The 55,862-nt window shown below is 71.0% G+C and carries 58 protein-coding genes (2 of these 58 cut by a window edge); 47 read left to right on the top strand and 11 right to left on the bottom strand.

Going from position 1 to position 55,862, the window contains the following annotated elements:
- A protein-coding gene (locus BJ991_RS14105; RefSeq protein ID WP_179490985.1) for a GNAT family N-acetyltransferase crosses the window boundary here: on the bottom strand, positions 1–271 show its 5' portion. 200 nt of this gene lie to the left of the window's left edge; only the first 271 of its 471 coding nucleotides appear in the window; the start codon lies at positions 269–271; its stop codon lies off the left edge, out of view.
- Positions 272–327: 56 nt separating this feature from the next.
- On the opposite strand from BJ991_RS14105, the gene dapB reads away from it, so the two are divergent.
- Positions 328–1,140 (top strand): 4-hydroxy-tetrahydrodipicolinate reductase, encoded by an 813-nt coding sequence (gene dapB / locus BJ991_RS14100; RefSeq protein ID WP_179490984.1) that lies wholly within the window; start codon positions 328–330, stop codon positions 1,138–1,140.
- Positions 1,137–1,598 (top strand): hypothetical protein, encoded by a 462-nt coding sequence (locus tag BJ991_RS14095; RefSeq protein WP_179490982.1) that lies wholly within the window; start codon positions 1,137–1,139, stop codon positions 1,596–1,598. Before dapB ends, BJ991_RS14095 begins: the two co-directional genes overlap by 4 nt.
- A gap of 34 nt (positions 1,599–1,632) precedes the next feature.
- On the opposite strand, the gene BJ991_RS14090 is transcribed toward BJ991_RS14095, so the two are convergent.
- The 4 genes from BJ991_RS14090 to BJ991_RS14075 all read right to left on the bottom strand — a co-directional run bounded on the left by BJ991_RS14090 (position 1,633) and on the right by BJ991_RS14075 (position 4,077).
- The gene (locus BJ991_RS14090) at positions 1,633–2,550 is read right to left on the bottom strand and encodes a TIGR01777 family oxidoreductase (RefSeq protein WP_179490981.1); all 918 of its coding nucleotides are present in this window, start codon (positions 2,548–2,550) and stop codon (positions 1,633–1,635) included.
- Positions 2,543–2,968, bottom strand: a complete 426-nt coding sequence (locus BJ991_RS14085; protein ID WP_179490980.1) for an OsmC family peroxiredoxin — start codon at positions 2,966–2,968, stop codon at positions 2,543–2,545. The genes BJ991_RS14090 and BJ991_RS14085 overlap by 8 nt, the downstream gene beginning before the upstream one ends.
- A 94-nt stretch (positions 2,969–3,062) precedes the next feature.
- Positions 3,063–3,644 (bottom strand): DUF4395 domain-containing protein, encoded by a 582-nt coding sequence (locus BJ991_RS14080; protein ID WP_179490979.1) that lies wholly within the window; start codon positions 3,642–3,644, stop codon positions 3,063–3,065.
- On the bottom strand, positions 3,637–4,077 hold the full coding sequence (locus BJ991_RS14075) for a thioredoxin domain-containing protein (RefSeq protein WP_179490978.1): 441 nt from the start codon (positions 4,075–4,077) through the stop codon (positions 3,637–3,639). Before BJ991_RS14075 ends, BJ991_RS14080 begins: the two co-directional genes overlap by 8 nt.
- Positions 4,078–4,204: 127 nt before the next feature.
- Here BJ991_RS14075 and thyX point away from each other — a divergent pair, with 127 nt between their 5' ends.
- The 17 genes from thyX (at position 4,205) to dapF (ending at position 21,172) form a co-directional block, all read left to right on the top strand.
- Positions 4,205–4,951 carry an FAD-dependent thymidylate synthase gene (gene thyX, locus BJ991_RS14070; protein ID WP_343048776.1) on the top strand — a complete coding sequence of 249 codons (747 nt, stop codon included), beginning with the start codon at positions 4,205–4,207 and terminating at the stop codon, positions 4,949–4,951.
- A 29-nt stretch (positions 4,952–4,980) separates the two neighbouring features.
- The gene (locus BJ991_RS14065; protein WP_179490976.1) at positions 4,981–5,742 is read left to right on the top strand and encodes an SDR family NAD(P)-dependent oxidoreductase; all 762 of its coding nucleotides are present in this window, start codon (positions 4,981–4,983) and stop codon (positions 5,740–5,742) included.
- A gap of 64 nt (positions 5,743–5,806) precedes the next feature.
- The gene (dapA, locus tag BJ991_RS14060) at positions 5,807–6,784 is read left to right on the top strand and encodes a 4-hydroxy-tetrahydrodipicolinate synthase (RefSeq protein WP_179490975.1); all 978 of its coding nucleotides are present in this window, start codon (positions 5,807–5,809) and stop codon (positions 6,782–6,784) included.
- 87 nt (positions 6,785–6,871) lie between these two features.
- On the top strand, positions 6,872–8,548 hold the full coding sequence (locus tag BJ991_RS14055) for a ribonuclease J (RefSeq protein WP_179490974.1): 1,677 nt from the start codon (positions 6,872–6,874) through the stop codon (positions 8,546–8,548).
- Between the two features lie 87 nt (positions 8,549–8,635).
- Complete coding sequence (locus BJ991_RS14050) at positions 8,636–11,350, top strand: DNA translocase FtsK (RefSeq protein WP_179490972.1); 2,715 nt, start codon at positions 8,636–8,638, stop codon at positions 11,348–11,350.
- Between the two features lie 74 nt (positions 11,351–11,424).
- Positions 11,425–11,997, top strand: a complete 573-nt coding sequence (gene pgsA, locus BJ991_RS14045) for a CDP-diacylglycerol--glycerol-3-phosphate 3-phosphatidyltransferase (protein WP_179490970.1) — start codon at positions 11,425–11,427, stop codon at positions 11,995–11,997.
- Complete coding sequence (locus tag BJ991_RS14040; RefSeq protein ID WP_179490968.1) at positions 11,994–12,539, top strand: nicotinamide-nucleotide amidohydrolase family protein; 546 nt, start codon at positions 11,994–11,996, stop codon at positions 12,537–12,539. Before pgsA ends, BJ991_RS14040 begins: the two co-directional genes overlap by 4 nt.
- 151 nt (positions 12,540–12,690) lie before the next feature.
- Positions 12,691–12,999 (top strand): helix-turn-helix domain-containing protein, encoded by a 309-nt coding sequence (locus tag BJ991_RS14035; protein WP_179490966.1) that lies wholly within the window; start codon positions 12,691–12,693, stop codon positions 12,997–12,999.
- A 40-nt stretch (positions 13,000–13,039) separates the two neighbouring features.
- Entirely contained in the window at positions 13,040–13,264 is a 225-nt protein-coding gene (locus BJ991_RS14030; protein ID WP_179490964.1) for a DUF3046 domain-containing protein, read from the top strand.
- 292 nt (positions 13,265–13,556) lie between these two features.
- Positions 13,557–14,609, top strand: a complete 1,053-nt coding sequence (gene recA / locus BJ991_RS14025; RefSeq protein ID WP_179490962.1) for a recombinase RecA — start codon at positions 13,557–13,559, stop codon at positions 14,607–14,609.
- On the top strand, positions 14,609–15,331 hold the full coding sequence (locus BJ991_RS14020; RefSeq protein WP_179490960.1) for a regulatory protein RecX: 723 nt from the start codon (positions 14,609–14,611) through the stop codon (positions 15,329–15,331). Before recA ends, BJ991_RS14020 begins: the two co-directional genes overlap by 1 nt.
- Positions 15,332–15,408: 77 nt before the next feature.
- Positions 15,409–16,344: an ABC transporter ATP-binding protein gene (locus BJ991_RS14015; protein WP_179490958.1), complete on the top strand. Its 936-nt coding sequence runs from the start codon at positions 15,409–15,411 to the stop codon at positions 16,342–16,344.
- Positions 16,341–17,219: an ABC transporter permease gene (locus tag BJ991_RS14010; RefSeq protein WP_179490956.1), complete on the top strand. Its 879-nt coding sequence runs from the start codon at positions 16,341–16,343 to the stop codon at positions 17,217–17,219. Before BJ991_RS14015 ends, BJ991_RS14010 begins: the two co-directional genes overlap by 4 nt.
- A gap of 66 nt (positions 17,220–17,285) precedes the next feature.
- Complete coding sequence (miaB, locus tag BJ991_RS14005) at positions 17,286–18,836, top strand: tRNA (N6-isopentenyl adenosine(37)-C2)-methylthiotransferase MiaB (protein WP_179490954.1); 1,551 nt, start codon at positions 17,286–17,288, stop codon at positions 18,834–18,836.
- Between the two features lie 100 nt (positions 18,837–18,936).
- Positions 18,937–19,863: a tRNA (adenosine(37)-N6)-dimethylallyltransferase MiaA gene (miaA, locus tag BJ991_RS14000; protein ID WP_179490952.1), complete on the top strand. Its 927-nt coding sequence runs from the start codon at positions 18,937–18,939 to the stop codon at positions 19,861–19,863.
- A complete protein-coding gene (locus tag BJ991_RS13995; protein WP_179490950.1) occupies positions 19,860–20,285 on the top strand; it encodes a GNAT family acetyltransferase in 426 nt (141 codons plus the stop codon). Before miaA ends, BJ991_RS13995 begins: the two co-directional genes overlap by 4 nt.
- 23 nt (positions 20,286–20,308) lie before the next feature.
- Positions 20,309–21,172, top strand: a complete 864-nt coding sequence (gene dapF / locus BJ991_RS13990) for a diaminopimelate epimerase (protein ID WP_179490948.1) — start codon at positions 20,309–20,311, stop codon at positions 21,170–21,172.
- 40 nt (positions 21,173–21,212) lie between these two features.
- Here the strand turns inward: dapF and BJ991_RS13985 are convergent, their stop codons facing one another.
- A complete protein-coding gene (locus BJ991_RS13985) occupies positions 21,213–21,854 on the bottom strand; it encodes a class I SAM-dependent methyltransferase (protein ID WP_179490946.1) in 642 nt (213 codons plus the stop codon).
- 84 nt (positions 21,855–21,938) lie between these two features.
- Here BJ991_RS13985 and hflX point away from each other — a divergent pair, with 84 nt between their 5' ends.
- Positions 21,939–23,459 carry a GTPase HflX gene (gene hflX / locus BJ991_RS13980; RefSeq protein ID WP_179490944.1) on the top strand — a complete coding sequence of 507 codons (1,521 nt, stop codon included), beginning with the start codon at positions 21,939–21,941 and terminating at the stop codon, positions 23,457–23,459.
- Positions 23,460–23,495: 36 nt separating this feature from the next.
- Here the strand turns inward: hflX and BJ991_RS13975 are convergent, their stop codons facing one another.
- Together BJ991_RS13975 and BJ991_RS13970 are read right to left on the bottom strand one after the other, a co-directional pair.
- A complete protein-coding gene (locus BJ991_RS13975) occupies positions 23,496–25,412 on the bottom strand; it encodes a prolyl oligopeptidase family serine peptidase (RefSeq protein ID WP_179490942.1) in 1,917 nt (638 codons plus the stop codon).
- A 9-nt stretch (positions 25,413–25,421) separates the two neighbouring features.
- Positions 25,422–26,078, bottom strand: a complete 657-nt coding sequence (locus BJ991_RS13970; RefSeq protein ID WP_179490940.1) for a GNAT family N-acetyltransferase — start codon at positions 26,076–26,078, stop codon at positions 25,422–25,424.
- Positions 26,079–26,400: 322 nt separating this feature from the next.
- Between BJ991_RS13970 and BJ991_RS13965 the strand changes: the two genes are divergently transcribed.
- The gene (locus tag BJ991_RS13965) at positions 26,401–27,327 is read left to right on the top strand and encodes a methylenetetrahydrofolate reductase (protein ID WP_179490938.1); all 927 of its coding nucleotides are present in this window, start codon (positions 26,401–26,403) and stop codon (positions 27,325–27,327) included.
- Entirely contained in the window at positions 27,324–29,687 is a 2,364-nt protein-coding gene (metE, locus tag BJ991_RS13960) for a 5-methyltetrahydropteroyltriglutamate--homocysteine S-methyltransferase (RefSeq protein WP_179490936.1), read from the top strand. The genes BJ991_RS13965 and metE overlap by 4 nt, the downstream gene beginning before the upstream one ends.
- Here metE and BJ991_RS13955 read toward each other — a convergent pair.
- Together BJ991_RS13955 and lexA are read right to left on the bottom strand one after the other, a co-directional pair.
- Positions 29,677–31,119, bottom strand: coding sequence for a hypothetical protein (locus BJ991_RS13955; RefSeq protein WP_179490934.1), 1,443 nt, complete (start codon positions 31,117–31,119; stop codon positions 29,677–29,679). The two genes, metE and BJ991_RS13955, sit on opposite strands and share 11 nt — an antisense overlap.
- 163 nt (positions 31,120–31,282) lie before the next feature.
- Entirely contained in the window at positions 31,283–31,966 is a 684-nt protein-coding gene (lexA, locus tag BJ991_RS13950) for a transcriptional repressor LexA (RefSeq protein WP_179490932.1), read from the bottom strand.
- Between the two features lie 274 nt (positions 31,967–32,240).
- Here lexA and BJ991_RS13945 point away from each other — a divergent pair, with 274 nt between their 5' ends.
- The 7 genes from BJ991_RS13945 to BJ991_RS13915 all read left to right on the top strand — a co-directional run bounded on the left by BJ991_RS13945 (position 32,241) and on the right by BJ991_RS13915 (position 38,114).
- Entirely contained in the window at positions 32,241–32,600 is a 360-nt protein-coding gene (locus BJ991_RS13945; protein ID WP_179490930.1) for a LysM peptidoglycan-binding domain-containing protein, read from the top strand.
- A gap of 15 nt (positions 32,601–32,615) precedes the next feature.
- Complete coding sequence (locus BJ991_RS13940; RefSeq protein ID WP_179490928.1) at positions 32,616–33,710, top strand: histidinol-phosphate transaminase; 1,095 nt, start codon at positions 32,616–32,618, stop codon at positions 33,708–33,710.
- Positions 33,707–34,318: an imidazoleglycerol-phosphate dehydratase HisB gene (gene hisB / locus BJ991_RS13935; protein WP_179490926.1), complete on the top strand. Its 612-nt coding sequence runs from the start codon at positions 33,707–33,709 to the stop codon at positions 34,316–34,318. Before BJ991_RS13940 ends, hisB begins: the two co-directional genes overlap by 4 nt.
- Positions 34,315–34,968, top strand: a complete 654-nt coding sequence (hisH, locus tag BJ991_RS13930) for an imidazole glycerol phosphate synthase subunit HisH (protein WP_179490924.1) — start codon at positions 34,315–34,317, stop codon at positions 34,966–34,968. The genes hisB and hisH overlap by 4 nt, the downstream gene beginning before the upstream one ends.
- A 64-nt stretch (positions 34,969–35,032) precedes the next feature.
- Positions 35,033–35,779 (top strand): bifunctional 1-(5-phosphoribosyl)-5-((5-phosphoribosylamino)methylideneamino)imidazole-4-carboxamide isomerase/phosphoribosylanthranilate isomerase PriA, encoded by a 747-nt coding sequence (gene priA, locus BJ991_RS13925; RefSeq protein WP_179490922.1) that lies wholly within the window; start codon positions 35,033–35,035, stop codon positions 35,777–35,779.
- A complete protein-coding gene (locus BJ991_RS13920; RefSeq protein WP_179490919.1) occupies positions 35,763–36,653 on the top strand; it encodes an SseB family protein in 891 nt (296 codons plus the stop codon). Before priA ends, BJ991_RS13920 begins: the two co-directional genes overlap by 17 nt.
- A gap of 69 nt (positions 36,654–36,722) precedes the next feature.
- Complete coding sequence (locus BJ991_RS13915) at positions 36,723–38,114, top strand: pyridoxal phosphate-dependent decarboxylase family protein (protein WP_179490917.1); 1,392 nt, start codon at positions 36,723–36,725, stop codon at positions 38,112–38,114.
- Here the strand turns inward: BJ991_RS13915 and BJ991_RS13910 are convergent.
- Positions 38,107–38,526, bottom strand: a complete 420-nt coding sequence (locus BJ991_RS13910; RefSeq protein ID WP_343048774.1) for a DUF1844 domain-containing protein — start codon at positions 38,524–38,526, stop codon at positions 38,107–38,109. The two genes, BJ991_RS13915 and BJ991_RS13910, sit on opposite strands and share 8 nt — an antisense overlap.
- A gap of 293 nt (positions 38,527–38,819) precedes the next feature.
- Here BJ991_RS13910 and infC point away from each other — a divergent pair, with 293 nt between their 5' ends.
- From infC to BJ991_RS13820, 18 genes are all read left to right on the top strand, one after another.
- On the top strand, positions 38,820–39,413 hold the full coding sequence (gene infC, locus BJ991_RS13905; RefSeq protein ID WP_343048773.1) for a translation initiation factor IF-3: 594 nt from the start codon (positions 38,820–38,822) through the stop codon (positions 39,411–39,413).
- 98 nt (positions 39,414–39,511) lie between these two features.
- The gene (gene rpmI, locus BJ991_RS13900) at positions 39,512–39,706 is read left to right on the top strand and encodes a 50S ribosomal protein L35 (protein ID WP_179490915.1); all 195 of its coding nucleotides are present in this window, start codon (positions 39,512–39,514) and stop codon (positions 39,704–39,706) included.
- 31 nt (positions 39,707–39,737) lie between these two features.
- Complete coding sequence (rplT, locus tag BJ991_RS13895; RefSeq protein ID WP_179490913.1) at positions 39,738–40,121, top strand: 50S ribosomal protein L20; 384 nt, start codon at positions 39,738–39,740, stop codon at positions 40,119–40,121.
- Between the two features lie 122 nt (positions 40,122–40,243).
- On the top strand, positions 40,244–41,044 hold the full coding sequence (locus BJ991_RS13890) for a TrmH family RNA methyltransferase (protein WP_179490911.1): 801 nt from the start codon (positions 40,244–40,246) through the stop codon (positions 41,042–41,044).
- Between the two features lie 184 nt (positions 41,045–41,228).
- A complete protein-coding gene (locus BJ991_RS13885; RefSeq protein WP_246301394.1) occupies positions 41,229–41,948 on the top strand; it encodes an amino acid ABC transporter ATP-binding protein in 720 nt (239 codons plus the stop codon).
- Positions 41,949–42,071: 123 nt separating this feature from the next.
- The gene (locus BJ991_RS13880; protein ID WP_179490907.1) at positions 42,072–42,971 is read left to right on the top strand and encodes a glutamate ABC transporter substrate-binding protein; all 900 of its coding nucleotides are present in this window, start codon (positions 42,072–42,074) and stop codon (positions 42,969–42,971) included.
- A gap of 85 nt (positions 42,972–43,056) precedes the next feature.
- Entirely contained in the window at positions 43,057–43,713 is a 657-nt protein-coding gene (locus BJ991_RS13875; RefSeq protein WP_179490905.1) for an ABC transporter permease subunit, read from the top strand.
- Positions 43,710–44,624, top strand: a complete 915-nt coding sequence (locus BJ991_RS13870) for an amino acid ABC transporter permease (protein ID WP_246301103.1) — start codon at positions 43,710–43,712, stop codon at positions 44,622–44,624. The genes BJ991_RS13875 and BJ991_RS13870 overlap by 4 nt, the downstream gene beginning before the upstream one ends.
- 53 nt (positions 44,625–44,677) lie before the next feature.
- Positions 44,678–45,742 (top strand): phenylalanine--tRNA ligase subunit alpha, encoded by a 1,065-nt coding sequence (pheS, locus tag BJ991_RS13865; RefSeq protein WP_179490901.1) that lies wholly within the window; start codon positions 44,678–44,680, stop codon positions 45,740–45,742.
- Positions 45,742–48,273: a phenylalanine--tRNA ligase subunit beta gene (gene pheT, locus BJ991_RS13860; protein ID WP_179490899.1), complete on the top strand. Its 2,532-nt coding sequence runs from the start codon at positions 45,742–45,744 to the stop codon at positions 48,271–48,273. The genes pheS and pheT overlap by 1 nt, the downstream gene beginning before the upstream one ends.
- Positions 48,274–48,301: 28 nt before the next feature.
- Complete coding sequence (locus BJ991_RS13855; protein WP_179490897.1) at positions 48,302–49,039, top strand: dienelactone hydrolase family protein; 738 nt, start codon at positions 48,302–48,304, stop codon at positions 49,037–49,039.
- Positions 49,040–49,080: 41 nt separating this feature from the next.
- Positions 49,081–49,848 (top strand): ABC transporter ATP-binding protein, encoded by a 768-nt coding sequence (locus tag BJ991_RS13850; RefSeq protein ID WP_179490895.1) that lies wholly within the window; start codon positions 49,081–49,083, stop codon positions 49,846–49,848.
- Positions 49,830–51,410 carry a hypothetical protein gene (locus tag BJ991_RS13845; protein WP_179490893.1) on the top strand — a complete coding sequence of 527 codons (1,581 nt, stop codon included), beginning with the start codon at positions 49,830–49,832 and terminating at the stop codon, positions 51,408–51,410. The genes BJ991_RS13850 and BJ991_RS13845 overlap by 19 nt, the downstream gene beginning before the upstream one ends.
- 81 nt (positions 51,411–51,491) lie before the next feature.
- A complete protein-coding gene (locus tag BJ991_RS13840; protein WP_179490891.1) occupies positions 51,492–52,472 on the top strand; it encodes an NAD-dependent epimerase/dehydratase family protein in 981 nt (326 codons plus the stop codon).
- A 215-nt stretch (positions 52,473–52,687) separates the two neighbouring features.
- Positions 52,688–53,779 carry an N-acetyl-gamma-glutamyl-phosphate reductase gene (gene argC, locus BJ991_RS13835; protein ID WP_179490889.1) on the top strand — a complete coding sequence of 364 codons (1,092 nt, stop codon included), beginning with the start codon at positions 52,688–52,690 and terminating at the stop codon, positions 53,777–53,779.
- A complete protein-coding gene (gene argJ, locus BJ991_RS13830) occupies positions 53,776–54,933 on the top strand; it encodes a bifunctional glutamate N-acetyltransferase/amino-acid acetyltransferase ArgJ (RefSeq protein WP_179490887.1) in 1,158 nt (385 codons plus the stop codon). The genes argC and argJ overlap by 4 nt, the downstream gene beginning before the upstream one ends.
- Complete coding sequence (gene argB, locus BJ991_RS13825; protein WP_179490885.1) at positions 54,930–55,829, top strand: acetylglutamate kinase; 900 nt, start codon at positions 54,930–54,932, stop codon at positions 55,827–55,829. The genes argJ and argB overlap by 4 nt, the downstream gene beginning before the upstream one ends.
- Positions 55,826–55,862 carry the 5' end (the start) of an acetylornithine transaminase gene (locus BJ991_RS13820; protein WP_179490883.1) on the top strand. 1,220 nt of this gene lie beyond the right edge of the window, so the window shows 37 of its 1,257 coding nt (coding positions 1–37); it begins with the start codon at positions 55,826–55,828; its stop codon lies off the right edge, out of view. Before argB ends, BJ991_RS13820 begins: the two co-directional genes overlap by 4 nt.

The following is a 55,862-nucleotide window of genomic DNA, read 5'->3' as shown; positions in this document are numbered from 1 at the left end:
GCGTCGCGGGGGCGAGGTACAGGTGCTTGACCTCGTAGCGGATGCCCGCAGGGCCGTCCGGGACGCGGCGGATGCCGCCGCAGCCGACGGGCGTGCCGTCGTCGTCGCTCACCATCACGAACACTCCGGCCGGCGGCTCGAAGGCCGCGGGATCGGGGAACACCGTGCGGTAGCCGCCGCCGGGGAAGATCTCGGCGCGCAGCGCGAAGTAGTCGGCGAGGAGGGCATGCGCTTCGGGTGAGTCGACGGATGCCTCGACGATTTCGGCCATCCTTCGATCCTAGGTCGGCCGGTCGGCGTCTCCTCGTGCGCGATTAGGCTGGACGCATGACGACGCGCGTGGCCATCGTGGGCGGGACAGGCAAGCTCGGCGGGATCATCCGCTCCGTCGTCAAGGCCGAGGACGGCTTCGAAGTGCACTCCGTGTTGTCATCGCGATCCACGCTCGACGAGCTCGACGGCGCCGACCTCGTGGTCGACGCGTCGTCGCCGGCCGTCTCGATCGACGTCGTGCGCGGGGCCATCGATCGCGGCATCAACGTGCTCGTCGGGACATCGGGATGGTCGGCCGAACGCATCGCGCTCGTGCGCCCGCTCGTGACCGCCGCGGGCACCGGCGCGGTCTTCATCCCGAATTTCTCTCTGGGGTCGGTGCTCAGCACGGCGCTCGCCGCCGCGGCGGCACCCTTCTTCCGGTCGATCGAGATCGTCGAGGCGCACCGCGAGACGAAGATCGACTCGCCGAGCGGCACCGCCGTGCGCACCGCGGAGCTCATCGCGGCGGCGCGCGGTGCGGTCGGCCCCGTCGAGTCGCCGCACGTCGATCAGCGCGCCCGCGGTCAGCAGGTCGCGAGCGTGCCTGTGCACTCGCTGCGCCGCCCGGGGGTCGTCGCCAAGCAGGACGTGATCCTGTCCGGGCCGGGGGAGTCGGTGACGATCACGCACGACACGCTGGATCCCGCGCTCGCGTATGCGCCCGGCATCCGCATCGCCCTCCGCGCGGCGCGCGACGCCCGGGGCGTCACCGTCGGCCTCGACAGCTTCATCGACCTCGGCGTACGCGTGCCCGGCGTGGTCGAGGAGCCGCCCGTGAGCGACGGAGACGTCTCGGGCCAGGTCGCCGGCGTGACCCCCGCATGAGCGCGCGCATCGGGGTCGTCGTCATGGCGGCCGCGCTCGCGCTGTACATCCTGCTCGTCGGGCAACGGGCGGTCCTGCTGCTCATGAGCGGTGACGCGGTCGGCGTCCTGATGGGCGTCGCCCTCGTCGTGCTTCCGCTCATCGCGGCGTGGGGTCTCGGGCGCGAGCTGTGGTTCGGGTTCCGGGCCGAGCAGCTCGCGCGCCGCCTCGAGGCAGAAGGGGCCCTGCCGAGTGAAGAGGTGGCGGTGCGCCCGAGCGGCCGCGTGATGCGCGAGGACGGCGACGCCGTCTTCCCGAAGTACCGCAGTGACGTCGAGGAGAACCCAGCGGACTGGCGCGCCTGGTACCGCCTCGCGCTCGCGTACGATGCGGCCGGCGACCGGCGCCGTGCGCGCGAGGCCGTGCGGCGGGCGATCCGCCTCGAGTCGGGCGAGCGGAAGGCCGCGGCCGGGAGCTGAGGCCCCGGCGGGCCCGTCCCGAGCCGGGCCGGCGTCAGTCGGCAGCCGGCACCGCCGCGGCGACCGCGTCCTCGACACGGGGGTGCCGGAACGTGAAGCCGGACGCCTCGAGCTTCTCGGGCACGACGTGCATGTCGGACGTGAGCAGCGCGTCGGTCGCGTCGCGGCCGAGCACGAGCCGCATGCCCCACTCGGGCGCGCGTACGAGGTACGGCCGGTTCATGCGCCGCGCGAGCGCGAACCCGAGGTCGTTGGCCGTGGCGCGCGTGGGTCCCGTGAGGTTGACGGGTCCCTCGAGACCTGAGTCGATGACGTGACGGATGCCGCGCACCGCGTCCTCGAGCGAGATCCACGGCCACGCCTGTGTGCCCCGTCCGACAGGGCCGCTCGCACCGACGCGGGTGAGGAGCATGAGCGGCTTCAGGATGCCGTCCGCGTGCACGATCGGCGCCGTCCGCAGCACCGCGACGCGCGCCCGCGTGCCCGCCGCGAAGGCGGCCGTCTCCCATTCGCCGCACAGATCCGCGAGGAACGACTCGCCACGCGGGGAGTCCTCGGTCAGCCGCCGGCCGGGAGCGGAGCCGTAGTAGCCGACCGCCGACGCGGAAACGAAGGGCGGGGCATCCGGCCCCACTTCTCGCACGGCGCGCGCGATCGCCTGCGTCGGCGTGATGCGCGACCACAGGAGCGTGTTCTTGTACTTCCCCGTCCACGGGAAGCGGCCGATGCTCGCGCCGTTGAGCCCGACGACGGCGTCCGCGCCATCGAGCACGGCCGGGTCCAGCGGCTCGGGGCGGCTGAGCCACTCGACCTCGTCCGGATCCTCGGCGGGCCGCCGGACGAGCCGGGTCACCGCCACGCCGTCCGCACGAAGACTGTCGGCAAGCGCGCGCCCGATCAGGCCGGACGCGCCGCCGATGACGACGCGCCGGCCACGACCGGGTTCAGGCAAGTGTCGCCTCGAGGGTGATCTCGACGCCGGCGAGCGCCTGCGAGACCGGGCACCCGACCTTCGCCGCCTGCGCGATGCGCTCGAAGTCCTCGGGCTCGATGCCCGGCACGACCGCGTTGACGTTGAGGTGGCTGCCGGTGATGCCGGTGCCCGGCGTGAACGTGACGGATGCCGTCGTGTCGATCGACTCGGGCGGAGTGCCGTTCTGAGTGAGCTCGTGCGACAGCGCCATGCTGAAGCACGATGAGTGCGCCGCGGCGATGAGCTCCTCCGGAGTCGTCGTGGAGCTCGACCCCTCGCTGCGGGCCTTCCAGTTCACATCGAACGTGCCGGTGCCCGAAGACACCAGGGTGACGGTGCCCTGGCCGTCGGCAAGGCTGCCCTTCCAAGCGGTGCTGGCTTCGCTCGTGACGGTCATCGGAACCTCCTTGTCGCCGGCATCCGCCGATCGGACGCCGCCCCGTCAGCTTAACGAGGCTGCTCGTGCAACGGGACGGATTGACAGGACCGCGTCAGGCGGCCGACGCGCGCTCGCGGCCGACCAGGCCGACGCGCTGCAGGAGGAGGTAGAGCTGGCACCCGAGGCACAGCCCGAACACGGCGTTGAGGAACGCCGCGACGAAGGCCATGGCAGCCGCGATCGGCAGTGCCCACGGCACTCCGGCGAGGTGGAGCGCGAGGCCGATCGCGGTGACGAACAGGCCGACGCCCTGCGCGAAGCGCGGCGGGCGCGGGTCCTCGAGCTCGGTGGGCGGGGTGAGTCGCGGCTGCACCGCCTTGCGGTAGAGCACGCCCCACGGCGCGGTGCGCGGCGAGAGCACGCCCCACAGGAACAGGAGCGCGATCACCACGAGCAGGAGGAACGCGGGGTCGAGGATGCGCTGACCGACGGACGCGTAGCTGATCGCCCACTCCGCGCCCGGCACGAAAGTCGCATCGGCGAGGGGCGCGTACGCGAACCACTCGGCGCCCGCGCGCGCGGTCGACAGGCCGGTGAGCCCCAGGAGCACGTCGATGGCCAGCAGGAGGCTCGTGATGCCCGCCGCGAAACGGGGTCCTCGGGGGTCGATGCCGTATGCGGGGGAGTCAGACATGGCTGGTGGTCTCCGAGGTCAGCCGCGCGAGCTCGAGCTCGAGCACGTCGCGGTTCGGGGCGCCGCCGAATCGGGTCTGGACTGCGCCGTTGCTGTCGAGGATGAGGGTCGTCGGGGTCTGCAGCACGTGGAAGTGGCGCGCGATGTCGGGCCGGTGCGTGAGATCGATGTCGAGGTGGCGCACGCCGTCGTGGGCCGCGGCCACCGCGGCGAGCGTGCGGTGGACTCCAGGACAGCGCGCGCACAGCTCGGTGGAGAACTGCAGCAGCGTCGCGTTCTCGCCCAGGCCGTCGGCCCCGAGGCGCTCGGGCTGCACGATCTCGTGCGCGATGTGGCGGCGCGGCCGGTTCTGACGCCAGCGGAGGAAGACGCCGAGGGCGACCGTCGCCGTGAGCAGCACGGCGAGGCCGACGAACGCGCTCACAAGATCCACAACCACACAGGCTAACTGCAACCACCTGAATGGAGGCCGGATGCGGCGCAGTATGACGAAAGCCGCGTAACACGACGCCCGCCGTCGATCCTCGGCGATGGGGGCGGGCGCGGCTAGGGTGGCAGGCGTGACCGACCAAGCCATCACCGAGACCGAGATCGAGTTCCGCAGCGACGTCACTGTCGAGATCGTGCGCGCGAGCGCGTCCGACTCCGACGTGCTCTTCGCCGCGCGAGTGTCGACGATGGGCGAGCAGACGCTCGAGTCCGCGGCGGCGGGCACCGAGGCATCCGCCCGCGATCGCGGCCTCATCAACTACCTCATGCGCGACCGCCACGGCTCGCCGTTCGAGCACAACTCGATGACCTTCTACGTGCAGGCGCCGATCTTCGTGTTCCGCGAGTTCATGCGGCACCGCATCGCGTCGTACAACGAGGAGTCCGGTCGCTACCGCGAGCTGCGGCCGGTGTTCTACGTCCCCGCTCCCGACCGTCGGCTCGTCCAGGTCGGCAAGCCCGGCGCGTACGAATTCCTCGAAGGCACGCCCGAGCAGGCGGCGATCGTCGATGAGGCGACCCGCGAGGCAGCCGTGCACGCGTTCCGCGCGTATCAGCGGATGCTCGACGCCGGCGTCGCGCGCGAGGTGGCGCGGATCGTGCTCCCGCTGAACATCTACTCGTCGATGTACGTGACGATGAACGCGCGCTCGCTCATGAACTTCCTCTCGCTGCGCACGAAGGTGGAAGGCACGCACTTCCCGTCGTTCCCGCAGCGCGAGATCGAGATGTGCGCCGAGAAGATGGAGGCCATCTGGCGTGACCTCATGCCGCTCACGCACGCCGCGTTCAACGCCAACGGCCGAGTCGCGCCGTAAGCGCGAGGACGGATGCCACAGGAGGAGATGTGACGACAGCCCTCATCACGGGAGCCAGCTCCGGCCTCGGGGCCGAGTTCGCGCGGCAGCTCGCCGCGCGGGGCGCCGACCTCGTGCTCGTCGCGCGCGACCGCGACGCACTCGAGGCGCTCGCCGGGCGCCTCACGTCGCGTTATCGCGTGCAGTGCGAGGTGCTCGTCGCGGATCTCGCGAAGCCGCGGCAGCGGGCGAAGGTCGTCGAGCGCATCGTCGACGAGGAGCGCCCGATCGAAGTGCTCGTGAACAACGCGGGGTTCGGGCTGCCGCTCGCGTTCGAGCGCAACGACGTCGAGGACGAGGCGCGTCATCTGGCCGTGCACGTGGAGGCGCCCATGCGGCTCATGCACGCGGCGCTGCAGTCGATGCTCGCGCACGGCCACGGGCGCATCATCAACGTCGCGTCGGTCGCCGCCTTCACCCCGCGCTCGACCTACGGCGCGGTCAAGGCGTGGGTCGTGAGCTTCAGCCGGTGGGCGAACACCGCCTACCGTCCGCGCGGGGTCACGGTCACCGCGGTGTGCCCCGGCTACACGCACACGAACTTCCACGAGCGCGCCGGGCTCCCGCCCGGCCAGGAAGGCGTGCCGCACCTGATGTGGCTCGAGGCTCCCGCGGTCGTCGGCCAGGCGCTGCGCGACTCGTCGCGCGGCAAGGCCGTGTCCATCCCTTCACTGCGCTACAAGGCGATCGTCGCCGTGACGCGAGTCCTGCCCGCGGGCATCGTCGCGTCGGCCGCCAGCCGGGGCCGGTGAGCGGGTTCGACACAGGCCGGAACACGGAACGGCCGCCCCCTCGCGAACCGATAACCTGAAGACCATGACGCATACGGGCAACCCCTTCGGACAGGTGCTCGTCGCGCTCGTCACCCCCATGACGGCCGACGGCGAGGTCGACTGGCCCGCCGTCGACAAGCACATCGACGACGTCATCACGGCGGGAGCCGACGGCGTCGTCGTGACCGGCACCACAGGCGAGACGTCGACGCTCACCGACGCCGAGAAGGTCCGGCTGGTCGAGGTCGGCAAGGACGTGGCATCCGGCCGCGCCAAGATCATCACCGGCGGCGGCTCCAACGAGACCGCGCACGCGATCGAGCTCTACAAGGCGAGCGAGCGCGCCGGCGCCGACGGCATCATGATCGTGACGCCGTACTACAACAAGCCCACGCAGGCCGGCATCCTGACGCACTTCCGGCTCGTCGCCGACGCGACCGACCTCCCCGTGATCCTGTACGACATCCCGGGGCGCACGGGCGTGCCGATCAAGTACGAGACGATCCTGCGTCTCGCGAAGCATCCGAACATCCTCGCGATCAAGGACGCCAAGGGCGACTTCAGCGAGGTGAGCCGTGTGCTCAACCAGACCGACCTCATGTACTTCTCGGGCGACGACGCGAACGTGCTCCCGCACCTCGCGATCGGCGCGACGGGACTCATCGGCGTCACCGCGAACGTCGCCGCGCAGCCCTACCGCGAGATCGTCGACGCCGTGAACGCGGGCGATCTGCACCGCGCGACGGCCGCGCACAAGAAGCTCGAGCCGCTCGTGCGGGCGGTCATGACGCACGTGCCCGGCACCGTGTCGGCGAAGTACATCCTGCACGGCCTGGGCCGCATCGGCAGTCCGCGCGTGCGGCTGCCGCTCGTGGGGCCGGAGGAGTGGGAGGCCGCGATGATCGAGGACGAGCTCGCCCTCGTGCACGACGTCCCCGGAGTCGACTTCTCGAACTTCCGCCCCGACCGCAACGCCGCCGCGGGCGGCGCTCTGCCGAAGGTCTCCGGCACGACGAGATGAAGGCGGTCCGTCGGGCGCGCAGCGCCACGTGACGCGAGAGGCGGATGCCGTCGCATCCGCTGAAGAATGGCGATCGGAAGGCGATCAATGCCCAACACCGTGTACGACCCGCCGGCTCTTGCCCAAGGCACGCTGCGCGTCACGCCGCTCGGCGGGCTCGGCGAGGTCGGCCGCAACATGACGGTCTTCGAGTACGCCGGCAAGCTCCTCGTGCTCGACTGCGGCGTGCTGTTCCCCGAGGAGCACCAGCCCGGCGTCGACCTGATCCTGCCCGACTTCGAGCCGATCAAGGAGCGCCTCGACGACATCGTGGGCCTCGTGCTCACGCACGGTCACGAGGACCACATCGGCGCGGTGCCGTACCTGCTCAAGCTGAAGAGCGACATCCCGATCCTCGGCTCGAGCCTCACGCTCGCGCTGACCGAGGCGAAGCTCAAGGAGCACCGGATCAAGCCGTACAGCCTCACGGTCACCGAGGGGCAGCGCGAGAACATCGGGCCGTTCGACCTCGAGTTCATCGCGGTGAACCACTCGATCCCTGACGCGCTCGCGGTCGCGATCCGCACGCCCGCGGGCACCGTGCTCGCGACCGGCGACTTCAAGATGGACCAGCTGCCCCTCGACGGGCGGCTCACAGACCTTCGCGCGTTCGCGCGGCTGGGGGAGGAGGGGGTCGACCTCTTCCTGCCCGACTCGACGAACGCGGATGTCCCGGGCTTCACGCCGCTCGAGCGGTCGATCGGCCCCGTGCTCGACCAGGTGATCGCGAAGGCGCCGCGGCGCGTCATCGTGGCCAGCTTCGCGAGCCACGTGCACCGCGTGCAGCAGGTGATCGACGCCGCGCACGCGCACGGCCGCCGGGTCGCGTTCCTCGGGCGCAGCATGGTGCGGAACATGACGATCGCCGAGGAGCTCGGGTACCTGAACGTCCCCGAGGGCGTGCTCATCGACTACAAGCAGGCGCGCGAGCTGCCCGACGACCGCATCGTCTACATGTCAACGGGGTCGCAGGGCGAGCCGATGGCGGTGCTGTCGCGCATGGCGAACCTCGACCACGAGATCGAGCCCGGCCCGGGCGACACCGTGATCCTCGCGTCGAGTCTCATCCCCGGCAACGAGAACGCCGTGTACCGCGTCATCGACGGCCTCACGAAGCTCGGCGCGAGCGTCGTGCACAAGGGCAACGCGAAGGTGCATGTGTCGGGTCACGCGGCCGCGGGGGAGCTGCTGTACTGCTACAACATCCTCCAGCCGCGCAACGTGCTGCCGGTGCACGGGGAGTTCCGCCACCTGCGCGCGAACGCCGCCCTCGCACAGGACACCGGGATCGAGCCGGAACGCACGATCATCGGCGAGAACGGCACCGTCGTGGACCTGCGCGACGGCGAGGCATCCGTCGTGGGCCAGCTCGACCTCGGCTTCGTCTACGTCGACGGCTCGACCGTGGGCGAGATCACCGAGGCCGACCTCAAGGACCGCCGGATCCTCGGCGAGGAGGGCTTCATCTCGGTCATCGTCGTGGTCGACGCCGCGACGGGGAAGATCATCTCGGGGCCCGAGATCCACGCGCGCGGGTTCGCCGAGGACGATGCGGTGTTCGACTCCGTCAAGCCGAAGATCGCCGCGGCGCTGACCGAGGCGGCGCAGTCGGGCGTGCGCGACACGCACGCGCTGTCGCAGGTCGTGCGGCGCACGATCGGCCGCTGGGTGAACCAATCGCTGCGTCGGCGCCCCATGATCGTGCCGCTCGTCATCGAGGCGTAGCACCGCCGGATCCGCGGTGCGCGAAGCCCGCGCGGTGCGCCGCGTGCCTACCGGGCGATGTCGTCCGGCGCGCATACGGTGGAATCTATGGCCAGGAGCTCCAGCCCGACCACGAACGGTCGCGCGCCCGCGAAGGGCTCGCCTTCGCGCGCGTCGAAGTCCTCCGCGGGGTCGAAGCCCGACGCGCGGGCGAAGGCCGCCCGCCCGGCGCCCGCTCCGCGTCGGTACGTCGGCGATCCCGAGCGGCCTCCGGTCATCGTGCGCCTGTGGCTCGGCCTGGCCCACGCGACCGGGGCGCTGTTCCGCGCGTTCGGACCCGAGACTCTCGAGAAGGAGCAGCGTCGCGACGGCTTCCCCCTCCTGCTCGTGCTGCTCGCAGTCGCGGGCGCGATCGTCGAGTGGTTCTTCATCGGCAACGAGGTCGCGGGCACGATCAGCGACTACACGGCGGGGGCGCTCGTCGGTCGCGAGGCGTTCGTGCTGCCCGTGCTGCTCCTGCTGCTCGCCGGCTGGATGTTCCGGCATCCGTCTTCTGTGCACGACAACGGGCGCATCGGCATCGGCTTCGGCCTGCTGCTGTGGACGATCGCGGGCTTCTGCCACATCGCGGGCGGCCGCCCGCAGCCGCCGGAGGGGCTGCCCGCGCTGAGCGAGGCCGGGGGGCTCTTCGGCTGGATGATCGGCGAGCCGATCGCGCTGGGGCTCACCGACATCGGCGCGTACATCGTGCTGTCGCTGCTGGCTGCGCTGAGCGTGCTCATCATCACGAAGACGCCGCCGAACCGCATCGGCCGCCGCCTGGGCGAGCTGTACACGTGGATGTTCGACGCCGAGCCGGGCACAGCCGGCGACGCGGCATCCGACTTCCCGGCCGAGTCCGACGACCCGTCGCTGCCGTGGTGGCGTCGCAACAGGACCGGCAGAGAGAAGGACCCCGACGTCGGGTCGAGCTCGCGCAACCTGACCGAGCTCCTGCCGCCGGGCGCATCCGAGGGCGGGTTCGAGCAGGCGATCGCACCTCCGGTGATGCCGGATGCCGTGACCGAGGTCATCGTGCCGTCGGCGCCGCACGTCCCGGCGCCCGGCAAGGGCGGAACCGCGCTCGTCGACGACTCCTTCGCGCAGCACGACGACGGAACGCTGCCCGGGCTCTCGGGGCTCGGGGGCGACGGTCCGCGCAGGCCGCCGTCTGCTCCGTACCGCCTGCCCTCCGTGACGTCGCTCGCGGCGGGGACGCCGCACAAGGCGCGCTCACAAGCCAACGACGACACCGTGCGGGCGATCACGGGCGTGCTCGACCAGTTCCAGGTCGACGCGCGCGTGACCGGGTTCTCGCGCGGGCCGACCGTCACCCAGTACGAGATCGAGCTCGGCCCGGGCGTCAAGGTCGAGCGCATCACGGCGCTGACGAACAACATCGCGTACGCCGTCGCCTCGAACGAGGTGCGCATCCTCGCGCCGATCCCGGGCAAGAGCGCGATCGGCGTCGAGATCCCGAACACCGACCGCGAGATCGTGACGCTGGGCGATGTGCTGCGATCCGACGCGGCGCAGCGGTCGACGCATCCGATGACCATCGGCGTCGGCAAGGACGTCGGCGGCGGCTACGTCGTCGCGAACCTCGCGAAGATGCCCCACCTGCTCGTCGCGGGCTCCACCGGCTCGGGCAAGTCGAGCTTCGTGAACTCGATGATCACGAGCCTGCTCATGCGCGCCAAGCCGTCCGAGGTGCGCATGGTGCTCATCGACCCCAAGCGGGTCGAGCTCACGCACTACGCGGGCGTTCCGCACCTCATCACGCCCATCATCACCAACCCCAAGAAGGCCGCCGAGGCTCTGCAGTGGGTCGTGAAGGAGATGGACATGCGGTACGACGACCTCGCGTCGTTCGGCTTCCGCCACATCGACGACTTCAACCGCGCGGTGCGCGCGGGCGAGGTGCAGGTTCCCACGGGCAGCGAGCGGGTGCTCAAGCCCTACCCGTATCTGCTCGTCGTCGTCGACGAGCTCGCCGACCTCATGATGGTCGCCCCGCGCGACGTCGAGGAGTCGATCGTCCGCATCACGCAGCTCGCCCGCGCGAGCGGCATCCACCTCGTGCTCGCGACGCAGCGCCCGAGCGTCGATGTGGTGACCGGCCTCATCAAGGCGAACGTGCCGTCGCGTCTCGCTTTCGCGGTCACGAGCGTCACCGACTCGCGCGTCATCCTCGACCAGCCGGGCGCCGACCGTCTGATCGGCCAGGGCGACGGCCTGTTCCTTCCGATGGGCTCGTCGAAAGCGCTCCGCGTCCAGGGCGCCTGGGTGAGCGAGGCCGAGATCGAGAAGGTCGTCGCGCACGTGAAGGGCCAGGCGCTCCCCGAGTACCGGCCGGATGTGCAGGCGGCAGCGGCGAAGAAGGAGGTCGATGCCGACATCGGAGACGACCTCGACCTGCTGCTCGCCGCGGCGGAGCTCGTCGTGTCGTCGCAGTTCGGCTCGACCTCGATGCTGCAGCGCAAACTGCGGGTCGGCTTCGCGAAGGCCGGGCGCCTCATGGACCTGCTCGAGTCGCGCGAGATCGTCGGCCCGTCCGAGGGTTCGAAGGCGCGGGACGTCCTCGTGACCGTCGAGCAGCTGCCCACGGTGCTCGCGCGGCTCCGCGGCGAGGATGTCCCCGACGAACCGGCCGCCGGCGGCGGAACGGATCCCGAAGCCGACGCTCGATACGCCGGCGACGCGGTCGACCGTCAGTACGACGGGCACCCCACCGCGGAGGCCGGCGGTGACGAGGACGCATGGGGGCTCACAGGGCGCGACTGAGCCCGGTCGGGGAGCGACGCACACCGCGGGGTGATGCCGCGGGGCGCTTCCGGCATCCCCGATAGGCTCGGGCCATGGCGATCCCCCGACAGCTTCCCAACACGATCACGATCGTGCGGATCCTGCTGGCGCCGGTCTCCCTCTGGATGCTCCTGGTCGACGGCGGTGCCGACGGCGCGCTGCGCTGGTGGGCGGCGGCGCTGTTCATCGTCGCGATCGCGACCGACGGCGTCGACGGATACCTCGCCCGCCGTCACAACATCGTCACCGACCTCGGCAAGCTGCTCGACCCGATCGCCGACAAGGTGCTCACGGGCTTTGCGTTCATCGGCCTCTCGATCCTCGGCGAGCTCCCGTGGTGGGTCACGATCGTCATCCTCGTGCGCGAAGTCGGCATCACGATCTACCGCTTCATCGTCGTCAGCGACCATGTGCTGGCCGCCGCGTGGATGGGCAAGCTCAAGACGGTCGCGCAGGCCGTCGCCCTCTCGCTCGCGCTGCTGCCGCTGTGGACGGTCGTCGGGGAGTGGATCTTCTGGGTCAACATCGTCACGATGTGGATCGCGGTCATCCTCACGATCGCGAGCGGCATCGACTACGTCGTGAGCGAGGTGCGTGGCGCCCGCAGGAAGAGGGCGTCTTCGTGAGCGGTCGCGCCGGCGGGGACTCGTCCACGCCGGACGAGGCGGCCCGGGCGCTGCTGACCGCGGTCGCCGCACGGGGATGGTCGCTCGCCGTCGCCGAGTCGCTCACGGGTGGGCTCGTCCTGGCGACGCTCGTCTCCGTGCCGGGCGCCTCCGCCGTGCTGCGCGGGGGAGTGGTCGCGTATGCCACCGACCTCAAGCACTCTCTCCTCGGGGTCGACGCCGACCTCCTCGCGAGCAGTGGAGCGGTGCATCCCGAGGTGGCGCGGCAGATGGCGGAGGGGGTGCGCGTGGCGGCCGGACGAGACGGCATCCCCGCCGATGTGGGCATCGCCACGACGGGCGTCGCGGGCCCGGATCCGCAGGACGGGCAGGCCGTCGGAACGGCGTTCATCGCGGTCGCGACACCCGTCGAGACGCGTGTCGAGGCGCTCTTCCTGGAGGGTGGCCGCGCCGAGATCCGGGCGGCGACGGCGGGTGGCGCGCTGCGCCTCGCGCGCGAATGCGTGGACGGTTCGGATGCTGCGGCAGGCGCATCCGAGTGATTGCACAATGCGGGAATAACTCGTGTTGCGTGTCGGTTACATTCGGCGATTCCCACCCATTCCACAGCGCGCGGGATTAGATTGAGCACAGTCGCTGTTGTACTGTTGTCCACCCGGACACGGTGGGATCCGAAGTGAGGAGGGGCCGGACATGATCCTTGTACGTCACGAGATCGGCGAAGTCCTGCGTGATTTCCGCCAGCAGAAGGGCCGTACCCTCCGTCAGGTCGCGAGCCGCGCAAGCGTCGCGCTCGGATACCTCAGCGAGGTCGAGCGGGGTCAGAAGGAGGCGTCGAGCGAGATCCTTGCGTCGGTCGCCGACGCACTCGACGTTCCCATCTCGACGATCATGCGCGAAGTCGGCGATCGCATCTCGGTCCTCGAGGGCCTGCAGACCTTCCCCGACGTGGTGCCCGACGACCTGATGGCCGAGGTCGGACCCGAGCTGTCGCTGCGCTGAGAGCTTCATCGAGCAGGCCCACGATCAGCCGGGGAGTGTCATGCGCTTGAGCGAGTTCGAGCGCGCCGTCGCGCACGAGTTCGGTCCCCGGGCGGGAGCGATCCTCACGGACCTCGTGCTGACCGGCGTCGGCGACCGCACGGCGAACGAGGCGCTCGAGGCCGGCGTTCCGGCGCGCGACGTATGGCTCGCCGTGTGCGAGGAGATGGACGTGCCGCCCGAGCGCCGCTACGGCGTCGGACGGCTCGAGCCTCGACGTCGCTGATCTCGAATCTTCGTCGAACGCCCACCAGCATCTGCCGGTGAGCGTTTCGCATTGCTGGTCACGGCGCGGCGTGTCGGATCGAAGATCCGTTCGATGTGAGCGTAGGCTCCTGCACAGCTGGTGTCGATCGGGCGTCTGTCCACGGATCGAGAGGGGCGTGAGCCGCATGTCGGAAGCCCTCCCTAGCGTGGAACCCGTCCACGACACCACACGCCTTGTCGCAGCATCGAGCCCGCCCCGGGCAGAGCGCGACAGCCTACAGGCGACGGACCGCGACCAGAAGGAGCATGCGATGCCATCACCCGCCGACCGCGAGAAGGCCCTCGAATCGGCCCTCGCGCAGATCGATCGGCAGTTCGGGAAGGGCTCGGTCATGCGACTGGGCAGCGACGAACGTGCTCCGGTCGAGGTCATCCCCACCGGCTCGATCGCCCTCGACGTCGCCCTCGGCGTCGGCGGGCTTCCCCGAGGCCGGATCATCGAGATCTACGGACCTGAGTCGTCCGGTAAGACGACCCTCACGCTCCACGCGATCGCCAACGTCCAGCGTGCCGGCGGCATCGCGGCGTTCATCGACGCGGAGCACGCACTCGACCCCGACTACGCGCAGAAGCTGGGCGTCGACATCGACCAGCTGCTCGTCTCGCAGCCCGACACGGGTGAGCAGGCGCTCGAGATCGCCGACATGCTGATCCGCTCCGGCGCGATCGACCTCGTGGTGATCGACTCGGTGGCGGCCCTCGTCCCGAAGGCCGAGATCGAGGGCGAGATGGGCGACTCGCACGTCGGCCTGCAGGCGCGCCTCATGTCGCAGGCGCTGCGCAAGCTGACCGGTGGCCTCAACCAGACCAAGACGACGGCGATCTTCATCAACCAGCTGCGCGAGAAGATCGGCGTGTTCTTCGGCTCGCCCGAGACCACGGCCGGTGGTAAGGCGCTCAAGTTCTACGCTTCGGTGCGTCTCGACATCCGTCGTATCGAGACCCTGAAGGACGGGACCGAAGCGGTCGGGAACCGCACGCGCGTCAAGGTCGTCAAGAACAAGATGGCGCCGCCGTTCAAGCAGGCCGAGTTCGACATCCTCTACGGCGTCGGGATCTCGCGCGAGGGAAGCCTCATCGACTTCGGCGTCGAGCACGGCATCGTCAAGAAGTCGGGCGCGTGGTACACGTACGACGGCGAGCAGCTCGGCCAGGGCAAGGAGAACGCGCGCAACTTCCTGCTCAAGAACGAAGACGTCGCGGCCGAGATCGAGTCCAAGATCAAGGCCAAGCTGGGCATCGGCGTCGCCAAGGGCGCGGTCGAGGCGCCTGTGGACGACCTGGCGGCACGTCGCCCGGCGTGATGGTCCGGTTCGCTGACGACGGGGGCGAGCGGCGCTCGGCTGAGGCCGACGGCGGGCTCGCCCCCGTCATCCCCCTGTTCGGTGGGCGCACCGCAGCTCCCGCGCCGCAACCTGAGCCCGAAGCCGCGCGCGGCGACGTCGAGGCGGATGCCGCGTGGCACCCGACCTGGGTGACCAGTCGCGCGGAGGAGGAGTCCACCCCAGCCGACGACCGCGATCCCGACGACGATCGTGCGGCCGACGCCGGTCTCGCCGAGAAGGCCTTGCTCAAGAAGCTGCGCACACGGTCGCTGTCCGAGTCCGAAGCGCGAGGCGTCCTCGTGGGGCACGGACTCGATGACGCCGCGGCCGAGGACGTGCTCGCTTCGATGCGCGAGTACGGGTACCTCGACGACGCAGCGCTCGCCGAGCAGCTGATCCATGCCGGGGTAGATCGCAAGGGGCAGGGGAGACGTGTCATCGCGCAGACGCTCGCCAAGCGCGGCATCCCGCGCGAGATCGCAGACGCGGCGCTGGCAGCGCTGCCCGACGACGACCTCGAACGTGCGCTCGAGTTCGCGCGGACGAAAGCGCGCTCGCTCGAGGGGGTCGACCGCGACACCGCCCTGCGCCGGCTCGCCGGGCAGCTGGCGCGCCGGGGGTACGGCTCGGTCTCTCTGACCGCCGCGCGGATGGCTCTCGACGAGTCGCCCTCCGCTCCGAACGGCGTCCGATTCCGCTGAGGCGCTCTCAGCCGGATTCTCCCCACACACAACAAGCCCGAGGCTCCAAGAATGCAGACCATCCGGACGGGAGAGCGATGGCGATCGAGGTCGACGGTCTGACCAAGCGATTCGGTGCGGTCATGGCCGTGGACGACCTCACCATCGCCGTGCCGGACGGCAGCGTCTTCGCGTTCGTCGGGACGAACGGCGCAGGCAAATCCACGACGATCAACTGCCTGACGACGCTGCTTGTGCCGGACGGCGGGAGCGCGCGCGTCGCGGGCCTCGACGTGGTGCGAGAAGCGGCGGCCGTTCGCACTCGCATCGGCGTGGTCTTCCAGGATTCCGTGCTCGACCCGACTCTCACATCGCGCGAGAACCTGCGCCTGAGGGCGAGTCTCTCGCATCTCGACCGGCGCACGGCCGACGCCCGCATCGCCGAGCTCGCGACGCTGATCGAGATCGGCGAGTTCCTCGACCGCCGTTACAGGACGCTCTCCGGAGGTGAACGGCGTCGTGTCGACATCGCGCGCGCACTGCTGCATCGCCCCGAGATCGTCTTCCTCGACGAGCCGACCGCAGGTTTGGACCCGGCGAGCCGCAACGCCGTGTGGGCGACGATCGGAGAACTGCGCCGGCAGGTCGGCCTCACCGTGTTCCTCACGACGCACTACCTCGAAGAGACCGAAGAGGCCGACGACGTCTGCATCATCGATCGAGGGCGGGTCGTCGCGCAGGGCACCCCTGCGCAACTGCGCGAACGGCACAGCCGCAGCATCCTGTCGATCACGACCGACGACCCGGCCGCGCTCCGCGCGATCGCCGAGCAGCGGGGCATCGACCCCGAGGTGGACGGCGAGGTGACGCGACTGGCCATCGACGACGCCGGCGCAGCACGCGAGATCCTGGCAGCTCTCGGCGACGCCGTGCTCGATTTCGAGTTCCGGCACGGAAGCATGGATGACGTGTTCCTGGCCGTGACCGGACATGAGAGCGACAGCGCCCACGCCCCGGCGGAGGAGGCCTCGTGAACACCGTGCTCTCGCTTGTCGGGCGCAACCTCCGGATCTTCTTCCGCGACCGCGCGAACGTCTTCTTCTCGCTCCTCGGTGCGCTCATCCTCTTCGGGCTGTACGTGCTGTTCCTCGGCAACGTGCAGACACAGGGCGTCGCGCAGTCGCTCCCCGGCGTGGCGACCGAGGACGTCCAGGCATTCGTCGACAGCTGGATGTTCGCGGGGATCGTGCTGATCACGACGATCACGACCGGGCTGGGGTCGATGGCGGCGCTCGTGGACGACGGTGAGAGCGGCCGCTTCCGGGACTTTCTCGTCGCTCCGATCCGCCGTGGCCAGCTCGTGCTCGGCTACCTCGTCTCGGCTGCGACGGTGTCGCTGATCATGTCGCTCGCCGTGCTCGTCGTGAGCGTGCTCTACCTCGGCATCCTCCGCGGCGTGTGGCTCGATCCCGCGGCGATACTGGGCTCGGTCGGCGTGGTGGTGCTCTGCTGCCTCGCCTTCACCGCGCTCAACTCGTTCATCGTGTCGTTCGTCGGCACGGCGGGGGCGTTCGCGGCGCTCTCGACGATCATGGGCACGCTGCTCGGGTTCATCGCCGCCGCGTACCTGCCGATCGGGCTTCTTCCGGCCGTCGTGGGCAACCTCCTCAATTCGCTTCCGATCGCCCAGGCGGGTGTGCTTCTGCGTCGTCAGTTCACCGCCGAGACCCTGCCCGCGGTGACGGGCGGCCACCCGGAGGCCGATGAGTTCCTCCGCCACTACTTCGGCATCGACGCGATCGTCGAGGACTGGACTGTCCCCACCGCCCTCATCATCGGGATCCTCGTGGCGATGATCGTGGCCTTCGCTGCTCTCTCTGCACTGCGCATCCGCGCCCGCATCCGCTGATCAGTCTGCCGACCGGGCCGCCCGACGGGCCGACCTCCCAGCCCCGGCTCGTAGAATGACGCCATCATGACCTTCCCTTCCTCCACGCCGACGCTCATCGTGCCGTCGCCCGCGGCCGTGGGCACGGATGGTCGCGTGCGCACGTACGAAGTCCGCACCTTCGGCTGCCAGATGAACGTGCACGACTCCGAGCGCCTCTCGGGTTCTCTCGAGAGCGCGGGTTACGTCCGCGCGGATGCCGGCGCAGAGGCCGACATCGTCGTGATCAACACGTGCGCGGTGCGCGACAACGCCGCCGGCAAGCTGTACGGCACGCTCGGGCACCTCAAGTCCCGCAAGGACCGCCACGAGGGCATGCAGATCGCCGTTGGCGGCTGCCTCGCGCAGATGGACAAGCAGGCCGTGCTCGAGAAGGCCCCGTGGGTCGACGTCGTGTTCGGCACGCACAACATGGGGTCGCTGCCGACCCTGCTCGAGCGCGCCCGACACAACGGCGAGGCCGAGCTCGAGATCCTCGAATCGCTCGAGGTCTTCCCCTCCACGCTCCCGACGAAACGCGACAGCATCTACAGCGGTTGGGTGTCGATCTCGGTCGGCTGCAACAACACGTGCACCTTCTGCATCGTCCCGAGCCTGCGCGGCAAGGAGAAGGACCGCCGGCCCGGCGACATCCTCAACGAGATCCGCCTGCTCGTCGAGGATGGCGCGATCGAGGTCACCCTGCTCGGCCAGAACGTCAACTCGTACGGCGTCGAGTTCGGCGACCGCCAGGCGTTCGGCAAGCTGCTGCGCGCGGCGGGCGAGATCGAAGGGCTCGAGCGCATCCGCTTCACGAGTCCGCACCCCGCCGCCTTCACCGACGACGTCATCGACGCGATGGCCGAGACGCCCGCCGTCATGCCGCAGCTGCACATGCCGCTGCAGTCGGGCAGCGACCGCATCCTGCGCGCCATGCGCCGCTCGTACCGCAGCGACCGCTTCCTCGGCATCCTCGATCGGGTGCGGGCGAAGATGCCGGATGCCGCGATCTCGACCGACATCATCGTCGGGTTCCCCGGCGAGACCGACGAGGACTTCGAAGAGACGATGCGCGTCGTCGAGCAGGCGCGGTTCGCGAGCGCGTTCACGTTCCAGTACTCGATCCGCGAGGGCACACCCGCCGCCACGATGCCCGACCAGGTGCCGAAGTCCGTCGTGCAGGAGCGCTACGACCGGCTCATCGCGCTGCAGGAGCGCATCTCGCTCGAAGAGAACCAGAAGCAGCTCGGGCGCACGCTCGAGGTGCTCGTCTCGACCGGCGAGGGCAAGAAGGACGCTGAGACCCACCGCCTCACGGGCCGCGCCGAAGACAACCGGCTCGTCCACTTCGAGATCCCCGCGGGCTCGCCCACGCCGCGACCGGGCGACGTCGTGAGCGTCACCGTCACGCACGCGGCCCCGTTCCACCTTCTCGCCGACGCGCCCGACGGCGCGCCGCTGCGCATCCGGCGCACCCGCGCGGGCGACGCGTGGGATCGCTCGCAGGCGGAGTCCTGCGGCATCCCGGCGCCCGCGGGCGAAGCCGGCGCGCCGCGAGCCGTCTCGCTCGGCCTGCCGACGCTCCGCATCGGCGTCTAACTCGGCCCGGGCACAGCGAGAGCGGCGCGCGTTCGCGCTACCGTTTCGTGCGAGCGCGCCCGCGCATCACGGGCACGAGTGAGGGAATCGACAGCGCGAGATGTCCACGAGCAGCGAACCGACCCTGTGGGTGGTCGTCGGCGCGACCGGCACCGGCAAGACGGCGCTGTCGCTCGACCTCGCCGAGACGCTCGCCGCGCGCGGACGCCCGGCTGAGATCGTCAACGCCGATGCGATGCAGCTGTACCGCGGCATGGACATCGGCACGGCGAAGCTTCCCGAGGGGGAGCGGCGGGGCATCCGTCATCACCTGCTCGACGTCCTCGATGTCACCGACGAAGCCGCCGTCGCGTGGTACCAGGAGGCCGCCCGCGCGGCGATCCGCGACATCCACGATCGCGGCGCCGACGCGATCCTCGTCGGCGGGTCGGGGCTCTACGTGTCGAGCGTCGTGTTCGACTTCCGCTTCCCGCCGCACGACGACGAGCTCCGGGCGAGACTCGAGGCCGAGCTCGCCGAGCACGGGCCGGGACTCCTCTACGCGCGACTGCGGGATCTCGACCCGCGCACGGCCGAGCGCATGGACCCGCGCAACGGCCGGCGCATCGTCCGTGCGCTCGAGGTGCTCGCGCAGGGCGAGGCGACGCACGGCGCCGCGCTTCCGGATGAGCCGGTGCTGTGGCATCCGTCGACCCGCATCATCGGCGTGCAGGTGCCCCGCGACGAGCTCGTGGTCCGTCTCGACGCTCGCGTCGAGGGCATGTGGCGGGCCGGGCTCGTCGACGAGGTCGAGCGCCTGCGCGAGCGGGGCCTCGAACGCGGGGTCACGGCGCGCCGCGCGATCGGCTACGCGCAGGCGCTCGCGCAGCTGAAGGGCGAGGCCACCGAGGCCGAGGCCATCGCCGAGACCCAGGCCCTCACGCGGCGCTACGCGCGCCGGCAGGTGTCGTGGTTCCGCCGGTACGCGGGGGTGCTGTGGGCAGACGCCGGGACGGATGCCGCGACCCTGGCAGAGTGGACGGAGTGAGCATCCGCATCCGCCCGTTCGAGCGCCGCGACACCGAATCCGTCGTCTCCCTGTGGCACGCCGCAGGCCTCACCCGTCCGTGGAACGACCCGCGCAAGGACATCGAGCGCAAGCTTCAGGTGCAGCCCGAGCTGTTCCTCGTCGCGGTCGACGCAGATGCCGTCGTCGGCTCCGTCATGGCGGGATACGACGGCCACCGCGGGTGGCTCTACTACCTCGCGAGCGACCCCGCACACCGCGGAGCGGGCATCGGACGCGCGCTGGTCGGCGAGGCGGAGCGACGGCTGGAGGCGATGGGCTGCCCGAAGGTGCAGCTCATGGTGCGACCCGACAACGAGGGGGCTCGAGGCTTCTACGACGCCCTCGGGTACGAACCCTTCGAGATCTGGTCGACCGGCAAGCGCCTCATCGCCGACGCCTGACGGCGCGACCCTAGGATTGAGGGATGCCGCTCATCCCGTTCACGAAGGGCCACGGCACCGGCAACGACTTCGTCATCGTCGCCGACCCCGATGGCGACCTCGACCTCAGCGACGACCAGGTCGCCGCACTGTGCGATCGACGCTTCGGCATCGGCGCGGACGGCATCCTGCGGGTCGTGCGCTCGTCCGCGACCGAGGAGGGCGCCTCGACGCCCGAGGCCGAGTGGTTCATGGACTACCGCAACGCCGACGGGTCGAAGGCCGAGATGTGCGGCAACGGCATGCGCGTGTTCGCGCGCTACCTGCTGCAGGCGGGCTTCGCGTCGCTGCCGGACGGCGGAACGCTGCCCATCGGCACGCGGGCGGGCGTCAAGACGGTGACGACGGCTGCCAACGGCTTCGAGGTCGACCTCGGCGTGTGGCGGACGGATGCCGACGCGCTCGTGCGCGCTCGCGGGCTCGATGTCGCGCGACCCGGGCAGGGCATCGACGTGGGCAACCCGCACATCGTCGTCGCGCTCGGCTCGTCGCGCGAGCTCGACGGACTCGACCTCACCGTGCAGCCGGTGCTCGACCCGCCGCCACCGCACGGCGCGAACATCGAGTTCGTCGTCCCGAGCGACCCGCTCGTGCGCGACGGCGTCGGATCGATCCGCATGCGCGTCTTCGAGCGCGGCGTGGGCGAGACTCTCAGCTGCGGGACCGGCGTCGCCGCGGCCGCGCTCGCCGTGCACCACTGGGCCGGTGAGGCGGCGCCCGACCGCTGGTCGGTCGACGTTCCAGGCGGGACGCTCGGGGTGCGCGTGCGTCGCGACGCCGACGGCGAGCACGTGCTGCTGTCGGGGCCGGCCACGCTCGTGTTCTCGGGCGAGGTGTCGCTGGCCTGAGGCATCCGGGAGGGCTCGAGGCCTGAGAACGGCGTGCCGCTCAGGTCAGGTCGATCGGCTCGGTCGGCGGCGTCCCGTGCCGCCGGACGCGGATCACGCGGAATCCGCGGGCCGTCGCCGCGCGGTGCACGCTGTAGCCCTGGTCGAAGGTCGCGGCGAGCCAGCGCTGCAGCGAGTCCGACCCGAGGTTGCGCTGCACGACGAGCCACGCATCGCTGCGCTCCGCGAGCCGCGGGATCCAGCGCTCCAACAGCCCGTGCAGCTGGTTCTTGCCGACGCGGATGGGCGGATTCGACCGGATCGTGCGGAACGCGACGTCCTCGGGAACATCGTCGGGCAGCGCCGCGTTGACGTTCTCGAGTCCCAGCGACTCCGCATTGCGCCGCACGAGGTCGAGAGCCCGCTCGTTCACGTCGACGGCCCACACGGTGGCGTGAGGCGACTGCAGTGCGAGGCTCAACGCGATCGGGCCCCATCCGCATCCCAAGTCCAGAAAGTCGCCGCCGGGCGGCGGTGGCGGCGTGTTCGCGAGAAGCACGCTCGTCCCGGAGTCGATGTGATCGGGGCTGAACACACCCGCGGCGGTCGTGACCTCGACGTCGCGACCGGCAAGTGTGACCCGGATGCGTCGCAGATTCTCGGCGCTCGCCGGCGACGCACTGAAGTAGTGATCGCTCGACATGGAGCGAGCGTACCGGGTGACCCCGTCCACCCCGAAAGCGTAGAGTTTACGGATGCCTCGGCACAGGCTCCACGAGAGGAACGAATGACCGACACCACGACACCCCGAAGCACCGAAGAGACCCTCGTCGACCCCGTCGACAGGGTGCTCTCGCGCGCCGAAGCGCGGTCCGGGGTTCGTGTCTTCGGCGCCGCGCAGGCGCTGCAGGACGAGGCCACGGTCGCGCAGATCGACACCGACGGCGACCAATGGGACCGCGAGGAGCGCGCCGCGCTGCGCCGCGTCCCGGGTCTGTCGACGGAGCTCGAAGACGTCACCGAGGTCGAGTACCGGCAGCTGCGCCTCGAGAACGTCGTGCTCGTGGGCGTGCACCCGCAGGGCGCGCAGGAGGATGCCGAGAACTCGCTGCGCGAGCTCGCCGCCCTTGCCGAGACCGCGGGTGCGGTCGTGCTCGACGGTGTGCTGCAGCGCCGGCCGCATCCGGATCCGGCCACCTACGTCGGCCGCGGCAAGGCACACGAGCTGCACGACATCGTCGCCGCGGTCGGGGCGGACACGGTCATCGCCGACACCGAGCTCGCGCCCAGCCAGCGCCGTGCGCTCGAAGACGTCGTGAAGGTCAAGGTCATCGACCGCACGACGGTGATCCTCGACATCTTCAGCCAGCACGCGAAGAGCCGCGAGGGCAAGGCGCAGGTCGAGCTCGCCCAGCTCGAGTACCTCCTCCCGCGACTGCGCGGCTGGGGTGAGTCGATGAGCCGTCAGGCCGGTGGCCAGGTGGGTGCGGGCGGCGCGGGCATGGGCTCACGCGGACCCGGTGAGACGAAGATCGAGCTCGATCGCCGCCGCATCCGGACTCGCATGGCGCAGCTGCGCCGCCAGATCCGCGACTTCGCGCCCGCCCGTGAGGCGAAGCGCGCCGAGCGCAAGCGGAACACCGTGCCGTCGGTCGCGATCGCCGGCTACACGAACGCCGGCAAGTCGTCGCTGCTGAACCGGCTCACGAGCGCGGGAGTGCTCGTCGAGAACGCCCTGTTCGCGACGCTCGACGCGACCGTGCGGCGGTCCGAGACCTCCGATGGCCGCGTGTACACGCTGACCGACACCGTGGGCTTCGTGCGGAACCTGCCGCACCAGCTCGTCGAGGCATTCCGCTCCACGCTCGAGGAGGTCGGCCACGCCGATGTGATCCTCCACGTCGTCGACGGCTCGCACCCCGACCCCGCGGCGCAGCTCGCGACCGTGCGAGACGTGATCGGCGATGTCGGCGCGCGCGACATCCCCGAGATCGTCGTGTTCAACAAGGCCGACCTCGTCGACGACGACACGCGGATGCTCCTGCGCGGCCTCGAGCCGAAGTCGCTCTTCGTGTCGTCGCGCACCGGTGAGGGCATCGCCGAACTGCGCGCCGCGATCGAGGAGGCGCTCCCGCTCCCCGAGGTCGAGGTGCGCGCGCTCGTGCCGTACGACCGCGGCGACCTCGTGTCGGCCGTCCACGAGCAGGGCATCATCCTGTCGCAGGATCACGAGGAGGAGGGCACGCTGCTGCACGCACGCGTGGGCGCCCTCCTCGCGTCGAGGCTCGCACCGTATGCCCGAGCCTGAGGGCTGGGCGGTCGAAGCCGAGCGCGTTCCGTCGCCTCAGTCGAGCTCGAGCCGCTCGACGCCGGGCGGGTCGAACCCGAAGACCTGCCCGAGGAAGCTGAGCTCGGCTTCGAGCGTGCGCACGATCGTCTCGGCGCGCCGGAACCCGTGGCCCTCGTCCTCGAACGGGAGGTACGCGTGCGGCACGCCCTTCTCGGCGAGGGCGTTCCGCAGCGCCTCGGATTGCGACGGGGGGACGACGCGGTCCTCGAGGCCCTGCTCGATGAGCAGTGGCGTCGTGAGCCGGTCGAGGTGCGAGAGCGGGGAGCGCTCGAGGTACAGCTCCTCGGCCTCGGGCAGCGGGCCCACCATGCCGTCGAGGTAGCGCGACTCGAAGTCGTGCGTGTCGCGCGCGAGCGCGCGCAGATCCGCGACGCCGTAGCGGCTGATTCCCGCGCCGAACACGTCGCTTCGGTAGAGAGCGCACAGCACGGTCCAGCCGCCCGCCGAGCCACCCGCTATCGCGAGGCGGTCGGGGTCGGCCAGTCCCGCATCGGCGAGGCCGCGCACGGCCGCCACGACGTCGTCGACGTCGACGACGCCCCACTGGCCGAGGAGGCGCTCGCGGTACGCGCGGCCGTAGCCGGACGACCCGCCGTAGTTGACGTCGATCACGCCGATTCCGCGACTGGTCCAGTACCCGATCTTGGCGGATGCCGCGCCCCCGACGTGCGACGTCGGACCGCCGTGCACGAACACGATGTACGGAGGCTTCTCGCCCGCGGGCGCGGTGTGATCGGGGTTCGTCGGGGGATACGCGAAGGCGTGCACGGGCCCGTGGGGGCCGTCGTAGGTGACCGGGACCGCACGCGGGTTCCACTCGGCGTCCCACGGGGTGGAGCCGCCGCTCACCGTCACGATCTCGCCCGGTCGGTCGGCGTCGACCAGCCACAGCCCCGCCGGGGCATCCGTTCCTGCGCCCGAGACGAGCACCCGCGACCCCGATGCGTCCTCGACGCTCACCCCCGCGATCGCCGGACAGGGGAGCGGGGTCGCCTCACCGGACTCGAGGTCGATGACGGCGAGCTCGTCCGCCCCGTTCGTGCGCGCCGCGACGACGCGGCCGCCGTCGATCCGCGCGTACCACCGCGGTCCGAGCGTCCACAGCGGGCCGCCGGTGTCGGCGTCGGCGGGCGACACGGGGCGGTGGTCGAGGTCGGCGGACAGGCGCATCCGCCACAGGTTCCAGCGGCCGGTCGGATCGTCGACGTAGAGCAGGTCGTCCTCGTCGAGCCACACCGGCTGCAGTGGGGCGGTCGCGGCATCCGGCGACACCGTCGCCCACTCGGCGACCGTGCCGTCTTCGATGCGGCCGACCCGCAGCTCGGTTCGGTCCCACGGCATCGCAGGGTGGTTCCACGCGATCCACGCGAGGTGATGGCCGCCGGGCGACAGCGCGGGCTGCGCGAGGAAGTCGCTGTCGGCCACGAGGTCGGTGACCTCGGGGTCGTCGTCCGTCGAGATCGCCACGAGGTCTCGCCGCGGGCGGCGGCGCCCGTCGTGGTCTTCGCGGACCGCGAGCAGCCGGCCCTCCTGCCACGTGAGCCCCCCGTAGCGGACGTCGCCCGCGGCGGGTGTGAGCGGACGCGGAGGCTCGCCCGGAGCCAGCAGCCACACGCGCTGATCCTGCTTCTCGACGAACGCGAGGCGACCGCCGTCGAGCGCGGTCCACGCGCCGCCGCCGTACTCGTGCACGCCCGAGCGCGCGTTCCACGGCGCCGGCAGCACCTCCTCGACCGCTCCGGACGCGAGGCGTCGGCGCACGGTCGTGCGGCCGCCCTCGGCCGGGACGGTCTCGCCCCACCACACCTCGCCGTCGACGAACCGTGCGCCTTCGATGCGCGGCGACGCGGCGGCGACCGATTCGGCGGTGATGGGCGAGGGCCAGGTCCCGTACGGCAGCTCGGGGGTCACAGACCCACGCTAGCCCGCTGCGCGGCGGGGCGCATGTTCGCGCCCCTCCGCGCCGGAGGTCGGGTGGAACATGACGTGCGCACGAAAGGCTCCCATGTCGACCACGCCGAGCAGGTGGAATCCGAGGTGCTCGTAGAGTGCGACGTTCGCAGGGTTCTCGGTGTCGAGCCCGATGCCGCTCGAGCCGGGGTCGGCCTCCGCCATCGCGATCGCGTCCTCGATCAGGCGCCTGCCGTGGCCTGCGCCCCGCGCCTCGTCTCGCACGCCCACCATCGTGAGCGTGTGGTGCGGGGTGCGCGGCGCGAGTGCGCGACAGCGGCGGTCGTAGTCGCGCAGCCGCCGCAGGACTCTGGGGCGCACAGCCACGGCGACGGGCACGAATCGCGCGCCCACGACCGGCAGTCGCAGCAGGCGGGCGAGGCGCCCCAGCGGTACCTGGGTCAGGGCCACCCCGACAAGCCGTCCGTCCTCGGTCACCATGCGCCGACGCCCACTCAGGATCCGGGTCATCGCGAGCACGAACGAGGCGAGGCGCACTCCCGAGCGGCTCGCCTCGTCGGCTCCACCGCCGAAGGATGTCGTGAAGACAGGGTCGGAGGCGAACGCGCGCGCGAGCAGTGCGCGTGCGTCGTCGAGACGCGCGCGCGGCAGATCGTTCACCGGCACGTCATCGCCCCCGCCGCGACTGTATGCGAAAGAGGGACCAGCGCAACAGATCGAGGGCGCCGCGGGTCTGCGGTCCCGGTTCCGCAGCCGGGGTGCCGACGGGCGCACTCGAGGAACATGACGAAACACGCGGCAATACGCCGACACATCCCGGCGGAGCGGTGCGCGGGGCGGATATCGTGCTCGCACATGCCCGGCGCTGACCGGGCAGGGAGCGACAGCCGAGCCCGGCACCCGCCCGCCGAGATCGACATGCCCCAGAGGCATGCGCGAGACCTGCGGCCACCAGGCCACTGAAACCGTCCCTGTCCGAGAGTCCGTCATGACCGTCAGCTCGAGCCTCTTCACCGACCGACCCGGTGCTGTGCCGTTCTCGTTCGAGGTCTATCCGCCGCGCACACCGGATGCCGCGGCCGCACTGCACGAGTCGGTCCGCCGCCTCGCCGATGCCGGCCCCCGCTTCATCTCGGTGACCTTCGGCGCGGGCGGCTCGACCGGCGGCCGTTCGCTTGAGCTGCTGCGGTACATCCGCGAGACGACGGACGTCGAGCCGCTCGCCCACCTCACGTGCGTCGGCAGCACGACCGCGCGGGCCGAGGCGCTCGTGCGCCAGTTCCTCGACGCCGGCATCGACCGCTTCCTCGCGCTGCGCGGCGACCCACCGGCCGGCCTCGGCGAAGACGACGCGTTCCTCGGCGAGCTCACGCGCGCGGCCGACCTCGTGCGGCTCATCCGCCGGGTGCGCGCGGAGCGCGGCATCCACGACGGACCGGGTGCGCCCGCACTCGCCGTCGCGGCGTTTCCCAACGGGCATCCGCGGTCGCGGCATCCGCGTCACGACATCGACACCCTGCTCGAGAAGCAGGCGGCGGGTGCGACGTTCGCGATCACCCAAGTGGTGTTCCGCGCGGACGACCACCTTTCGTTCGCCGACCGCGCACGCGAGGCGGGCGTGCGCATCCCGATCCTCCCGGGCATCATGCCCGTCACGTCTCCCGCGCGGCTGCGCCGCGTGCTCGAGCTCACGGGGGAGGCCGAGCCCGCCGACCTCGCCCTCGAGCTCGCGCTCGCCCCCGACGACGAGAGCCGCCGCGAGGCGGGCATCGCCCACGCCGCGCGCCTCGCGCGCGAGCTCGTCGCGGGCGGCGCACCCGGAATCCACCTCTACGCCTTCAACGTCCACGACACGGTGCTCGCGGTCATCCGCGAGGCCGGCATCCCCACCCACGAGAAGGAGACCGCACGATGAGCGCATTCCCCGCCGGGACGATCCTCGGCTATCCCCGCATCGGACGCCGCCGCGAGCTCAAGCGCGCGCTCGAGGCCCACTGGGCCGGTGAGATCGACGACGCGGAGCTCGAGGCCCGCACCGCCGAGCTGCGCCGCGCGACGCGCGAGCGGCTGGTCGGACTCGGCCTCGGCCGCGACGACTCGTCGATCCCGGAGTCGTTCTCGCTGTACGACCAGGTGCTCGACGCGGCGCTCGCGGTCGGCGCGCTGCCGGCCCGCTTCGACGAACTGCGCGAGCCCGACGGCTCGGTGGGCCTGGCCGCGACCTTCGCCGCCGCGCGCGGCTCGGGCGACCAGCCGCCGCTCGAGCTCACGAAGTGGTTCGACACGAACTACCACTACCTCGTACCCGAGATCGGGCCCGATACGGTGTTCGCGCCGTCGTCGGCTCGCCTCGTGCGCCAGTTCGCCGAGGCGCGAGCCGACGGGTTCATCACCAGGCCGGTCCTCGTCGGCCCGGTGACGCTCCTCGCGCTGTCGAAGGCGACGGATGCCGCGGCCCTCCGCCCCGGCGGGGCGGACGTTCCCGTCTTCCGCCCGATCGACCGGCTCGAGTCCGTCGTCGGCGCCTACGTCAGCCTGCTCGCCGACCTGCGCGAGGCGGGCGTCGACTGGGTCCAGCTGGACGAGCCGGCGCTCGTGAGTGAGAGCCTGCCCGTGTCCGCGGTCGAGCTCGCGGCTGCGGCATCCGTTGCCTATCGCGCGCTCGGAAGTGCGCCGCGACGCCCGTCGATCCTCGTCGCGGCCCCGTACGGACAGCTCGGCCAGGACGCGTGGCGGGCGCTCGCCGCCGCGCCCGTCGAGGCGATCGCGCTCGACCTCGTGCGCGGGGTCGTGCCGCTGCCGACGTCCGGTCTCGAGGGGAAGACCCTCGTGGGCGGCGTCGTGGACGGACGCAACGTGTGGCGCGGCGACCTCGACGCGGCATGGTCGTCGCTCGAGTCGCTGCGGGGCGTCGGGGCGCACACCGCCGTCGGCACCTCCACGTCGCTGCAGCACGTGCCGCACGACATCGCCGACGAGACGGGCCTCGACCCGCGGCTCGTGTCGTGGCTCGCGTTCGCCGACCAGAAGGTCGCGCAGGTGGCGACGCTCGCGCGGGGCCTCGCCGAAGGGCGGACGGCGATCGAGCCGACGCTGGCCGAGGCATCCGCCGCCCTCGCCGACCGCCGTGCCGCGCCAGGTGTGCGCGACGAGGCGGTTCGCTCGCGCGTCGCCGGGCTCGCAGAGGACGCGTTCGGTCGCACGGATGCCGCGCGGCGCCGTGCCCTGCAGGAGGATGAGCTCGACCTGCCGCTGCTGCCGACCACCACGATCGGGTCGTTCCCGCAGACCGCCGAGATCCGGCGGCTCCGCGGGCGGCGCGACCGCGGCGAGCTGAGCCAGGCGGAGTACGAAGAGCTCCTCCGGCTCGAGATCACGACGGTCGTGGGGCTGCAGGAGGAGCTCGGCCTCGACGTGCTCGTGCACGGCGAGCCGGAGCGCAACGACATGGTGCAGTACTTCGCGGAGCATCTCGACGGCTTCGCGGTGACCCGGCACGGCTGGGTGCAGTCGTACGGCTCGCGGGTGACCCGTCCGTCGATCCTGTGGGGCGACGTGACCCGGCCCGCGCCCATCACGGTGGACTGGTCGCGCTTCGCGCAGTCGCTCACCGAGAAGCCGGTCAAGGGCATGCTGACGGGTCCTGTCACGATCCTCGCGTGGTCTTTCGTCCGCGACGACCAGCCGCTGCGCGACACCGCGACCCAGGTCGCGCTCGCGCTGCGCGACGAGATCCGCGATCTCGAGGCCGCGGGCATCCGGATCGTCCAGGTCGACGAGCCCGCGTTGCGCGAGCTGCTGCCCCTGTCGCGGGGGGCGCAGTCCGACTACCTCGACTGGTCGGTGCGCGCGTTCCGGCTCGCGACCGGAGGAGCGGCGGATGCCACGCAGGTGCACACGCACCTCTGCTACTCCGAGTTCGCGGACGTCATCGACGCGATCGCGGCGCTCGACGCCGACGTCACGTCGATCGAGGCGGCGCGCAGCCGCGGCGAGCTGCTCGGCGACCTCGGCGAGTCCGGCTTCGAGCTCGGGATCGGGCCGGGCGTGTACGACATCCACTCGCCGCGCGTGCCCCCGGTGGCGGAGCTCGTGGCGCTCATCGAGCGCACGCTCGAGCACGTGCCGCTGTCGCAGGTGTGGGTCAACCCCGACTGCGGGCTCAAGACGCGCGCCTACCGCGAGACGGTGCTGTCGCTGCAGAACCTCGTCGAGGCGACGCGGCTCGTGCGCGAGCGGGCGGGGATCGCGGGTCCCGTGCGGGTCAGCGGGTAGAGGGCGGTTCGACGGGCTCGACGGGCTCGTCGTGTTCGACGACGGCGGATGCCGCGGCTGCGGTCGCGGCATCCGCTGATTCGTCCTCCGCGGCTGTCGTGCTCGCGACGGGCTCGCGCTGGAGGAGCTCCGCGATGAGCCACACGATGAGCGCGAGCACGACCGCGAGGACGATGTCGCCGACCGACAGCGGCCGGAGCGCGAAGAGCAGCACGATCGCGAGCACCAGGATCACGATGCGCACGAGCAGGCGCTGGCGGTGCATCCAGTCGCCGAACGCACCTGAGTCGAAGCCCCAGCGGCGCAGCCCTGCCCGCGCATTGCCGGTGAGCGAACCCGCGAGGGTCCGGACACGGACCGCGGGCTCCCACCGGCCGCCGAGCCACGCGGCGATCGCGATGACGACGCCGAGGAACGTCGCGACGATCGCGGTGTCGCGCATCGCACCCGCCACGACGAAGAAGATCGAGTCGGTCGTCGCGGGCGCGACGCCGAGCGCGGGCGCGTTGAGAGAGAGGATCGCGCGGGCGGCGCCGAGCGCGATCACGAGCGCCGCGCCTCCGAGCGCGAGCGCGACGCCCGTTCCGAGCAGCGCCGTGGAGCGGCGGCGCGCCACGAGGATCCCGACGACGAACAGCGCGAGCGCGATGAGCGGCAGCCACCAGCCGACCGTGACGGCGATGTTGTAGATCGCGATGACGAGCGGAAGTGCGTCGGACTGCGCGATCACGATCGTGCGGTCGACGGCGGGGATCGCCTCGGCGAGACCGATTCCGCGGTCGACGAGCCGCTGCTTGAGCTCCTCGACGATGGGGCCGAGCTGGATCCCGAGGACACCCGCCTCGTCGATCGTCACGACGCCCGAGCCGTCGCCGGTCGCGGCCGCGACGAGCGCGCGGTGGCTCGCGATCAGGGCGCGCTGCCACACCTCGGCGAAGGCATCTGACTCGACGACGCGCGTGACCGTGCTCTCGATGAGTCCCTGCAGGCCGGACGCGGCCGGTGTGCGCAGGAGCTCGAGTGCGCGCAGCGCCGCGGGCGGCAGATCCAGCCGCGCCAAGCCGTCGAACAGGTCGTCGGTGAACGACTCGACGTCGAGCGACTCGTTGATCGCCGAGGTCGACTGCTCGATGACGAGCTCCTGAACGCCGGGGTCGTCGGCGAGAGGCGCGAAGGTCTGCACGAAGGTCGCCTCGTCGACGAGCTGGGCGCGCGTCCACGTCGACACGATCGTGACGGGCACGAGGATCCCGGCGATGACGATGCACAGCGCCGAGACGATCGCGCGCCAGCCGTTGCGACGACGCGGCGGGGCGGTGTCGGATGCCGCGGCCAGCGGTTCGACGGGCTCGGTGCGCTGCTCGCGCAGCCGCTCGTTCTCACGGCGAAGCTCTTCGAGCTGCGCGCGCAGGTCGTCGACGTCGGATGCCACGGTCCCACCCACCTCTCGGCTGCCCGCGCCGTGTCGGACGCGAGAACCCCGCCCGGCGGACCGCGCCTGTGCGTGGGCGCGGCCGACGAGGCTCACACTAGCGGCCGCCGCGCGGTGCCGCACGCGTGACACCCCGAGAGGGTGAGGGGATCGCCTCCGTAGGTCAGACGGCTCGCAGCACCGCGACGACCTTGCCGAGCACGACGGCCTCGTCGCCGAGGATGGGTTCGAACGCGGAGTTCCGGGGGAGCAGCCACGTGTGGCCGTCGCGGCGGCGGAAGGTCTTGACGGTGGCCTCGCCGTCGAGCATGGCGGCGACGATGTCTCCGTTCTCAGCGGTGTTCTGCGAGCGGACGACCACCCAGTCGCCGTCGCAGATCGCGGCGTCGAGCATCGAGTCGCCGCTGACCTTGAGCATGAACAGATCGCCCTTGCCGACGAGCTGGCGGGGGAGGGGGAAGATCTCTTCGATCTGCTGATCGGCGGTGATGGGCACGCCCGCGGCGATGCGGCCGACGAGAGGCACGAGCGCCGCGTCGCCGACCGGGGGAGCTGTGTCCGCCGGGTTCTCGGCGGCGGTGCCGGGCAGATCGATGAGCACTTCGAGCGCGCGGGTCTTGCCGGCGTCGCGCCGCAGGTAGCCGCTCAGCTCGAGCTGGTTGAGCTGGTGGGTCACGCTCGAAAGCGACTTCAGCCCCACGGCGTCGCCGATCTCGCGCATGCTCGGCGGGTAGCCGTGGCGGGCGATCGATCGCTGGATCACCTCGAGGATCGCGAGCTGCTTCTCGCTCAGGCTCTTGCGGCGGCGCGTCTGGGGCTTCTCGCGCCCGGTGGTCGCGTCGGTCATCTTCGTGCTCCTGTCTCACGCGCTCGGCCTGCATCGCGGGGTGCAGCGGTATTCGAATGTCGGAGCCCTGTGGTGGGGTGCTCTTGTCGAAACCGTATCCGGTTGCGACGTGTTCGCCGGACACGTGGCGGGCGTGTCGTCTTTCGAACGATCCGGCCTCGACACCGCACTTGACACACTACAGCATCGAAGATACGTTCGGTACAGAGATTCGCATCCGGCCCTCCCGGCCGAGTGTCGGATGCGAATCTCTTCCCACCGCACAGGAGGACCCATGAGCGCGATCACCGTTCCCGCACCCGCAGCTCCTGTCACGCGCCTGCGCCTCACAGTGCGCGGTCGCCGGGTCCTCGCGACGCTCGCCGCGCTGCCCGCGGTCATCGCCCTCGCATTCGCGATCATCGGCGGGGGCTCCGCGCTCGCGTCGCGCGACGAAGGGGTGCCTGCCGGCGGGTTCGCGACAGTCACGGTCGAGCCGGGCGACACGCTGTGGGCGATCGCCCTGGAGATCGCGCCCAGCGCCGACCCGCGCGACGTCGTCGACGCGATCGTGCGGCTGAACGCGCTCGACGGCGTGGTCATCTCCGCGGGGCAGGAACTGGCCATCCCGGCTCAGTACGCGACGGCGCCTTGACGCGCGCGCTCTACGATGGGACGGGTGAGCGCCAGCCTCGATGACCTCCCTCTACGTGACGACCTCCGCGGCCAGAAGCCGTACGGCGCGCCGCAGGCGCCGCTTCCGGTGGCGCTGAACGTCAACGAGAACACGCACCCCGTCCCGCAAGAGGTCGCCGACGACATCCTCGACTCGGTCGCCCGTGCGCTGCGCGATGTCAACCGGTACCCCGACCGCGAGTTCACGCCGCTTCGCGAGGCGTTCGCCGACTACCTCGGGCACGGCCTCACACGCGATCAGATCTGGGCCGCCAACGGCTCGAACGAGGTGCTGCAGCACATCCTGCAGGCGTTCGGCGGTCCGGGGCGCACGGCCTTCAGCTTCGCCCCGACGTACTCGATGTACCCGATCATCACGCGCGGCACCGGCGCCACCTGGACGGCGGGCACGCGTGGCCACGACTTCACCCTCGACCCCGCCGACGCCGCGTCACAGGTCGAGGCCGCGGCGCCCGATGTCGTCTTCCTGTGCGCCCCGAACAACCCCACGGGCACGCCCCTTCCGCTCGACGTGGTCGAGGCGGTCTACGACGCGACAGACGGCATCGTCATCGTCGACGAGGCGTACCAGGAATTCGCGCCGCACGACGAGCGGTCCGCGCTCACTCTGCTGCCGGGTCGAGAGCGGCTCGTCGTCTCGCGCACGATGAGCAAGGCGTTCGCGTTCGCGGGCGCCCGCGTCGGCTATCTCGCCGCCGATCCCGCGTTCATCGACGCGCTCCGCCTCGTACGCCTTCCGTATCACCTGAGCGCCCTCACCCAGGCGGCCGCGACGGCGGCGCTCCACCACGCCCCGACGATGCTCCGCATGGTCGACGAGATCGTCGCGCAGCGCGACCGCATCTCGGCGACCGTCGAGGCGCTCGGCTATCGCCCGTACGAGTCGTGGACCAACTTCGTCCTCTTCAACGGGGTCGAAGACAGCGCAGCGACATGGCACGCGCTGTACGAGCGCGGCATCCTCGTGCGCGACGTCGGAATCCCGCACCACCTGCGCGTGACGGCGGGCACCGAAGACGAGACGACCGCGTTCCTCGATGCCCTGGCCTCGGTAGGATCGGCCTCATGACCGGCGCAGCAAACCGCACCGCCTCGCTGCGTCGCGCGACGAGCGAATCGACCGTCGAGCTCGAGCTCGACCTCGACGGCACCGGCCGCAGCCGCATCGACACGACCGTCCCGTTCTTCGACCACATGCTGACGGCGTTCGCCAAGCACTCGCTCACCGACCTCACCGTGCGCGCCTCGGGCGACACCGAGATCGACGTGCACCACACCGTCGAGGACGTATCGATCGTGCTCGGCCAGGCGATCCGGCAGGCGCTCGGCGACAAGTCCGGGATCGCCCGGTACGGCGACGCTCTCGTGCCGCTCGACGAGGCTCTCGCGCAGGCCGTGGTCGACATCAGCGGCCGCCCGTACCTCGTCCACGCCGGCGAGCCGGCGGGCTTCGAGCTCCACCTCATCGGCGGCCACTTCACGGGCTCGCTCGTGCGTCACGCGTTCGAGGCGATCGCGTTCAACGCGGCACTCACCGTCCATGTGACGGTGCTCGGCGGGCGCGACCCGCACCACATCGCCGAAGCCGAGTTCAAGGCGTTCGCGCGGGCATTCCGCCAGGCCAAGGCGCTCGACCCGAGCGTGGAGGGTATTCCGAGCACGAAGGGCGCGCTGTGACCGACCGACCCCTGGTCGCGGTCCTCGATTACGGCTCGGGCAATGTCCACTCCGCCGTGAAGGCATTGCAGGCGGCGGGGGCGGATGCCCGGCTGACGTCCGACCGCGGCGTCATCCTCGACGCCGACGGGCTCGTCGTGCCCGGCGTCGGTGCGTTCCGCGCGGTGATGGACGCGCTCCGCGCGCAGCGCGGCGATGAGCTCATCGGCCGTCGCCTCGCGGGCGGGCGTCCCGTGCTCGGCATCTGCGTCGGCATGCAAGTGCTGTTCGAGCACGGCGTCGAGCGCGGCGCCGACACCGAGGGCATGGGCGAGTGGCCGGGCGCCGTGACCGAGCTCGACGCACCGGTGCTTCCGCACATGGGCTGGGACACGGTCGAGGCCGGCGAGGGCACGCGGCTGTTCCGCGGCATCGAGAACGAGCGGTTCTACTTCGTCCACTCCTTCGGCGCACAGCACTGGTCGATGGAGCCGCAGGCGCCCTTCCCGCAGCCCATCCTCACGTGGTGCTCGTACGGGCGGCAGCCGTTCCTCGCCGCGGTCGAGAACGGGCCGCTGTCGGCGACGCAGTTCCACCCCGAGAAGTCGGGGGCAGCAGGCATCCGTCTCCTCTCCAATTGGATCGGCGGGCTGGGCGGGCGTAGCCTTTGACCTCGTGCCCACCGGGGGCAGCCCTTTCGCGCTCGCCCCGCACCCGTCGCCCGCACGAGGAGCCATGAACGATTTCGCGTCAACGCCCGAACTGATCCTGCTTCCCGCCGTCGACGTCGCCGACGGCAAGGCGGTGCGACTGACGCAAGGGGAGGCCGGCACCGAGTCGAGCTTCGGCGACCCCGTCGACGCCGCCGAGCAGTGGGCTCGCCAGGGTGCGAAGTGGATCCACCTCGTCGACCTCGACGCGGCGTTCGGCCGCGGCAGCAACTCGAGCGTCCTGCGCAAAGTCATCCGCCAGGTCAAGGGCGTGCAGGTCGAGCTCTCGGGCGGCATCCGTGACGACCGCTCGCTCGAGACCGCGCTCGAGATCGGCGCCGCGCGCATCAACCTCGGAACCGCCGCCCTGGAGAACCCCGAGTGGGCGGCCGACGTCATCAGCCGCTACGGCGACGTCGTCGCGGTCGGCCTCGACGTGCGGGGCACGACGCTCGCAGCGCGCGGCTGGACGCGCGAGGGCGGCGATCTGTGGACCGTGCTCAAGCGTCTCGAGGAGGCCGGCTGCAGCCGCTATGTCGTGACGGATGTCACGAAGGACGGCACGCTGCGCGGACCGAACCTCGACCTCCTGCGCGAGATCACCTCGCGCACCCCCAAGCCCATCGTCGCGTCGGGCGGGGTCTCGAGCCTCGACGACATCGCGGCCCTGCGCGAGCTCGTGCCGCTCGGCGTCGAGGGCGCTATCGTCGGGAAGGCCCTGTACACGGGCGCCTTCACCCTCACCGAGGCGCTGGATGTCGCCGGCGGCTGATCACGCCCACGACGGCGACGACCCCCGCGGCGGCGACCACCGCCACGGCGGCGACCACCGCCACGGCGGCGACCACCGCCACGCGGGCGACCACGCCCACGGAGGCCAGGACCCGCACGGCAGCGCCGCCGACTCGGCCGGGGTTCCCTGGCAGGGTCGCAGCTTCCAGCCCAACCCGCACTCAGGGGACGACGGCTCCGCCGATCCCGCGCTGCTCGCGGCGCTCGTGGCCTTTCGCGAAGGGTCGGGCGACCAGGTCGCGATCGTCGACGCGTTCCGCAGCGCGCGGCTGCTGATCCCGCTCATCGCCGAGAAGGGCGACGAGGGCGTCGGGCCCACCGGGCTGACCGTCGACAAGACGCAGGAGCTGTCGATCGTGACGGTCGCAGCCCCTGACGGGCGCCGTGTGCTCCCCGTGTTCACGTCGGTCGGGACGATGTCGCGGTGGGACGCGTCGGCGCGCCCCGTGCCCGCCGACGGCGTGCGTGTCGCCCTCGCGGCATCCGCCGACGACACCGACCTCGTCGTGATCGATCCCGGCTCCGAGACCGAGTTCGTCATCCGCCGCCCCGCGGTGTGGGCGATCGCGCAGGGACAGCCGTGGGAGCCGGCGTTCACCTCGCCCGAGGTGTACACAGCGCTCCAGGCGAGCATCGCGGGCGAGCTCGCGGTGATCGATCTGTCGGTGCAGCCCGGCGACCCGACCGGACGCCTGCGCGGACAGGAGCTCATCGTGCGCCTGCACCTCATGGCCGGGCTCACGCAGGAAGAGCTCGACGCCGTCCTGCAGCGCCTCGCGAAGCGCTGGGCCGCTGACGACCGCATCGCGGTGCTCGTCGACTCGCTCACGGTCAAGCTCGTCCGCTCCTCCTGACCACTCGTCCCGAAGCGGCCTCTTGCGGTCGGCCCGGGCGGGGCGAAGGATCGGGGACCGGAGGGCAGCATGGGGGACATCCACGACGAGCGCCGCGACGCGCTCGAGGCCGCGCACCGTCACGCGCTGGAGTGGCTCGGATCGGTGGCGGAGCGGCCGGTGCGCCCCGAGATCGACGTCGACGGCGTGCAGGAGAGGCTCGGGCGGGACCTGCCCGCCGAAGGTCTTCCCGCGCGGGAAGTCGTCGACGAGCTCGCGGCCGCGGCCGGCGACGGACTCATGGCGATGGGCTCGCCGCGGTTCTTCGGCTTCGTGATCGGCGGCGCGTATCCCGCGGCACTCGGGGCGGACTGGCTGGTGTCGGCGTGGGACCAGAACAACGGCTCGCGCCAGACGACACCTGCCGTCGCGGCCGTCGAGGAGGTCGCCGCGTCGTGGCTCCTCGAGCTGCTCGGGCTACCCGCCGAGAGTGGTGTCGGCTTCGTCACGGGCGGCACGATGGCGAACTTCTCGTGCGTCATCGCGGCGCGCGACGCGGTGCTGCGCGCGAAGGGCTTCGACATCGCGACGGGCGGACTGCAGGCGGCGCCGCGCGTGCGGTTCCTCGCGGGCGACCAGGTGCACACCTCGATGGTGCTCGCCGGGCGCCTCGCGGGCCTCGGTCCGCCTCAGACCGTGGGCGCCGACGACCAGGGGCGCATCGACCTCGACGGGCTCGAGCGGGCGCTCGCGGAGGATCCGGATGCCGCGACCATCGTCGCGCTGCAGGCGGGCGACGTGCACTCCGGCGCGTTCGACGACTTCGTCCGTGCGATCGAGGTCGCGCACGCCGCCGGGGCGTGGGTGCACGTCGACGGCGCGTTCGGGCTGTGGGCCGCGGCCAGCCCGCGCTTCGCCCACCTCGTGCGCGGACTCGCGGGGGCGGACTCGTGGGCGACGGACGCGCACAAGACGCTCAACGTGCCGTACGACTGCGGTGTCGCGATCGTGCGCGACGAGGCCGCGATGACGGCGGCGCTCGGCGCGCACGCCGCGTACCTCCCGGCGGTGGCGAGCATCTCCGACCCCTACGACCGCACCCCTGAGCTCTCCCGCCGCGCGCGCGGCGTCACGGTGTGGGCGGCACTGCGGTCGCTCGGGCGCAGCGGCGTGCGCCGGCTCGTCGAAGGGCTGGCGGATGCGGCATCCGCCCTCGCGGACGGATTCCGGGCGATCCCGGGCCTCGAGGTCCTCAACGACGTCGTCTTCACGCAAGTGTGCCTCGCCGCACGCGACGACGAGACGACCGCCGCACTGGGGGAGTGGCTGCGCGCGGAGGGGACGATCTGGGCGTCGTCGTCGACGTGGCGCGGACGCACGGTCGTGCGGTTCGCCGTGAGCAACTTCGCCACCGACGCGGAGGCCGTGCGGCGCACGGTCGACGCCGTCGGGCGGGGCCTCGCGGCCGTCACGGCTAGGTGACGGGGCCGGTCCACTTCTCGCCGGGGCCCTTGCCGATCGGGTCGGGGATGACGGATGCCTCGCGGAACGCGAGCTGGAGCGACCGGAGCCCGTCGCGCAGCGAACGCGCGTGCATGTCGCTGATCTCGGGCGCGCCGGCGGTGATGAGGCCCGCGAGGGCGTTGATGAGCTTGCGGGCCTCGTCGAGGTCGAGCTGCGACGCGGGGTCGTCGGCGAGGCCGACCTTCACGGCGGCCGCGCTCATGAGGTGCACGGCTGTCGTCGTGATGACCTCGACGGCCGGCACGTCCGCGATGTCGCGGGTGGCGGATGCCGCGACCCGCTCCTGCTCCTCCCAGCGCGAGAGCCGCTCGGCGTCGGTGCTCTGTTCGGTCGGTCGGGCGCTGTCGCCGGTATCCGGAATCGTGCTCACGTGCCACTCTCTGGTAGACTTTGGCGGGCTCCGGAGTGATCTGCTCCGGAACGAAAGAGGATCACATCCCACCCGCGCTTGCCGCTCCAGGCTACCGGGTCACGCGCTCCGCCCCGTCCGCACGGCGTACGGGGTAGTCCCGATCTGGGATCAGGGTGCAGCAAGCAGGTGCTTCGGCGCCTCGCCGGGTGGAGTGAGACTCTTCGCCCGCGACACACCCGTGTCGCGGTGCCATCCATCCGCACGAAGAGGAGTTCCGCATCAGCGATCCCCGCACCAACGAGCGCATCCGTGTGCCCGAGGTCCGACTCGTCGGACCCAACGGCGAGCAGGTCGGCATCGTCCGCATCGAGGTTGCGCAGCGTCTGGCTCAGGAGGCGGATCTCGACCTGGTCGAGGTCGCCCCGAACTCGAGGCCTCCCGTGGTCAAGATCATGGACTACGGCAAGTACAAGTACGAGGCCGCGCAGAAGGCAAAGGAAGCGCGTCGCAACCAGGCGAACACGGTCCTCAAGGAGGTCCGCTTCCGTCTGAAGATCGAAGCGCACGACTACATCACGAAGCTCAAGCGCGCCGAGGGCTTCCTGAAGGCCGGCGACAAGGTCAAGGCGATGATCCTGTTCCGCGGTCGCGAGCAGTCGCGTCCCGAGCAGGGTGTGCGCCTGCTGCGCAAGTTCGCCGAAGACGTGGCCGAGTTCGGCACGGTCGAGTCCAACCCGACCATCGACGGCCGCAACATGGTGATGGTGATCGCCCCGCACAAGAACAAGTCCGAGGCGAAGGCGGAGCAGAACGCGCAGCGCGCGGCGAACCGCGAGGCGGCCCGTTCGGCCCGCACCGGCGCCGGCGATGCGCCCGCCGAGACCGAGGCGGCCGGCGAGAGCTAGCAGCCTCCCCACGATCTCCCGCACACACGCGGGATTTGACTCCCGCGATGCGGGATGCCACACGAAGCCCCTCGGGGCGAAATCGATAAGGAACGAAGATGCCGAAGCAGAAGACCCACTCCGGCGCCAAGAAGCGCTTCAAGGTCACCGGCAGCGGAAAACTCATGAAGCAGCAGGCGAACCTTCGCCACAACTTCGAGGGCAAGCCCACCCGCCGCACCCGCCGCCTCTCGCAGGACCAGGTCCTCGCCAAGGGCGACGCGAAGGTCGCGAAGAAGCTTCTCGGCCGCTGACGCGCCGACGCACGAATAGGAACGAAACGAAATGGCTAGAGTCAAGCGGGCTGTCAACGCCCACAAGAAGCGTCGCGTCATCCTCGAGCGCGCCTCGGGTTACCGGGGTCAGCGTTCGCGCCTGTACCGCAAGGCGAAGGAGCAGGTCACACACTCGCTCGTCTACGCGTACCGCGACCGCCGCAAGCGCAAGGGCGACTTCCGTCGTCTGTGGATCCAGCGCATCAACGCCGCCGCGCGTCAGAACGGCATCACGTACAACCGCTTCATCCAGGGCCTCGGCCTCGCGGGTGTGCAGGTCGACCGCCGCATGCTCGCCGAGCTCGCGGTGAACGAGCCCAAGACGTTCGCGTCGCTCGTCGAGACCGCCAAGAAGGCACTGCCGGCCGACGTCAACGCTCCGAAGAGCGCCTGACGCTGCATCCGGTTCTCAAGAGGGCGTCCTCCGTACGGAGGGCGCCCTCTTCGCATGCCCGGCAAGGCGTGACGGATGCCCCGCCGCCCAGCCGTGGCCGGGGCGGGCCATACACTGATCGTGTGCTCGAGAACCCGCGTTCGCCGCGCGTGCGCGCGGTCGCGAAGCTGACCAAGCGCAGCGCCCGTCAGGAGACCGGGCTGTTCCTCCTGGAGGGGCCGCAGGCCGCGCGGGAGGCGCTCGCCTACCGTCCCGACACGCTCGTCGAGGTCTTCGCGACGCCTACTGCGCTCGAGCGTCACCCCGACCTGCGCGACACCGCGCGCGACGCCGGCGTCGAGATCGTCTTCACGACCGAGGCCGTCCTCGACGCGATGGCCGACACCGTGACTCCGCAGGGGATCGTCGCCGTCGCACGGCAATCGCCGACGTCAGTGCGCGAGGTGTTCGCCTCTACCCCGCGCCTCGTCGCGATCTGCGAGGAGGTGCGCGACCCGGGCAACCTCGGCACGATCATCCGCGCCGCCGACGCGGCCGGCGCCGACGCGGTCGTGCTGACGGGGCGCACCGTCGATCCCTACAACCCCAAGGTCGTGCGCGCGACGACGGGGTCGCTCTTCCACCTTCCGGTCGCCGTCGGCGTCGACCTCGCGACCGCTGTCGAGCGCGCCCACGCGGTCGGCGTGCGGGTCATCGCGGCGGATGTCGGGGGTGAGGACTTCCTCGAGGCGCGGAGGCTGCTCGCGGAGCCCACGGCGTGGCTGTTCGGCAATGAGGCGCGCGGGCTCGACGAGGAGGCCCTCGCCCTTGCGGATCTCGCGCTGCGGCTCCCCATCTACGGCGAGGCCGAGTCGCTCAACCTCGCGACCGCCGCGAGCGTGTGCCTCTACGAGACGGCCTTCGCCCAGCGCGCGCAGGCCTGAGCACCCGCGCAGCGCCGTCACGCCTCGGATTCGCACCTGTTACAGATCGGTAAAGGGTCGCGTCCCGACTGGTACAGTGTCCGACCACCGCCATAGGGTGAAGGTCATGGCGACACCTGACGTGCCGGCAGCGGCGCCGCAGACTTCGAACATCAACGTCCGCAGGGGTGAGCCCCTCGTCGTCATGACCGATGTGCAGAAGCACTACGGCGACTTCCAGGCGCTCGAAGACATCAACCTCACCGTCAACCGGGGCGAGGTCGTCGTCGTGATCGGGCCCTCGGGGTCGGGCAAGTCGACGCTGTGCCGCACGATCAATCGACTCGAGACGATCACGAGCGGCACCATCACGATCGACGGCAAGGAGCTTCCGAAAGAGGGCAAGGCACTCGCGGCGCTGCGCGCCGACGTGGGCATGGTCTTCCAGTCGTTCAACCTCTTCTCGCACCTCACGATCCTCGACAACGTGACTCTCGGGCCTACCAGGGTGAAGGGCGTGAAGAAGGCGGATGCCGAGCGCGCAGCGCAGACGCTGCTCGAGCGCGTCGGGGTGGCGCAGCAGGCGTCGAAGCTGCCGGCGCAGCTCTCCGGCGGTCAGCAGCAGCGCGTCGCGATCGCGCGCGCTCTCGCGATGAACCCGAAGGTCATGCTCTTCGACGAGCCGACGAGCGCCCTCGACCCCGAGATGATCAACGAGGTGCTCGACGTCATGGTGAACCTCGCGCAGGAGGGCATGACGATGATCGTGGTCACCCACGAGATGGGCTTCGCCCGCAAGGCGGCCGATCGCGTCGTGTTCATGGCTGACGGACAGATCGTCGAAGAGGCGACCCCCGACGAGTTCTTCACGAACCCCCAGAGCGCGCGTGCGAAGGACTTCCTCTCGAAGCTCATCACGCACTGACGCGAACCCAACGACGAAAGGATCAACCCACAGCAGCACCACCCCGCCACCATCGGCGGAGTCCGCACGACCCGAACGTCGGATACGAAAACGCACCCAAAAGGAAACCCCAGGAGAACTCACATGCGAAAGTCACGAATTTTCGTCGGCGCCGCTCTCGCGATCGCCGCCCTGACGCTCACCGCCTGCAACACCGGCACGCCGGGAGGCACCTCGACGGACGCGGGTGGTGACACCGGCGGAGACGAGGCCCTGTGGGAGGTCGCCACGGATGTCTCGCTCGAGGGCAGCCCGACGTTCGACGCCATGACCGAGCGCGGCGGCGTCGTGGTCGGCGTCAAGAACGACCAGCCCGGCCTCGGCTACGAGGACGCCACGACCGGTGAGCGCACCGGCTTCGACGTCGACATCGCGCGGTGGATCGCCGCGTCCCTCGGGTTCTCGGAGGACCAGATCGAGTACCAGACGATCCCGTCGGCCAACCGCGAGCAGGCGCTCGTGAACGGCGACATCGACTACTACGTCGGCACATACTCGATCACCGACAAGCGCAAGGAGCAGATCGACTTCGCCGGCCCGTACTTCATCACGGGTCAGGGTCTGCTCGTCGCGGCCGACAACGAGGACATCAACGGCCCAGACGACCTCGAAGGCAAGATCGTCTGCTCGGTGACGGGTTCGACGCCGCTGCAGCGCATCCGCGACGAGTTCAACCCCGGCGACACGGTCGAGTACGACACGTACTCGCAGTGCGTCGAGCAGCTGCTCGCCGGATCGGTGGACGCGATCACGACCGACGAGGCGATCCTCGCCGGGTACGTCGCGCAGCGCCCCGACGAGATCAAGATCGCGGGCGAGCCCTTCAGTGAGGAGCGCTACGGCGTCGGCATCCCGAAGGGTGACACCGCTCTGCAGGACCACATCAACCAGCTGTTCACGGACGGCGGCGACGTGTGGCAGGCGCTGTTCGACCAGCACCTCGCTCCGGCGGGGATCGCGGGCGAGCAGCCCGACGTCGACTGACCGAACGGACGGGGCGGCCCTCTCGGCCGCCCCGTCTCTCAGGCGCCGCACCGGCGACTGAACCGAGAAGGAGAGGGGAGCGCGAGTGGGCGTCATCACCGACAATCTGGATCTCTGGCAGGAGACCCTGATCGGCACGCTCATACTGTTCATCGCAGGCGGATTGCTGGCGCTCATCCTCGGCACGATCGTCGGGGCCATGCGCGTGTCGCCCATCCCCGTCGCCCGCGCGGTCGGCACCGCGTATGTCAACACGATCCGCAACACTCCGCTCACGCTCGTGTTCTTCGCGTTCGCCTTCGCACTGCCGCCGCTGCTCGGGCTACGGCTCACCGCGCCGGTGTCGCTCACGCTCGCGATCTTCGCCCTCGGCATCTACACGGCGACCTATGTCGCCGAGACGATCCGATCGGGCATCAACACCGTGCCGGTCGGGCAGGCCGAGGCCGCACGCGCTCTCGGGCTCACGTTCGGGCAGGTGATGAGCCAGGTCGTGATGCCGCAGGCGTTCCGCTCGGTCATCCCGCCGATGATGAGCGTGTTCATCGCGCTCCTCAAGAACACGACGGTGGCGGCCGGCTTCTCGGTCGTGAACCTCGGCTCGATCCGCAGCTACATGAGCGAGCGGGGTGAGAACCAGTTCCTCGTGATCCTGTGGGTCATGTTCATCTTCGTCGTGCTGGTGCTGCTGCTCTCGTGGGCGCAGCGAGCTCTCGAGAACCGATGGAAGGTGACGCGATGAGCTCGTCGGTCCTGTACGACGTCCCCGGCCCGCGGGCGATCGTCCGCAACCGCATCCTCGGTGTCATCACGATCCTCGTCGTCGCCGGGATCATCGGATTCTTCGTCTGGCGGCTGGCCGTCACGGGGCAGTTCTCCGCCGAGAAGTGGGCCGCCTTCACCTACACGAACGTGTGGATCCAGATCGGGCTCGCGACGCTGCGCACGTTGAGCGCGTTCGCTGTCGCCGCGGTCGGCGCTCTCGCGCTCGGCTTCATCCTCGCGCTCGGGCGCCTCTCGCTGCACCGGTGGATGCGCTGGCCGGCCGGATCGCTCGTCGAGGTGCTGCGCGCGATCCCCGTCCTGATCTTCATGTTCCTGCTGTACTACGGCCTGCCTGTGCTCGGCATCCGCATGGATCCGTACTGGGCGGTCGTGATCGCGCTCATCGCGTACAACGGGTCGGTGCTCGCCGAGGTCATCCGGGCCGGCGTCGAGTCGCTGCCGCGCGGCCAGAGCGAGGCCGGGTACGCGATCGGACTGCGCAAGGCGGGCGTCATGCGCCTGATCCTCCTTCCCCAGGCGATCCGGGCGATGCTGCCGGTGATCATCGCGCAGCTCGTCGTGACCCTGAAGGATACGGCGCTGGGCTTCATCATCACGTACCCCGAGCTGCTGTTCTACGCGCGCTTCATCGGGTCGCAGTCGACGCTCGGCTCGCCGATCGTGCCCGCCACGATCATCGTGGGTGCGATCTACATCGGCCTGTGTCTGATCCTGTCCGCGATCGCGACGCTCGTCGAACGGCGCCTTCGCAGCTCGGCCCGCACGCCCCGCGTCGCGGGCGCGAACCAGCCGACGCAGGAGGTCACCGACACCGAGCTCATCGCGATGCAGAAGGGCGCGGGCAAGTACGACGCACAGGGCCTCTGAGCGAGAGCGGGGCGCGCGAGGCGCACTCGCCGCCGTCGGTAGACTCGGTACTCGTGTCCCACGCACCCGAGAACTCCGTCGCCGCTCCGGCGCAGATCAGCCCTGAGGCGGTCGAGAGTGCAGTCCAGGCCGCGCTCGACGCGATCGCCGCGGCATCCGACTCCGCCTCCCTCAAGGCCGCACGCGCCGCGCACGCCGGCGAGGGCTCGCCGCTCGCGAAGCTCAGCGCGCGCCTGCGCGACGTCCCGCCCGAGAAGAAGGCCGAGTTCGGCAAGCTCGTCGGGCAGGCGCGCGGCCGGGTGACCCAGGCATTCGCGACGCGCGAGCAGGAGGTCATCGAGGCCGAGACGGCCGCCCGCCTCGAGGCGGAGCGCGTCGACATCACGGCGCTCCCGAGCCGCGCGCGCGTGGGTGCGCGGCATCCGATCTCCCTTCTTCAAGAAGAAGTCGCCGACATCTTCGTCGGCATGGGGTGGGAGATCGCGGAAGGCCCCGAGCTCGAGCACGAGTGGTTCAACTTCGACGCGCTCAACTTCGACGAGGACCACCCCGCGCGCCAGGAGCAGGACACGTTCTACGTCGACCCGATCGCGCGCCACCTCGTGATGCGCACGCACACGAGCCCCGTGCAGGTGCGCTCGATGCTCGAGCGCGACCTCCCGATCTATGTGCTGTGCCCCGGGCGTGTGTACCGCACCGACGAGTTCGACGCGACGCACCTGCCCGTGTTCACGCAGTTCGAGGGGCTCGTCGTCGACAAGGGCATCACGATGGCCCACCTCAAGGGCACGCTCGACCACGCGGCGCGCGTGCTGTTCGGCCCCGAGGCGAAGACCCGGTTCCGCGCGAACTTCTTCCCCTTCACGGAGCCGTCCGCGGAGCTCGACCTGTGGCACCCGACCTTCAAGGGCGGCGCTCGGTGGATCGAGTGGGGCGGCTGCGGCATGGTCAACCCGAACGTGCTGCGCGCGGCGGGCATCGACCCCGAGGAGTACTCCGGCTTCGCGTTCGGCATGGGCATCGAGCGCACGCTCATGTTCCGCAGCGACGTGCAGGACATGCGCGACATGGCCGAGGGCGACGTCCGTTTCAGTGAGCAGTTCGGGATGGTGGTGTGATGCGCGTCCCGCTTTCGTGGCTGCGTCAGTATGTGGACGTTCCGGCCGATGCCACGGCCGAGGACGTCCTCGCGGCGCTCGTGTCGGTCGGATTCGAGGAGGAGGACGTCCACCGCTTCGAGCTCCAGGGTCCGATCGTCGTCGGCGAGGTGCTCGACTTCGTCGAGGAGCCGCAGTCGAACGGCAAGACGATCCGCTGGTGCCACGTGCAGGTCGCGCCGGACGGAGAGACCGCGGCCGACGGCGGACCCGCGGTGCACGGCGTCGTGTGCGGTGCGCGCAACTTCTTCGTGGGCGACAAGGTCGTCGTGACGCTGCCCGGGTCGGTGCTTCCCGGCCCGTTCCCGATCGCGGCGCGCAAGACCTACGGACACGTCTCCGACGGCATGATCGCATCGGCGAAGGAGCTCGGCCTCGGCAGCGAGCACTCCGGCATCCTGCGCCTCGTCGAGCTCGGCGTCGACGCGCCCGTCGGCACCGACGCGGTCGCGCTGCTCGGCCTCGACGACGTCGCGATCGACATCAACGTCACGCCCGACCGCGGCTACGCGCTCTCGATCCGCGGCGTCGCGCGCGAGTACTCGCACGCGACCGGCGCGGAGTTCCGCGACCCCGCGGCGCGCTACGCCTCCGACGACCTCGCCCCGGGCTCCGGCTTCCCGATCGCGGTGGACGACGAACACCCGATCCGCGGGCGGGTCGGCGCATCCGAGTTCGTCGTCCGCGTCGTGCGCGACGTCGACCCCACCAAGCCCACCCCGCCGTGGATGGTCGCGCGGCTCGGGCTCGCCGGCATCCGCTCTCTCGGAATCCTCATCGACATCACCAACTACGTGATGCTCGAGCTCGGCAACCCGATCCACGGCTACGACCTCGACAAGCTGCAAGGCGGCATCACGGTGCGTCGCGCGCACGCGGGCGAGAAGCTCGAGACGCTCGACGGCCAGCTGCGCACGCTCAATGCGGAAGACCTGCTCATCACCGACGACTCGGGTCCGATCGGCCTCGCCGGCGTCATGGGCGGTGGGACGACCGAGATGTCGGATGCCACGCGCAACGTCCTCATCGAGGCGGCGATCTTCGACACCGTGTCGATCGCGCGCACCGCACGTCGGCACAAGCTGCCCAGCGAGGCGTCGCGGCGCTTCGAGCGCGGCGTCGACCCGGCGATCCCGTTCGTCGCAGCCCGCCGCGTCGCCGACCTCATGGTCGAGTACGCGGGCGGAACCCTCGATCCCGCGTACGGCGGCGCGCTCTTGGCCGAGATCGAGCGCACGACGATCGGCCTTCCCGCCGGCTTCGTGTCGGGCCTCATCGGCGTCGACTACGCGGCGGAGCAGATCGCGGGCGCGCTTCGCCTCATCGGATGCGACGTCACGACGACCTCGGACGGCTGGACGGTCGTGTCGCCGACCTGGCGCCCCGACCTCACCGACAAGTGGACGCTCGCGGAAGAGGTCGCCCGCATCGAGGGATACGACCAGATCCCGTCGGTGCTGCCGCTTCCGCCGTCGGGCCGCGGCCTGACGCCGGCGCAGCAGGGCCGCCGTCGCGTGGCGAACGCGCTCGCCGCGGCGGGCTTCGTCGAGACGCCGTCGTTCCCGTTCACGACCGAGGAGCAGAACGACCTGCACGGCTCCGCGTCGGGCGGGCACCTGCCGAGCATCCGTCTCGCCAACCCCCTCGACGGGCAGGCGCCGTTCCTGCGCCGTTCGCTCGTGCCGGGCCTGCTTCAGGTCGCGCACCGCAACGTCTCGCGCGGCTTCACCGACCTCGCGCTCTTCGAGACCGGGAGCGTGTTCCTGCCCGAGCCCGGTGTGGCGTACGGCACCTCCTTCATCCCGCCGCTGGCCGTGCGACCGGATGCCGCGACCCTCGCCGAGCTCGACGCGTCGATCCCCCCGCAGCGCCGTCACGTCGCGGTGCTCCTGGCGGGCAACCTCGTCGCGAAGCAACCCGGTCAGCCGGCTGTGGCGGCCGAGCTGGCCGACGCGCTCGACGCCGTCCGCACGATCGCCGCGGCGGCCGGGGTTTCAGTCGTCGTCGAGCAGGGGGAGCGCGCGGCGCTGCACCCGGGGCGCACGGGCGTGCTGTCGGTCGACGGCGCCGAGGTGGGCTACGTCGGCGAACTGCTGCCGGCGGTCGCCGAGGCATCCGACCTTCCCGGTCGTGTGATCGTGGCCGAGCTCGACCTCGACCTCGTGCTCTCGCTCTCGGGCGAGCGCGTCGTCGCGTCATCGCTGTCGGGCTTCCCGGCCGCCACGCAGGACGTGTCGCTCGTCGTGGGCGCCGACGTGCCGGCGGCCGAGGTGCGCGACGCGCTCGCCGAGGGATCGGGAGATCTGCTCGAGTCGCTGCGGCTCGTCGACGACTACCGCGGCCAGGGGCTTCTCGACGGCACGAAGAGCCTCACGTTCGCGCTGCGCTTCCGCGCGCCCGACCGCACGCTCACGGCGGCCGAGGCGAGCGAGGCGAAGCTCGCGGGCGTCGCGCTCGCAGCCGAGCGGTTCGGAGCCTCGCTCCGCGAGTAACGGGTGCAGACGGGGGTAGCGTGGCGTCATGTCCGAGACGATCACCCTCGAAGCCCACGGCGAGCCGTTCGACGTGTACCTCGCGCGCCCTCCGGGAGAGCCGGTGGGCGGGCTCGTGCTCATCCACGAGATCTGGGGCCTCGTCGACCACATCAAGGACGTCGCCGACCGCTACGCCGCCGAGGGGTGGCTCGTGGCGGCACCCGACATCCTGAGCCACGCGGGAGTGGAGCCGGCACTCGGGGCGGAGCTGTTCGCGATCCGGACCGGCGCCGACGAGGAGGCGAAGGCCGCGACCCAGCCCCGCATGCGCGAGGCGATGTCCGCCGCGCATGCGCCCGACTACGCGAAATGGGCCGTCGCGGCTTTGCGCGCGACCGTCGATCGCCTCGTCGAGGAGCCCGGCGTCGGCGAGCGCGTCGCCGTGACCGGGTTCTGCTTCGGCGGCACGTACGCCTTCGCGCTCGCGGCGGCCGACGACCGCATCCGTGCCGCCGTCCCGTTCTACGGCACCGCGCCCCGGTCCGACCGGATCGCGAACATCACGTCGCCCGTCCTCGCCCTCTACGGGCGGCACGACCCCGCGCTCATCGACGCGCTCCCCGACGTGACGAAGGCGATGGCCGACGCGGGTGTCTCGTTCGAGAGCGTCGTCTACCCCCAGGCCGGGCACGCGTTCTTCAACGACACCGGTCCGCGATACGACGTGGATGCCGCCGCCGACGCGTGGCGGCGCGTACTCGCGTTCCTCCGCGAGCACGTCTGACGCGGGATCCGCGTGTCCCACACGCATTAGGGTCGAGGGTGATGAGCCTCACAACCGCTCCCGCCCTCCAGCTGGCGGGCCTCGTCAAGAGCTTCGGTCCCAAGGTCGCGGTCGCGGGCCTCGATCTCGTTGTTCCCACGGGTTCGTTCTTCGGGCTCGTCGGCCCGAACGGCGCCGGCAAGACGACCACGCTGTCGATGGCGACCGGCCTGCTGCGGCCCGACGCCGGAAGAGCGTGGGTGCACGGGATCGACGTGTGGGAGCATCCGGTCGAGGCCAAGCGCATCATCGGCAATCTCGCCGACGGCGTGCAGCTGTTCGACCGGCTGACCGGCGAGCAGCTCATCACGTACACCGCGATGATGTTCGGAATACCGCGCCCCGAGATCGCGGGGCGCGTGGCCGACCTGCTCGAGCTCATGGGGCTGCAGGAGGCGGCGGGAACGATCGTCGCCGACTACTCGGCCGGCATGACCAAGAAGATCGCGCTCGCCTGCGCGCTCGTCAACGCGCCGCGGCTGCTCGTGCTCGACGAGCCGTTCGAATCGGTCGACCCCGTGTCGGCGGCGAACATCGAGGACGTGCTGCGCGGCTACACCGCGTCCGGCGGCACGGTGATCGTCTCGAGCCACTCGATGGACCTCGTCCAGCGCATGTGCGACCACGTCGCCGTCATCGCCGAGGGGCGAGTGCTCGCGGCGGGCACGGTCGAGGAGGTCCGCGCCGGCCAGACCCTGCAGGAGCGGTTCCTGTCGCTCGTCGGAGGCCGCCACGTGTCGGAGGGACCGCAGTGGTTGCGACAGTCCTGAGGCTCCGCTACCGCGTCCTCGGCAACACGCTCGCCCGTCGCCCGTGGCAGCTCGTCGGATTCTGCATCGGACTGCTGTGGGCGCTGTGGGCGCTCGTCGCGGTGGTCGCCGGGCTCATCGCACTGAGCACGCTCCAGGGGCTCGACGTCGCGCGCGCAGTCGCCGTGCTCGCCGGGTCGGCACTGATCCTGGGCTGGTCTCTCGGCCCGGTGCTCGTGGCAGGAACGGAGTCCACGGTCGACGCCCGGCGACTCGCCCCGTTCCCGCTGACGACACGGCAGATCATGCTCGCGCTGGCTGCCACGGGCCTCACCGGCATCCCGGGGATCGCCTCGAGCATCGCGGGGCTCGCGACCGTCGTGCTGTGGCTGCGGTGGCCGGCGGCGGCCGCGATCGCGCTTCCGTCGGCGGCGCTCGGAGTGCTCACCTGCGTCGTGGCGAGCCGCCTCGTGACGACGCTGTCGTCCGGCCTGGGAGGCCACCGGCGGGGTCGCGAGATCTTCGGCACGATCGTACTGGGCATCGTGATCATGACCGGCCCGATCATCACGGGGATCATCGCGCTGCTCGATGCCGCCGGCGATGTGCTCGGCCGTTTCGCGCAGGCCGCCGCCGTGCTCGGATGGACGCCGATCGGCGCCGCGTGGGCCGTTCCCGGAGATGCCGCGGCAGGGGACTGGCTCACGGCCCTCGCCAAGTTCGTCATCGCGGGGGCCACGCTCGTCGTCCTCTGGCTCCTGTGGGCGCGGGCGCTCGAGGCATCCGTCACCGCTCCGCCGCGTGAGACCGCCCGCACCGTCGCGCCGGGCCGTCTCGGCTTCTTCTCCGTCATGCCCACGGGCGGAATCGGCGCGACCTGGGCCCGCTCGCTCACGGCGTGGCTTCGCGATCCGCGCTATCTGCGCCAGCTCATCTTCGTCCCGCTGTTCCCCGTGCTCTTCGCGTTCACGACCGGGCTCGACGGCTGGCTGTTCACCGCGTCACCGCTCATGGTCGCGCTGATCCTGTCGATCGCGGGCTACGCCGACATCTCGTACGACGGCACGGCGTTCGCGTCGGTGCTGTCGACGGGCGTCAGCGGCCGGGCGGATCGCTGGGGAAGGCTCGTGGGCGCCGCATCCGTCGGGGTTCCGGCCGTCATCTTCGTGTCGACCGTGACGACGGCGATCGCGGGCACGTGGGGTCAGCTCCCGGCGGTGCTCGCGGCCGCCCTCGCGATCCTGCTCGGCGGCTACGGCGTCTCGGCCGTCTCGTCCGCGCTCATCGTCGTCCCGGTGCCGGCCGCCGGCGACAGCCCGTTCAAGACCGTGCCCGGCCAGACGTTCGTCAACGGCCTGCTCGTGTTCCTCGTGCTCGGCCTGACGATCGCGCTGTCCGCGCCCGCCATCGTGCTCGCGATCGTCTCGACGCTGATGTCGTCGGCGCTGCTCGGGTGGATCGCGCTCGTCGTCGCCCTCGTCGTCGGCGCGGGCATCATCGTCGGCGGTGTCCTCGTGGGCGGGCGCACGCTCGAGCGCACGGGCCCCGACCTGCTCGCGCGCATCAAGGCCTTCCCCTCCTGATCGGGCCCCGCGTTCCTGCCGGAGGTTCCGCCCTGAGCGGAAACGATGCCGCCGCCGCGCCGCCTCTGCTGGGATGAGCCCATGACGAACGTTCTCATCCTCGGCGGAACCGGCTGGCTGAGCGGATGGGTCGCCCGTCGCTGGCTCGAGGCGGGTGCGAGCGTGACGTGCCTCGCGCGCGGCGCGCGACCGGCGCCCGAGGGTGCTGAGCTCGTCGTGGCGGATCGCGCCGAGCCCTATCCGTACGCGGCGGTCGCGGAGCGCGAGTGGGACGAGATCGTCGACATCTCGTCGCGCGCCGAGCACGTCGCAGCGGCTGTGCAGGCGCTCGGTCCGCGCACGAAGCACTGGACGTACGTCTCCACGATCTCGGTGTACGCCGACGCCACGGCGGTCGGCGCCGACGAGTCCGCGCCGCTGGCCGAGCCGGCCGAGCCCGGCGACGAGTACGACTACAGCCGCGAGAAGGTGGCGGCCGAGGCATCCGTCCGCTCCGCCGTCGGCGACCGCGCGGCCATCGTGCGCGCGGGACTCATCGTCGGCCCCGGCGACCCGACAGATCGGTTCGGGTACTGGGTCTCGCGCTTCGCGCTCGCGGGGGAGGAGCCCGCGCTCGTGCCGGCGGCCAGGGGCCTCATGGCGCAGGTCATCGACGTCGACGACCTCGCCGCCTATATCGTCGCGGTCGGTCGAGGCAGGTGGAGCGGCACCGCCAACGCGACGGGCGATCCGATGCCGTTCACCGAGTTCGTCGAACTCGCGCGGCGGGCCGCGGGGCACAGCGGCGAGCTCGTGACGGCCGATCCCGAGTGGCTCGCCGCGCATGAGGTCGACCACTGGATGGGACCGCGCTCGCTGCCATTGTGGCTGCCCGCCGACATGCCCGGCCACTCGACGCGCACGAACGCCGTCTACCGCTCGACCGGGGGAACGCTGCGCCCCGTCACCGAGACGCTGGCCCGCACGCTCGACGACGAACGCGCCCGCGGCCTCGACCGCGAACGGCAGTCGGGCCTGTCCCGCGCCGACGAGCTCGCGCTGATCGCCGAGCTCTCCGGCTGACGCCCGGTCACGATTTGCGGATGCCGCGCCACGCCCGCTATCGTCGGCCCATGCTTTCGGCGAACCGGGGTCTTGAGACGCTCTTCACGAGCGCCGTCCCCGCGCGCCGACGTCTGCCTCGCCGACTCTAGGCGACCCCGCGTCGCGCCCGCTCGGCGGGCATCTGCGGGAGTCGCCCGTCTCTGGCCCCGATCCGCAGACAATAAGGTTGAAGCATGACCTATTCGGTCGCCGTATCCGGCGCATCCGGCTATGCGGGAGGCGAGATCCTCCGCCTTCTGGCCGCGCACCCCGATATCGAGATCCGCACCGTCACGGCGCATTCGAACGCCGGCCAGCCCCTCATCGAGCACCAGCCGCACCTGCGTTCGCTCGCTCACCTCGAGCTGCAGGAGACGACCCCCGAGATCCTCGCGGGCCACGACATCGTGTTCCTCGCGCTGCCGCACGGCCAATCCGGTCAGTACACGGACGCCCTCGGCGACGTGCCGCTCATCATCGACGCGGGCGCCGATCACCGGCTCGAGTCGGTCGCGGATTGGGATCGCTTCTACGGCGGTTCCTTCCACGATCCGTGGACGTACGGTGTGCCCGAGCTCCCGTTCCGCGGCGGCAAGCAGCGCGAACGGCTCGTGGGGGCGACCCGCATCGCGGCTCCGGGCTGCAACGCATCGACCGTGAGCCTGTCGCTCGCGCCGGGCGTCGCGGCGGGTGTCATCGACCCGTCCGACATCGTGAGCGTACTCGCGGTCGGCCCGTCCGGCGCGGGCAAGAGCCTCAAGCCGCATCTGCTCGGAAGCGAGCTGCTCGGCACGGCGAACCCGTACGCGGTCGGCGGCGTGCACCGCCACATCCCCGAGATCCGGCAGGCGCTCGCGGCGGCGCGGGTGACGGATGCTGACGCTTCGTCTCGCTCCTCTCGCTCAGCGACCGGTGATGAGGGCATCCGCATCTCGTTCACTCCCGTCCTCGTGCCGATGGCGCGCGGGATCCTCGCGACGTCGTCCGCGCCGATCGCGCCGGGGGCGACGGATGCCGACATCCGCGGCGCGTGGGAGGCGGCGTACGGCGACGAGACGTTCGTGCAGCTGCTGCCGGAGGGGTCGTTCCCGCGCACAGCCGATGTGCTCGGCGCCAACACCGCGCTCATGGGGCTGGCGATCGACCGTGCCGCGAACCGCGTCGTGGTCGTGACCGCCGTCGACAACCTCGTGAAGGGCACGGCGGGCGCCGCCGTCCAATCGATGAACATCGCGCTGGGCCTTTCCGAGGACCGCGCCCTCACCGTGAACGGAGTCGCGCCGTGAGCGTCACCGCAGCGATGGGCTTCGAGGCGGCGGGCGTCGCCGCCGGGCTGAAGTCGACCGGCAGGTCGGATGTGGCGGTCGTCGTCAACCGCGGACCGCTCAAGGCCGGCGCGGCCGTCTTCACGAGCAACCGCGCCAAGGCGAACCCCATCCTGTGGTCGCAGCAGGCGATCCAGGACGGCGTCGTCGAGGCGATCGTCCTGAACTCCGGAGGCGCGAACTGCTTCACGGGGTCCTTCGGGTTCCAGACGACGCACCAGACCGCCGAGAAGGCGGCGGAGCTGCTCGGCGTGAGCCCGGGCGACGTCCTCGTGTGCTCGACGGGGCTCATCGGCACGGGCGACGAGGTCTTCCGCCAGAAGGTGCTCGAGGGCACCGAGCGGGCGATCGCGAGCCTTTCGGACGACGGCGGGGTCGCGGCATCCGAGGCCATCATGACGACCGACTCGCGGCCGAAGCGCTCCGAGCGCTCGCAAGACGGCTGGACGATCGGCGGAATGGCCAAGGGCGCGGGCATGCTCGCGCCGGGACTGGCGACGATGCTCGTTGTCCTCACCACCGACGCCGTGCTCACGTCCGACGAAGCCGACGCCCACCTGCGCGCCGCGGCGCGCGTCACGTTCGACCGCCTCGACTCCGACGGCTGCATGTCGACGAACGACCAGGTGACCCTCATGGCGAGCGGCGCGAGCGGCGTCACGCCCTCCCAGGAGAAGTTCCGCGCGCTGCTCACCGAGGTGTGCGACGACCTCGCGGCCCAGCTGCAGGCCGACGCCGAAGGCGCGAGCCACGACATCACGATCCGGGTGACGAACGCCGCGTCGGAGCACGAGGCGGTCGTCGTCGGACGCTCCGTCGCCCGCAACAACCTGTTCAAGGCGGCGATCTTCGGCAACGACCCGAACTGGGGCCGCGTCCTTGCGGCGATCGGCACGACGGACGCCGCGTTCGACCCGTACGACGTCGACGTGTGGATGAACGGCGTACGCGTGTGCACCGCCGGCGGCCCCGACCGGCCTCGCGAAGAGGTGGATCTCACTCCCCGCGCGACCGACGTGCTCATCGACCTCAAGACCGGACCCGCGTCGGCGACGATCCGCACGAACGACCTGACCCACGATTACGTGCACGAGAACAGCGCCTACTCCTCATGACCGATCTGCAGGACACCGACCCGGCCGAGGCATCCGCCAAGGCAGCGACGCTCATCGAGTCGCTGCCGTGGCTGCGGCGCTTCCGCGACCAGGTCATCGTGATCAAGTACGGCGGGAACGCGATGATCAGCGACGAGCTGCAGGACGCGTTCGCGGCCGACATCGCCTACCTGCGGTACGTCGGCGTCAAGCCTGTGGTCGTCCACGGGGGTGGGCCGCAGATCTCGTCGATGCTCGACCGGCTGGCGATCCCGAGCGAGTTCAAGGGCGGCTACCGCGTCACGAGCACCGAGGCGATCTCGGTCGTGCGCATGGTGCTGACGGGCCAGATCAACCCGCAGCTCGTGTCGAAGATCAACGCGCACGGGCCGTTCGCGACCGGGCTCTCGGGCGAGGACGCGGGCCTGTTCGGAGGCCGCCGCCGCGGTGTCGTCGTCGACGGCGTGGAGCACGACCTCGGACGCGTGGGTGACGTCGTGCAGGTCGACCCGCAACCCGTGCTCGACCACCTCGCCGCAGACCGCATCCCGGTGGTCTCGAGCATCGCTCCGGACCTCGACAACCCGGGCCACTCCTTGAACGTGAACGCGGATGCCGCGGCCGCCGCCCTCGCGGTCGCACTCGGCGCCGCGAAACTCGTCGTGCTCACCGACGTGCCGGGCCTGTACGCCGACTGGCCCGACCGCGACTCGCTCGTGTCGCACCTGACCGCCGACGAGCTGCGCGCGATGCTGCCGCGGCTCGAGTCCGGCATGATCCCGAAGATGCAGGCGTGCCTCGACGCGGTCGAGGGCGGCGTGGAGACCGCCGCGATCATCGACGGGCGAGTGCCGCACTCGGTGCTCGTGGAGATCTTCACCAGCAAGGGAATCGGAACAGAGGTGGTGGCAGGGTGACCGACAGCGACAAGGCGGCCTGGCAGGAGGACG

It is taken from the genome of Microbacterium immunditiarum (assembly GCF_013409785.1).
In the GTDB taxonomy this organism is placed as follows: domain Bacteria; phylum Actinomycetota; class Actinomycetes; order Actinomycetales; family Microbacteriaceae; genus Microbacterium; species Microbacterium immunditiarum.
Note: the sequence above shows the minus strand (reverse complement) of the source record. Positions and strands in the feature narration are given on the sequence as shown.

What these genes read in the sequence shown, in the direction of transcription:
- dapB (WP_179490984.1), top strand. Translation starts at nt 328, where the DNA reads ATGACGACGCGCGTGGCCATCGTGGGCGGGACAGGCAAGCTCGGCGGG.
- BJ991_RS14095 (WP_179490982.1), top strand. Translation starts at nt 1,137, where the DNA reads ATGAGCGCGCGCATCGGGGTCGTCGTCATGGCGGCCGCGCTCGCGCTG.
- BJ991_RS14085 (WP_179490980.1), bottom strand. Translation starts at nt 2,968, where the DNA reads ATGACCGTCACGAGCGAAGCCAGCACCGCTTGGAAGGGCAGCCTTGCC.
- BJ991_RS14080 (WP_179490979.1), bottom strand. Translation starts at nt 3,644, where the DNA reads ATGTCTGACTCCCCCGCATACGGCATCGACCCCCGAGGACCCCGTTTC.
- dapA (WP_179490975.1), top strand. Translation starts at nt 5,807, where the DNA reads ATGACGCATACGGGCAACCCCTTCGGACAGGTGCTCGTCGCGCTCGTC.
- BJ991_RS14055 (WP_179490974.1), top strand. Translation starts at nt 6,872, where the DNA reads ATGCCCAACACCGTGTACGACCCGCCGGCTCTTGCCCAAGGCACGCTG.
- BJ991_RS14050 (WP_179490972.1), top strand. Translation starts at nt 8,636, where the DNA reads ATGGCCAGGAGCTCCAGCCCGACCACGAACGGTCGCGCGCCCGCGAAG.
- pgsA (WP_179490970.1), top strand. Translation starts at nt 11,425, where the DNA reads ATGGCGATCCCCCGACAGCTTCCCAACACGATCACGATCGTGCGGATC.
- BJ991_RS14035 (WP_179490966.1), top strand. Translation starts at nt 12,691, where the DNA reads ATGATCCTTGTACGTCACGAGATCGGCGAAGTCCTGCGTGATTTCCGC.
- BJ991_RS14030 (WP_179490964.1), top strand. Translation starts at nt 13,040, where the DNA reads ATGCGCTTGAGCGAGTTCGAGCGCGCCGTCGCGCACGAGTTCGGTCCC.
- recA (WP_179490962.1), top strand. Translation starts at nt 13,557, where the DNA reads ATGCCATCACCCGCCGACCGCGAGAAGGCCCTCGAATCGGCCCTCGCG.
- BJ991_RS14020 (WP_179490960.1), top strand. Translation starts at nt 14,609, where the DNA reads ATGGTCCGGTTCGCTGACGACGGGGGCGAGCGGCGCTCGGCTGAGGCC.
- BJ991_RS14015 (WP_179490958.1), top strand. Translation starts at nt 15,409, where the DNA reads ATGGCGATCGAGGTCGACGGTCTGACCAAGCGATTCGGTGCGGTCATG.
- miaB (WP_179490954.1), top strand. Translation starts at nt 17,286, where the DNA reads ATGACCTTCCCTTCCTCCACGCCGACGCTCATCGTGCCGTCGCCCGCG.
- miaA (WP_179490952.1), top strand. Translation starts at nt 18,937, where the DNA reads ATGTCCACGAGCAGCGAACCGACCCTGTGGGTGGTCGTCGGCGCGACC.
- dapF (WP_179490948.1), top strand. Translation starts at nt 20,309, where the DNA reads ATGCCGCTCATCCCGTTCACGAAGGGCCACGGCACCGGCAACGACTTC.
- BJ991_RS13985 (WP_179490946.1), bottom strand. Translation starts at nt 21,854, where the DNA reads ATGTCGAGCGATCACTACTTCAGTGCGTCGCCGGCGAGCGCCGAGAAT.
- hflX (WP_179490944.1), top strand. Translation starts at nt 21,939, where the DNA reads ATGACCGACACCACGACACCCCGAAGCACCGAAGAGACCCTCGTCGAC.
- BJ991_RS13965 (WP_179490938.1), top strand. Translation starts at nt 26,401, where the DNA reads ATGACCGTCAGCTCGAGCCTCTTCACCGACCGACCCGGTGCTGTGCCG.
- metE (WP_179490936.1), top strand. Translation starts at nt 27,324, where the DNA reads ATGAGCGCATTCCCCGCCGGGACGATCCTCGGCTATCCCCGCATCGGA.
- lexA (WP_179490932.1), bottom strand. Translation starts at nt 31,966, where the DNA reads ATGACCGACGCGACCACCGGGCGCGAGAAGCCCCAGACGCGCCGCCGC.
- BJ991_RS13945 (WP_179490930.1), top strand. Translation starts at nt 32,241, where the DNA reads ATGAGCGCGATCACCGTTCCCGCACCCGCAGCTCCTGTCACGCGCCTG.
- BJ991_RS13940 (WP_179490928.1), top strand. Translation starts at nt 32,616, where the DNA reads ATGGGACGGGTGAGCGCCAGCCTCGATGACCTCCCTCTACGTGACGAC.
- hisB (WP_179490926.1), top strand. Translation starts at nt 33,707, where the DNA reads ATGACCGGCGCAGCAAACCGCACCGCCTCGCTGCGTCGCGCGACGAGC.
- priA (WP_179490922.1), top strand. Translation starts at nt 35,033, where the DNA reads ATGAACGATTTCGCGTCAACGCCCGAACTGATCCTGCTTCCCGCCGTC.
- BJ991_RS13920 (WP_179490919.1), top strand. Translation starts at nt 35,763, where the DNA reads ATGTCGCCGGCGGCTGATCACGCCCACGACGGCGACGACCCCCGCGGC.
- BJ991_RS13915 (WP_179490917.1), top strand. Translation starts at nt 36,723, where the DNA reads ATGGGGGACATCCACGACGAGCGCCGCGACGCGCTCGAGGCCGCGCAC.
- rpmI (WP_179490915.1), top strand. Translation starts at nt 39,512, where the DNA reads ATGCCGAAGCAGAAGACCCACTCCGGCGCCAAGAAGCGCTTCAAGGTC.
- rplT (WP_179490913.1), top strand. Translation starts at nt 39,738, where the DNA reads ATGGCTAGAGTCAAGCGGGCTGTCAACGCCCACAAGAAGCGTCGCGTC.
- BJ991_RS13885 (WP_246301394.1), top strand. Translation starts at nt 41,229, where the DNA reads ATGACCGATGTGCAGAAGCACTACGGCGACTTCCAGGCGCTCGAAGAC.
- BJ991_RS13880 (WP_179490907.1), top strand. Translation starts at nt 42,072, where the DNA reads ATGCGAAAGTCACGAATTTTCGTCGGCGCCGCTCTCGCGATCGCCGCC.
- BJ991_RS13870 (WP_246301103.1), top strand. Translation starts at nt 43,710, where the DNA reads ATGAGCTCGTCGGTCCTGTACGACGTCCCCGGCCCGCGGGCGATCGTC.
- pheT (WP_179490899.1), top strand. Translation starts at nt 45,742, where the DNA reads ATGCGCGTCCCGCTTTCGTGGCTGCGTCAGTATGTGGACGTTCCGGCC.
- BJ991_RS13855 (WP_179490897.1), top strand. Translation starts at nt 48,302, where the DNA reads ATGTCCGAGACGATCACCCTCGAAGCCCACGGCGAGCCGTTCGACGTG.
- BJ991_RS13850 (WP_179490895.1), top strand. Translation starts at nt 49,081, where the DNA reads ATGAGCCTCACAACCGCTCCCGCCCTCCAGCTGGCGGGCCTCGTCAAG.
- BJ991_RS13840 (WP_179490891.1), top strand. Translation starts at nt 51,492, where the DNA reads ATGACGAACGTTCTCATCCTCGGCGGAACCGGCTGGCTGAGCGGATGG.
- argC (WP_179490889.1), top strand. Translation starts at nt 52,688, where the DNA reads ATGACCTATTCGGTCGCCGTATCCGGCGCATCCGGCTATGCGGGAGGC.
- argB (WP_179490885.1), top strand. Translation starts at nt 54,930, where the DNA reads ATGACCGATCTGCAGGACACCGACCCGGCCGAGGCATCCGCCAAGGCA.